A 56462-nucleotide genomic window follows, 5' to 3' on the forward strand; every position below is an offset into this window, starting at 1 on the left:
CAGCAAGCTCTACGAGCGCACCAGCGTCGTGATCACCACCAACCTGAGTTTCAGCGAGTGGGGTGGCGTGTTCGGCGACGCCAAGATGACGACGGCCTTGCTCGACCGGCTCACACACCACTGCCACATCCTGGAAACCGGCAACGACAGTTTCCGGTTCAGGAGCAGTTCGGCCGAACCCAGGAACAGGAGAGCTAAAACACCCGCTTGACCCACGACCAGAGCCCGCGGGACATATCCCTGCACGGGTCAGTTCTCGATGAAAACCCCGGGTCAGTTCTCAGCGAAACTCAACATCAATGAGTTGCCTTGAGCCCTGGCTTTGAGGGCACCGCTACTCAGCAGGGCAACCGCTGGGACTGCGAGAACGGCGCGACGAGACAGTCGGATGCTTTTACGATCCAAGACTTGAATCTCCGTGGTGCGGTGTTGCCTTGTTGGCATGATGAAGCCGGCGCGCTCCGCCAAGGCCGACGGTGTCGCAAAATAGATTGCTGCATGGTAATGGGTGGATGGTCAACTGCTTCGTGAAAGAAGCTACAGCATCTGACTGAATTTCAGTCTATCATTCCTTCAAAGTATCCTCAGGTTATGACAAGGTAAATTTCCAAGAAACTTTAGTGAAATTTATTAATATTTACTTCAGAAATACTTTAGGGTCCAGTAGATATCCAAACCTGCAACGGTCCGGTCATGAGGTTCAGGTGCCTGTTTGAAAGGCTACTGATGCCAGCATCGGAGGCATAGAGAGTTGGACGTCCAGAACGGCGCCGGGCTCTGCGCCCCATGGGACGGCTTCCAGGCGGACGGGCTGCCCGCAAGCCGGCTATCACCGGGCCTTGTGGACTTACGTTTTCGGTAAAGCGCAAGGAAGTGACCCTGGTGCAAGGGCTGGACGATGCCGCGTGCCGCACTCGCGGCAGCGCGGTGTACTGATGCCGTTGCCACAGCCCGAAGGATGGCCGGCATTCACGCTGGAGAATCCCGGAGGCCACGCTCCCTGCCTGCTGCTATGCGGACATGCCAACAACCGCACTGGCGACCATTCCGTGACAGCCCCGCATCGTCCGGCCCGCCGAGACTACCGACGGTCCAGAACGACGGGCCTGTTTCCGGCCATGATCAAGGGGACCGGGGCACCACCTGCTCCCCATCCAGGCGGAAGAGATGGGCCAGCGACACGTTGAGATGCAGAGGCACGCTCTCACCAGGCCTGGGCTTCTGCTGGCCCTCGAGCTGGGCGGTGATGGGCTGCCCATCGGCCAGGGTTCCATAGATCAGCGACGAGCCACCCAACTGCTCGACGAGCTGGACCCTGGCATCACCGAGGCACGTGCCGTCGCCACCGAGGCGTAGGTGCTCGGGCCTGATTCCGAAGCTGCAATCTGCCTCGCCCTGCCAGCGAAGATGCGGCAGGGGCAGCACCGTGTCGCCCAACGACACCTGGGCCGTGCCATCCCGCGCTGGCCGCAGGGTTGCCTGCAGGAAGTTCATCTTGGGGCTGCCGATGAAGCCCGCCACGAAGCGGTTGACGGGGTTGTTGTAGAGTTCGAGTGGCGAGCCGACCTGTTCTACCTTCCCACCCCGGAGGACCACGATCTTGTCCGCCATGGTCATGGCCTCGACCTGATCATGGGTCACGTAGATCATCGTGTTGCCGAGTTGCTGGTGCAGCTTCGCAATCTCCACGCGCATCTGTACGCGCAACTCGGCATCGAGGTTCGAGAGAGGCTCGTCGAAGAGGAAGATCTTGGGCTCCCGCACGATGGCGCGGCCGATGGCCACGCGCTGACGCTGCCCGCCGGAAAGCTGCTTCGGCTTGCGGTCGAGCAGATGATCGAGCTGCAGGATCCCGGCGGCGCGGCGGACCCGCGCGTCGATCTCCGACTTCGGCATCCGGGCCGTTTCCAACGCGAAGGCCATGTTCTTGTACACGTTCATATGCGGGTAGAGCGCATAGGACTGGAAGACCATGGCGATGCCGCGCTGCGCCGCCGGCACGTCGTTCATCACCTCCCCATCGATGCGCAGGGCGCCTTCGCTGATGCTTTCCAGCCCCGCGATCATGCGCAGCAGGGTGGACTTGCCGCAGCCCGAGGGGCCGACGAAGACCACGAATTCCCCATTGGTCACGGACAGGTTCACGTCCTGGATCACCGCGTGCTCAGCGAAACGCTTGTGGACATGTTCCAGGGTCAGCCAGCTCATCCATCTCTCCCCTTCTGACATTCTGGTATGGGCGGGGCGGACCTTTCCGCCCAGCTCGGCGCTCCGTCAGGCGGCCATCGCTTCCGAACGGACCCCCAGGGGCATGGCCGGACCATGCGCCGCGATCAGGTCATCCACCATGCTGCGGATCTCCCGCAGCGACAGCACGCTCGCGGCATGGCGATCGAGCACCGCGGCGCGATAGACCGCATCCCGGTCACCTTCCAGCGCGGCACGGACCGTGAGCTCCTGCACGAAGACATGCGGCGCGCAATGAGCCGCCAGTTCCGGGGGCAGGGTCCCGACATGGCAGGCACGCAGTCCGTTGCGGTCCACGATCACCGGCACCTCGACGCAGCAGTCGCGCGGCAGGTTCTCGATCAGCCCGGTGTTCCGGACGTTGCCGTAAATGAGCTGAGGCTCGCCCGTCACCATGCCGTTGATGATCGCGGCGCCGTACTCGTCGCTGCGCTCCAGCGGGAAGCTATCGCCGGCCAGCAGCTTCTGCCGCGTCTCGGCATAGCGCCGCAGGTTGCGCTCGCTGCGGCGGACATACTCGTCCACTGGCACGTCATACTCGGCGATCTGGTCCTCGCGGCGGAGGAAGTAGGGCGTGTACTCCGCGGTGTGCTCGCTCGATTCGCTGACGAAGCGCCCCAGATGCTCCATCAGTTCGAAGCGGATCTTGTCCTTGGCGAAGATCTCCGGGTTCCGTGCCGCACGGCGGAGCTGCGGGTAGGCGTCCTTGCCGTCGATCTCCAACCGCAGGAACCAGGTCATGTGGTTGATGCCGGCGCAGTCGTAGCTGAGACGCGAGCGGTCCACGCCGAGATAGGAAGCGAGGTCGCGCGCCGTGTGCTGCACGTTGTGGCAGAGCCCGACCACCTGCTGCTCCGGAAAGGCCCTGTAGACCGCCCAGGTCAGGATGCTCATCGGGTTGGTATAGTTCAGCAGCAGGGCGCCGGGGCAGACCGCCCGCATGTCGCGCACGAGGTCCATCATGAAGGGGATGGTCCTCAGCCCACGGAAGATTCCGCCGATGCCCACCGTGTCGGCGATGGTCTGCTTGAGGCCGTACCGGCGCGGGATATCGAAGTCCAGCAGTGTCGCCTGGTGCATGCCGATCTGCACCATGTTGATCACGAAATCCGCGCCTTCCAGGCAGCGGCGGCGGTCGGCGTGCTCGGTAACGGCGGCCCCGGCAGCGAACTGCCCGGAGGTCCAGCGCGCCATCATCCCGGCCGTCTCCAGGCGCTCCGGGTCGATGTCGTGCAGCGCGATCTCGCACTCCTTCATTGAAGGAAGGCTGAGGATGTCCGTGAGCAGGTTCTTGACGAAGACGACGCTACCGGCGCCGATCATGGCGATCTTTGTCATGTTCTCTTCTCGGTTGATGAGGGTCGGAACGGGTTCACTTCAGGCCGGTGCTGGCGATCCCCTGCACGAGGTAGCGCTGGAAGATCAGGAAGATGAGCAGCATCGGCAGGAGGGAGATCAGGGCCAGGGCCATGACGCCGCCCCAGTCCGGATTGGCTTCGCCGCGCAGCAGGTTCAAGCCGAGCGGCAGGGTGAAAAGGTCCTGGTCGGTCAACACCACCAGCGGCCAGGCGAAGTCGTTCCAGCGCCACATGAAGGTGAAGATCACCAGCACGGCGATGATGGGCTTGGAGAGGGGCAGCACGATCCGCAGGAAGATCCGCATCTCGCCCGCGCCGTCCAGGCGCGCGGCCTCCAGCAACTCGTCCGGGATGCTCACCATGAACTGGCGCACCATGAAGACGCCGAAGGCCTCCGCCGCGCGGGGCAGGATGACCCCCCAGGGCGAGTTCAGCAGGCCGAGCCAGGACACCACGAGGAATTCGGGCACCAGGATCACCTGGATCGGGATCATCAGCGCGCCCAGGATCGCGAAGAACAGAACATCGCGCCCGGGGAAGCGGAACTTGGCGAAGACATAGCCGCAGAGCAGGTTGGCGGAGACCGTGATCACCACCGCCACCACCGCGATAAAGGTGGAGTTCAGTGTCCAGGTCAGGAAGGGATGCCGTTCCCAGATGTTGCGGAAGTTCTCCAGCGTCAGGACCTGCGGGATGAGGCTGACCACGGGCTGGAAGACCTCCGAACGAGGCCGGATGGCGGTGGCGAGCATCCAGTAGAGCGGGAAGATCATGGCCGCCGCGCCGAGGGCCAGGGCGATCCAGATCAGCACGGTGCCGGTCCGGCGATGGCCGGGGCGCGAGGCGCCCGTTTCCAGGGTTGCGCCGCTCACAGCACGTTCTCCGATTGGCGGCTCATCCGCCACTGGATGATGGTGAAGCCCAGCACGATGGCGTAGAGCACCACGCCGATGGCGCTGGCATAGCCCATCTCGGAAGTCGTGAAGGCAGACTGGTAGATGTACTGCACCAGCATGGTGGTGGAGAAGCCCGGTCCGCCGCCGGTCATGACATAGATGAGGTCGAAGACCTGGAAGGAGTGGATCACGCTCAGCACCAGGAGAAGGAAGGTAGCCGGCCGCAGAAGGGGAAGGGTAATCTTGCGGAACTGGCGGAAGGGCGAGGCGCCGTCCATCGCCGCGGCCTCGTAGTACAGGGCTGGAATGGATTGCAGGGCGGCGAGATAGACCACCATGCAGAAGCCCACCCGCACCCAGAGGGTCGCCAGCACGAGAGAGGGCAGCGCCCAGTTCGGCGAGGACAGCCAGGGGATGCGATCTCCGCCCAGGCGCACGACCAGGGAATTGATGACGCCGTAGTGCTCGTTGAACAGCCAGGCGGCGATGATGCCGGTGGCAACGGCCGAGACGACGACGGGCAGAAAGTAGACGCTGCGCAGGAAGACCCGGCCCGGTAGTTGCCGGTTCAGCGCCACCGCCAGCAGCAGGCCGCCCGCCATGGTGGTCGGGACGGAAGCCAGTGCATAGGCCGCGGTATTGAGCAGGGCGTGCCAGAACTGCGTGTCGCCCAGCAGCCGGCGGTAATTGGCGAGGCCCGCATACTCGGCATCGCCGATCAGGCTCCAGTCATGGAAGCTGATGTAGAAGGCATAGAGCAGCGGAAAGAAGCTGAAGGCGCTGAACAGCACCAGATTGGGGCTGATGAAGGCATAGGCCGTCATCCAGGGGCGCCGGAAGGACCGGCGCGCCCGTACCGCGGCGGAGGGATGCGCGGCGCTTGTCAGGACCAGGCTGCTGGGCATGGTTCGCCTCTGGGCAGGAGGGGGCGGGTCAGGGGGTTCAGTCCTTGAGGACGCTGCGGATGGTGCTGTCCACGTTCTCGGCGGCAACCTTCGGCGTCTGGCCGGAGGTGAAGGTGAGATCCAGCTGCTCGGCGAGCTTCGCATTGATGCGGCTGAAATCCGGCAGCGTCACCGTGGCCGCCAGATGGTCCGGGATGGTGCGCGACTGTTCCACGAAGACCTTCATCGCGTCGGGCCGCAGCGGATAGTCGAGCGTACCTTCCATCAGGCTCTTCCGCACCGGCAGGAAGCCGCCCGCGAGACAGAAGTCGCGCATATTGGCCTCGGTGGTGGCGAAGCGGAGGAAATCGATGGCCACGTCGCGGTTCTTGCTGTCGCGTGTGACGGCTAGGCAGTTCCCGCCTAGATCGGACGCCATGGACAGGTCGCGTGGCATGTAGGTGACCCGCCATTCCGCCCGCGTCATCGCTTCCTGCAGGAAGGGAATCTGCCAGTCGCCATGCACCATCATGCCGATCGTGCCGTTGGCGAAGAGGTTCTGCGTTTGCTCGTTGCTCTTGATCGAGGTGGTGGGCGGCACGAGCTTCTCGATGAACCAGGACTGGGTCCAGGCCAGGGTCTCGATGCCTTCGCGTGAGGAAAGTTGCGGCTGGCGCAGATCCGCATCCAGCAACCGGCCGCCATGCTGGTAGAGGAAGGGGAGGAAGCGATAGGCGGCGGTGTTCTGCCAGGCGCAGGCGAAGCCGAAGGGCGCCTCGGCCTTCTCCTTCAGCAGCCGCGCGATGCGGATGAACTCCTCCCAGCGCCAACTGTCCTCCAGCCTGGAGGGCAGCTCGACGCCGATGCGCCGGAACATCTCCATGTTGCAATAGACAGCCAGGGTGTCGGTGTGGTGCGGTATGGCGAAGGACTTGCCGCGGTAGGTCGCTGCCTTCCACAAGGCAGGCGCGAACTGGCTGTCCATGCCGGCGTCCAGCTGCCCGCTCAGATCGACGATGGCCCCCGCCTTCGCGTAGCGGCCCACCTGTTGGTACTGGATCCGGATGAGGTCCGGGGCCTGCCGGCCGGCGAGGCGCGTATCCACCTGCTGGTAGAGCTGCGCCGAGGAGCCGTTCAGCTCCAGCCGGATGGAGACGTTCGGGTGCTGCGCGGTATAGCCCGCGATCAGCCGCCGGAAGGCCTCCTCCTCCGCCCGGTTGCCCCAGACGGCGAAGTTGAGGTTCACGGCGCCCTGTGCCCATACCGGCCGGGCCGCCGCACCGGCCAGCGCGATGCCGGCCCCCAGCAGGCTCCGGCGGCCTGGCCGCCATCCCGTCGCGTATGTCTGCTTCATGGTCCGTCCCTCTCTGTCCGGCCGCTTTCCGCGGCTCGTCACCTCACGCCGCGCTAGGCGGCCACACCCTCCAGCAGCCCGCTCCGTTTCAAGCCACCGCAGGATTCGCGTATCAGAAGCCGCCCTGGCAGGAGACTGTGCGGTTCCGGCCGCTCCACCCCTTCCAGGCGTTCGATCAGGCTGATGGCAGCCTGACGGCCGAGTTCCTGCCGCGGATGTTCCACCGTGGTCAGTGTCGGGTTGCCGAAACCTGTCAGCGCAATGCCGTCGAAGCCGACCACGGCCATGTCCTCCGGTACGCGGAGCCCATGGCGGCGCAAGGCGTGCAAGACGCCGATCGCCATCTGATCGTTGAAGACGAACAGTGCCTCGGGGCGCGGCGAAGGCAGTGTCAGCAGACGCCCGACCGCCTCGACACCGCCTTCGGGGCTGTTCGGCACCTCGATCTCCCAGGCGGGGCGATGCTCCAGCCCGGCCTCCAGCAAGGCGCGCCGGTATCCGTGCACACGCTCCTGCCGTCGCAGAGGATGGCTCTGATGGGCGCAGACATGGCCGATCCGCCGGTAGCCGCAGTCCAGCAGATGCCGGGTCGCCATGTGTCCGCCGGCTTCGAGATCCACCCCGACGCAGGGAATGGATGCGTCCTCGCCCTGATCCTGCAGAGTCACGCAGGGAAACCCCTGTCGGGTCAGGGATTTCAGCTCCTCCCAGATCGCCTGCGTGGGCGCCGAGGTGATCACGCCATCCGACACGCCACTCCGCATGCGCGCAACGGCCCGCAGCTTGTCGGCTGCGTCCTGCGCGGCCAGGATGTCGAGGAGATAGCCCTTCTCCTGCGCCGCCCGCTGCGCCGCGCCCATCACCTCGGCGAAATAGGGGTTGCTCAGGTCAGGGCAGATGAAGGTCAGGGTGTTCGTGCGCCGCCGCCGCAGGTTCCGGGCGACGGAATTCGGCGTGTAGCCAAGTTGCAGCGCCGCTTCCCGCACGCGCTGCTGCGTTGCTTCCGACAGGCCGACCTTTCGGCTGGCGTCATTGAGCACCAGGGAAACGGTGGTCTGCGACACGCCAGCGAGACGCGCCACGTCCAGGCTGGTCGCGGCGCCTGTGCGCCGAGGACGTTCCTGCGACCTCCCCCGGACCATAATCCTCGCTCCTAATACGTATTAGAAAGAGCTTATGTCTTATATATGACCAATGTCAATGGTGTTTTTCGGGGCTGATCCGTTACACGTCTTCTTCCATCGGACAGGGACAATGGATGCGACTTGCCGTTGTCAGGGCTGCCGTGCCGAACATCACCGCGATGCGTAGCAGAAGCACCGGCAAAAACCGGGCCTCCAGCTCCGGGAAGACCGCCCCCCGGCGATCTGCTGAACCGTAGCAAGCGGATCAGAAGGAGCCGATCAGGCCTCCCAACACGATCACGATCACCAGGGCCACGAGAGCACTGACAACGCTGGACATGAAGATATCCAGGTAGCTGTTCCGATGACTGGAGCCGCAGACCGCGAGGAGCGTCACCACCGCTCCATTGTGCGGCAGGGCATCCAGCGTACCGGCACCGATCACCGCGACACGGTGCAACAGACCGGGATCGATCCCCTGTTCGGCGGCGATACGCAGATAGGTCGGGCCCAGCGTGTCGAGCGCGATGGTCAACCCGCCCGAGGCCGAACCCGTCAATGCCGCCAGCACGTTCGTCGCCACCGCCAGCGAAACCAGCGGCCCCCCGCCGATGCCGAGGACCTGGTCGCGCACCATCTCGAAGGCCGGCAGGGAGGCCACCACCGCGCCGAAGCCGACCAGGCTGCCGACGCCGAGGACGGGCAGGACGGCCGAGTTGGCGCCCGCGTCCAGCGTCGCGCGCAAGGAAGGCAGGTTGGCGCGGTTCAGCAAAACCACCGCCACGCAGGCCGCGAAAAGCGCCACGACCACCGACCAGACACCCGCGACCGCCTCGATCGCGGTGCCGCCCCAGCGCGGATCGGCCAGGAAGCCCGTGTCCATACGTGGCAGGACGACCGCCGTCATCAGCAGGTTGACCACCAGCACCACGCCGATCGGCGCCAGGGCGGTCCAGAAGCCCGGCTCGCTCCGGCCGTGCTCGCCGCGGTGGATTTCGGCCGGATCGAACTCCCCCGAGACCGCCGCGTGCTCGCGGACCACGGAATCGCCGGCTGCCCGCTCCGTGGCCTCCTGTCCGCCGGCGCCCGACAGCCGGTAACCCTCCCCGGCCCTACGTGCCTGCCTCTCGCGGTAATCCAGCCACCAGAGTCCGGTGGCCGCCATGACGAGAGCGGCGATGATGCCGAGCCCGGGCGCCGCCCAGGGCGAGGTGCCGAAGAAGGGCATCGGAATGGCGTTCTGGATGGCGGGCGTGCCCGGCAGCGCCGACATGGTGAAGGTCGAGGCGCCGAGCATGATCGTTCCCGGCATGAGCCGGTGCGGGATATCCGCGGCCCGGAACATCGCATGTGCCATCGGGGCCAGCACGAAGAAGGCCACGAAGAGGCTCACGCCGCCATAGGTGACGAGCGCGCCGGCCAGCACCACGGACAGGATGGCCCGCTTGGTGCCGAGCCGGGCCGTCATGCCGTTGGCGATGGCGGTGACCGACCCGCTGTCATCCATCAGCTTGCCGAAGACTCCGCCCAGCAGGAAGAGCGGAAAGAACTGCGCGATAAAGCCCGCCGCGCCGCCCATGAAGGTCTGGGTCCAATTGGCGAGCAACGGCTCACCGGCGAAGCCCGCCGCCACGAGGGCCGCCGCGGGTGCGAGGAGAAGCACGCTCCAGCCCCGGAAGGCCAGCCCCATGAGAAGGGCCAGTCCCAGGAGGATTCCGAGAAGACCCATGGGTTCAGACACCCTCCAGCAGCTTGTTCAGGTCCGCGGAGGAGCGGCGGCCGATCTTGTCACCATTCTCGGCGAGGAAACGCTCCGCCGTCCGCCTGCCCTCGTCGCGCAGAAAAGTGAGGAACTCCCATTCCGCGTTCAGCTTGGAGGAGTAGCCGAGATCGATCATCACGGGGCTGGAGAGGAGATGCACACGGAAGCTGGCCCAGCGCGCTCCCTCCACTCGCCTACTGTCCAGCTTCGCCGGGCTCTCCGCGACGACTTGCTGTAGCAAGGCGATCATGCGGAGCTCCTTGATGATCGTGGCGTTGAAGGAGATCTCGTTCAGCCGGTTCTGGATCTCGGTTGCGGAGCGGGGCGTGCCGGGCCGGTCCACCGGGTTGATGGCCACCAGCAGGAGATCATCAGCCGAACCGCCATCGCGGACAAGGGGGGTGATGGTCGGATTGCCGGCATAGCCGCCGTCCCAATAAGCTTCGCCATCGATCTCCACGGCCCGGAAGAGGGTGGGCAGGCAGGCCGAGGCCATCAGCGCCTCGGGCGTGACCTCGGCGTTGCGGAAGACCCGGCCCCGGCCAGTGCGAACATTGGTGGCGGTGACGTAGAGGCGCTGCCGGGCATGGGCCAGGCGGCCGAAGTCGATGGTTTCGGCCAGAACCGCGTTCAGCGGGTTGCCGCCAGTCAGGTGGATGTCATAGGGCGAGACCAGGCGGGCCATCATGTCCATTGCCAGGAAGGCCGGAGAGCTATCCAGCGACCAGCGGCCCAGCAGGATGTCGAGCGGACCGCGCCTGAGGGGGCTCAGCAGTGCTGCCCGGGCCACGGCGCTCCAGAAGCGTTCCAGCGCCGCCCTCGCGCCATCGCGTCCTCCCTGTTGGTAGCCGGCCACCAGGGCAGTGGCGTTCATGGCCCCGGCCGAGGTGCCGCTGATCGCATCGATCTCCAGCCACGATTCCTCCAGCAGCCGGTCCAGTACACCCCAGGTGAAGGCGCCGTGCGAGCCTCCACCCTGCAGGCCGAGATCGATGGCGACAGGATCGCGCGGGCTGGCTTTCGGAGTGGCCTCCCCGGGCTGCGATGCCGTCCCGTCCTTGGAAGCGTCTGACGTGTTGGATGTCTTGCTCATACGGGGCTCCATGCTTTCCGGTGTGTGGACAAGCGGGAAGGCTGTTCGGCGGAACGGTTGGCCGTGGCCGGATCAGCCTGGTCGCGCCGCAACCCGCCCTTCGAAGCAGGTCACATAGAGCACCGGCAGGAAGATCAGCGTGAGGATCGTGGCACCAAGGAGGCCGCCCATGATGGCGAAGGCCATCGGCCCCCAGAACACCGTGGGCGTGATCGGGATCATGCCGAGCACCGTGGAGACGGCGGTCAGCATGATCGGCCTGAAGCGGGAGGTGCTGGCCTCCAGCGCCGCCTCGGTGACGCTGCGTCCCGCCTTGCGCTCGGCCTCGATCTGCGTGACCAGGATCACCGCGTTCTTGGCGATCATGCCCATCAGCGACAACACGCCCAGGATGGCGACGAAGCCGAGCGGGCTGCTGGACAGGAGCAAGGCGGCGGCGACGCCGATCAGGCCCAGCGGCACCACGCTCAGCACGATGAGGAGCCTTGAGAAGCTCTTCAGGTGGAAAATCAGCACGGTGAGCATGATGAACAGCATCATGGGCACAACCGCCTTCACCGAGGCCAGGGAGTCGGCGCTTTCCTCGACGATGCCGCCCGTCTCGATCCGGTATCCGGGCGGCAGCGCCGCCACCGCCGCGGCGATCCCCGGCTCCAGGTCGTCCACCACGTCGTTGGGCAGCACGCCCCGCGGCAGATAGGCCTGAACCGTCAGCGTGGGCACGCGGTTCCGGCGCATGATGATCGGATATTCCTGATCGTAGTCGAAGGTGGCGAACTGGCTCAGCGACACCGTGCGCCCCCCGGGGATCGGAATTTGCAGGGTCCGCAGAGCATCGACCGACATCCGTTCGGCCTCGACCGCCCGCACCACCACGTTGATCAGGTAGATGCCGTCGCGCATCTGCGTCACCGTGGTGCCGGAGATCGCCGCGTTCAGGGCGCTGGCCACCGCCGCCGAGCTCAGCCCGAGGCGCCGGGCCTCGTCCTGGTCCACCCGGACACGAAGCTGGCGGGCGGGCTCCATCCAGTCGAAGCTGGTGCCGCGCGTGGAGGGATGCGCGGCCACCACCTTGGCCAGGTTCATCGCCAGATCACGCACCTTGTCCGGATCGTCGCCGGAGACGCGGTACTGGATGGGCCAGCCGACCGGCGGGCCCAGTTCCAGCGGATAGACGCGGCCGACCACATCGGGGAACTGCTCCGGCAGCAACTGCTCCAGCCGGGTCTCCAGCCGGTCGCGGGATTGCAGGCCCTTGGTGATCACCACGAGCTGGGCGAAGAAGTTGTTCGGCGGCTGCACATCCAGCGGCAGGTAGAAGCGGATGGCGCCGCGGCCCACATTGGTGCTCCAGCGCTCGACATCCGCGTCCTTGGCCAGAATGGCCTCCAGCCGCGCCGCCGTTGCGTCGGTCGCGTGGATCGAGGCGTTCTGCGGCAGGGTCAGGTCCACCATCAGCTCATAGCGGTCCGAGGGCGGAAAGAACTGCTGGCTGACGAAGCGCATGCCAAAGACCGACAGGGCGAAGAGCCCCACTGTCGCGGCGATGGTCAACCACCGCCAGCGGATCGCCCCCCCGAGGAAGGAGCGGTAGATCCGCACCAGCCGCCCGGGCTCGTTGGAGGTTCCTGGCTTGGGCGGCCGCAGGATCAGCACGCCGAGCAGGGGAGCGAAGATCACCGCGACCAGCCAGGACACCAGCAGGGCGATGGTGACGACCGCGAAGATGGAGAAGGTGTATTCGCCGGCCGAGCTGCGGGCGAAGCCGATCGGCACGAAGCCGGCGATGGTCACCAATGTGCCCGCGAGCATCGAGAAGGCGAGGGCGCGGAAGGCGTAGGTGCCGGCCGCCTCCTTGCTATCGCCCGCCGCGAGCCGGTTCATCATGGCGTCCACGGTGGTCATGGCGTCGTCCACCATGAGCGCCAGGGCGATGATCAGAGCACCCAGGGAGACGCGCTGAAGGTCGATGCCGGCGACCTGCATGATGGGAAAGACGATGGCGAGCGTCAGCGGGATGGCCAGGGCGACGATGGCGCCGGCCCGCAGGCCGAGGCTGACAAAGCTCGCCACCAGGATAATGGCGATGGACTGCCAGAGGGAGTCCATGAAGTCGGCGATGGCCAGTTCGACCGTCCGCGGCTGCTCAGCCACCGAATGCATCTCGATCCCCACCGGCATGTCGGCCATGACGCGCCGCGCCGCAGCATCGATGTTGCGGCCGAGCTGCAGCACGTCACCGCCGTCGCGCATGGAGATGCCGAGGCCGATCGCTTCCCGCCCGTTCGCGCGGAACATCGGCTGGGGTGGGTCGGCATAGCCGCGATGGACCTCCGCGACGTCGCTCAGGCGCAGGATGCGGTTGCCCATGGAGAAGTTCGTCGCCCGGATGTCGTCCTCGGATTCGAAGGAGCCGGAGACGCGCAGCAGCAGCCGCTCCTGCCCACCCTCGATGGTGCCGGCGGGTGAGATCAGGTTCTGCGCCTGCAACGCGGCGATCAAGGCGTTCCGGTCGATGCCCAGCCCCGCCAGCTTCTCCATCGAGAACTCGATGAAGACCCGCTCATCCTGAGCCCCGATGAACTCGATCCGGGAAACGTCGGGGACCTTCAGCAGTTCCGAACGCATCTCCTCCACATGGTCGCGCAGCTCGCGATGGGTGAAGCCGTCCGCCGTGAAGCCATAGACGATCCCGAAAGTATCGCCGAAGTCATCGTTGAAGAAAGGGCCCTGAATGCCGGGCGGCAGGGTGTGGCGGATATCACCGATGTACTTGCGGACCTGATACCAGGTGTCCGCGACCTTGGCGCCCGGCGTGCTTCCCAGCAGTTCCACATAGATCAGGCTCTGGCCAGGCTGGGTGAAGCTGCGCAGCCGGTTCAGGTTGGGCGTTTCCTGCAGTCGGCGCTCCAGCCGCTCGGTGACCTGGTTCAGCGTGTCTTTCATGGAGGCGCCGGGCCAGTTGGCCTGCACGATCATGGTGCGGATCGTGAAGACCGGGTCCTCCGCCCGGCCCAGGCGCAGGAAGGACAGGGTGCCGGCCAGCACCGCGACGATCATCAGATAGACGACGATGGAGCGGTTGTTCAGCGCCCATTCGGAAAGGTTGAAGGGCTTCACCGCGCACCGTCCCTGGCCGCAGCCTGAGGGGCAGCCTGCCCATTGCCGAGCAGCCGGACCTTCTGGCCGGGCCGGAGGGTCTGCACCCCCGCGGTCACCACCACCTCGCCCTCCTGCAGTCCATCGGCGATGATGGCCCGCGCGGCGTCGTAGCGCGCCACCTCGACCGGGCGCAGGGCAACGGTGGAATCCTGGCCGTTCACCACCCAGACCGCCGGGCCCTGGCTGCCCCGGGTCAGGGCGGAGGCCGGGACATCGATGCCGCTCACTCCGCCGATCTGGATGCTGCCATTGACCGTCGAGCCCAGCCGCAGGGCCTCCGGCGGATCGATCAGCCCGACCCTTACCCGGAAGGTCCGTGTCACCGGATCGGCTTGCGGCGAGATCTCCCGCACCCTTCCGGTCGTCCTGACCGATGGGTTGCCGCTCAGTGACACCGTGACCAGCGGGTCGGGTCCTGCCTGCTCCATCAGCCGGGCAGGCACGTCGAACACCGCGTCGCGGCCACCTTCACGGGCCAGGGTCACGATGCGCTGTCCCGCCGCCACGACCTCGCCCGGCTCGGCGCCACGGGTCGTGACAACGCCGTTGGAATCCGCCACGAGATCCGTATAGGCGAGCGTCGTCTCGGCGATGTTCTCCTGCGCCAGGCTGGCATCCACCTGGGACTGGGCGGCCTGCAGGCGCCGGACCGCGTCGTCGTAATTAGCTCGGGTGGTAAAGCCGCTGCGCAGCAGCTGGTTCTGCCGGTCGTAGTGGTTGCGCGCCTGCACCAGCGCCGCCCGCGCCGCTGCGGTGGCCGCCCGCGCGGCCCGCAGGTTGTCGCGCGGCGTGCGGTCCTCCAGCCTTGCGATGATCTGGCCGGCGCGGACTTGGTCGCCGACGTTCACGTTGCGCTCGATCATCCGTCCGCCGATGCGGAAGGCTAAGCCGACTTCCTCAGCCGCCTCCACCTGCCCGGTCAGCGTCACCGCCTCGCCACCCGGCTCCAGCGATGTGGTGATGGCACGAACCGGCCGCGGCGGCTCCGGCGGTGGCGGCTCGGCCGGGCCGCAGGCGAAGAGAGCCAGGAGGCTGGTGAGTGTCAAACCCGGCCGCAGCAGCCTCGTCGTGGTGGCGGGTCCGAGTGCCTGCGGCATCCTGGGGCGTCTCCGATGCAAATGCCGCTGAATCATGGCGATCGCGTCGGCCCACGCCGATCGCGCCGGCCACTGTTCCAATGCATCGGGAACCTTTTCCCTGTGCGTCCGAAGACAACCATGGTGCGCGCCGCCTCCATCTGTTTTGCAGGTTTATCGACAAGGCCCTCGACATAAACATGTTCCAAATGCGTTGGACCGTCCCAGATGTGATGGTCCGCTAAAGGCACGGCCCGGGAGCGTCTTGTACTCCGGTTCGTTCGGCGCACGCCGCACCGTTCCCCGGCCTGTTCACAGAACTCTACTGATAGGGCGCGAGGGCCTCGTCGGGAGGAAGCCCAGACCCTGGCCGCAGGGCGAGGCCGAGCAGCAGTCAACACGGCCAGGGCGCCGAGCCCGCGGGCCTGCGACGGAGCCGCCGCCTGGACAGCGCCGGGCAGGTTCGCATCACGACCGGCTTATCGCCTGTCACCGGCACGTCGAGGAGGAACGCGGATTCCTCGATCGTGTCCGCACCCTGGATGATCACCGCGCCGTCGAAGCCGACCTGGAAGCCGGCTTCGATAACCCTTGTCACTGTCAGCAGATCCTCCGGGGAAGGGGCTGAGCAGGCGCAGGGGCGAACGGGCCTCGATCTCCGCCAGCCCCGAGAGGGCCGGAACAATGGCCACGAGATCGGTGCCCCCCCGGTTTCGACGCGATGCCCCTCCCCTTTCCCGGCACTATAGCGATGGTGCCGCCCAGGGACAGGATCAGCGTTCGAGGCAGGCTCATAGGGCGGCCTCCTCATCCTCCCTGATTGCCGCCACGGTAGCGCCAGCGGCCGGGACAGGCGGATGCGCCGGGATCTCGCCAGGGCGGTAGGCCGGAAGCCGTCCCGCCGGAAAGATGGCGAGAAGCGAGACACAGGCCATCACCAGCAGGCCGATCTTCAGGGCCCGGAGGCGGGATTCGGCATTGATCCGGACGGCTTCCTGTACGACCTCGGGGGCCGCACCGGTACGTTGCATGATCTCCAGCAAATGGTCGTTGCTGACGAAGTTGATGCTGTCGAGGTCGATCTGCGACACCACCGCCGGCGGCAAGCGCGGATTCTCCGCCACACGGTAGAGGATGGCGCTGCTCAGCAGTCCAACCAGCAGCGCGCCGGCCAATGCGGTGCCGACACCGGCCGCCAGATTCTGCGTCGTGCCACGTAGGGACCCGACATCGCCCGCCAGATCCTTGGGCGCCGCGGTGACCAGCACATTGAAGACCAGCGTCACCAGGGCCCCCTGGCCGATGCCGAATGCGATCAGCCCGAACATCACCGCCACGGCCGACCAGTCGTTGCGGACCACCCAGGCAAGCCAGAGCAGCGCCAGGGTGCAGAGGATGAAGCCAAGGCGGCCGATCTGGCGCGGTGCAAGGAAGGGATACAGGCGCACCACCAGCATGGCGGTGAAGAAGACGGTCAGGTTGAAGGGCAGCATCGCGATCGCCGTCTCGATCGCCGTGCGGCCCTGGATGATCTGGATATAGAGCGGCACCGAGAAGTTCAGCATCGCCTCCAGCGCCACCACGGCGAACATGGCATAGACTGCGGCCCGCTCCTGCCCCGAAGTGATGACACGTAGATCAAGCAAGGGCGTCTGGCCGGCTGCCTGGCGCCGCCGTGTCCAGACAATGAAGCCCTGGAGAAGCACGATGCCGATGACGATCATCACCGGCGCGGGCGAAAGGCCCAGGAGGTCGAAGGGCGCGCTCGGCCGGGCGATGCCGAGACCCCAGCGATTGAGGTTGTTGAAGCCGAAGACGGTCATGACGATCGCGGCCGCGGCCAGGATGACGCCGACCCCGTCGATCTTCACCTCGGGCCGCGGTTCCTCCGGCTTCAGGCGGAAGCTCAGGAAGAACACTAGTGCCGAGGCAGCGATCAGGATGCCGAAGACAGGCCGCCAACCGATGAAGGTGCCAAGCAACCCGCCGATCAGGAAGGCCGCCATCCCGGCCCCGGCCCGTGCCGAACCCAGCGTGCCGACAGCGGTCGCTTGTTGCTGGCCATGATAATGGTTGGCGATGAGCGCCACGAGGGCGGGCACGATCACTGCTGCCGCCAACCCGGCAAGAAGCTGCGCCAGCAGCATCACCGTTGCCACCGGGCTCACCACCATCAGCACCTGCGCCACGCCGAACAGGGCGACGACGATGCGGAAGACCTGGGTGGAGCCGAAGCGCTGCACGAGCTTCGCGCCCAGCATGACGAAGCCCGCCACCGACAGGGAATACATCACGATGCCCGTGGCGATCGTGGTCGGCGGCACGCCGAAGCTGTTGACCATGCCTGCCAGGGACACGGGCAGGGAAGCCACATTGAAGGACATGATGGCCTGGCCAAGGGCGATGGCGATCATGGGCACCCAGGATGACCGAGCCTCGGGGAGCGTGTCGCCCAACGTCGTCGTTGTTTTATCCATGGACATCCCTTTCTTGCGAGCCCTGCATCACCGGTGGCTGGCTTCGATCGGCCGCGAGGCAAATAGATTGAGGCCGAGGCGCTCCGACAGGAACTTGGTGGCAAGCTGCCCACGGACGCTGTTGCCTGCCCCGTCCAGTGGTGGGGAGAATGTGCCGAGTCCCCCCTTGCCCGGAGCGATGGTGACGATGCCCCCGCTGACCCCGCTCTTGCCCGGCAGTCCCACTTCGTAGAGCCAGTCGCCGGACTCCTCGTAGAGCCCGGCGGTCGCCAGCACCGCCAGGATCCGCTTGCAGTGCTCCTCGTCGATCACCCGCTCGCCTGTCAGCGGGTTTACCCCGCCATCGGCGAGGGTCGCGCCCATCACTGCAAGATCGTGCGCCGTGACCAGCAGCGAACACTGCCGCGTGTAGATATCCGTGGCCTCCAGGGCGTCGAAATACATGCGCTCGTAGCCCTCCAGCAGTTTGGCGATCCCGCGGTTGCGAAGGTTGGTGGCGGCCTCGGACTCGTAGATCTCCGAGTCCATCTTCAACTCATGCCCGGCAAACCGGGATAGGCCCTCTTGGATGAAGTGCCACTTCGCCTCGGCCGTATCGCCGGGAGCCAGGCTGGTGGTTGCGATGGCACCGGCATTGACCATCGGATTCATGGTGCGGTCGGTATTCAGTTCCACCGCCATCACCGAGTTGAAAGGCAGGCCGGTCGCGTTCACGCCCACCCGCTCCCTGGCCGGCTCGGCACCGATGGCCTGACAGATCAGGGCGAAGACGAAGGGCTTGGAGACGCTCTGGATCGAGAAGGCATGGTCCACGTCGCCGACGGTGTGGACGGCCCCGTCCGCCTCCACCACGCACAGGCCGAAGAGGTCTCTCGGAACTTTCGCCAGGGCAGGAATGTAGTCCGCGACCACGCCGTCATCGTTGCTTCGAAAGCGATGATGCGCTTCCTCCAGAAGCTCATCCACCCTCTCGGGCGGAGGCAGGTGCCCCGTAGAGACCGAGGTCTGGTCCCGGGATTCGCCGCCGAACAATTCCTTGTGCATTCCATCCATCTCCCTGGCGTCGCCGCAGCGCAAGATCGTCTAGGGCGCGATACGCAGGCTCCGGCCACCTTCAGCTTACGCGTGATCAGGATCGAGCCGCTGCCAGCGATGAAGATTGCGGGCCGACCCCATTCCGCGATCAGGGCCTCCCGCGCCTTCGCGAGAGCCAAACCCTTGATGGGACAACGGATCGCCCGGCCGGCGCCATGCTCCTGGAATTCCAACCGGCAATCCGCCAGGATCCGGACCCTGCTCGAAGACGAGGCGGAAGAGGACCTTGGCAGAGGCGGTGGGGTCCATGGAAATGGAGCAGGACGAAGAGCTTCTCCAGGCTCGCCTCCAGTTCGGAACCAGTGCGTGCCAGGCCCTGATCCAGCTTCTCCATGGAAATTCCACCTTCCTCCTTGCAGGCCAGCCGGAAACCAGCGGGGCTACGGCAGGGGTCGCCGCCTCGACCGACGGCCAGTTCCGCGATCTGTACCTTCGACCGGTGACTTCCGCCGGCCCGGCCGCGACAAAGATGAGGTTGGTGAGAGGCCGCATGTCCGAGAAGGCTAGTGCTTCTGGCAACCAGCGATCATGGGCCATGGATGCCGCCACTGTGTGGCCCGTCCCAGGCTGGACTGGAAGGGCCTCTGGCGGTCATGCTGGCGGCGCCGCAGCCCCACGCCTGTCGCCGGCACCGAGCCGGCGAAGCAGGCCGCCGAAGTCGAGGCCGAAGGATGTGGAATGCATGGTCTCCGCCCCGGCGGCCCGGAGGCCCTGCTGGCCGGCCGAACGTGCCTCGCCCGGCGTGTAGCCGAACTCCCGCCGAAAAACCCGGCTGAAGGTGGAGGCGTCGAAGAAGCCCACCCGCTCACCGATCTCGCCCACCGAGAGGCGGCACCCGCGTTCCGAGAGCATCGCATGCGCCATGTGCAGGCGCTGCCCTTGTATGTAGTGGGCCACGCCGCCATGCGGTTCGAAAAGCCGATAGAGGACAGAACGCGAGACACCCGCCAGGCGGCAGATTCTCTGGGGGTCGAGCGTGGCGCGACCGATATTCTGTCGGATCACCTGTCTTATTCGCTCTATCTGGGCAGTCGCCTTGTCCACCGGCGAGACGGCCTTCGGCGCAATGCCGGTGAGGAGGCAAGCCGCGATCATGGAACGCGTCGCCGTGGCCAGAACAGGCACCTGTTCCGGCGTCATCGCCGACAGGCGTCGTTCCAGCAGCAGCAGGTAGTCCGCCAGGAGAGCCGCCCCGGGGGTTTCAAGCACTCCAGCTCCAAGCGCGGCCAAGCCCACCGAAAGCTCCGGGAAAGCGTCGCGCGGGATGTAGAGCGAGAGCCAATCCGCATTGGTCCGGTCGCTCTCGGAAGGCTCGCCGAGCGAGAACAGGGCCGGCACGCCCGGGCTGGTGACGAAACAAGCCGAGGCGGAGCGGTACCTGGACGCACCGGTCCGGGCCACACGCACCACCCAGTGGTCGATCGAGTCGCGACGGACCTGCCGGGCACTGCGTTCGATCGACACGCCCGGTGCCGTGTTACGGCTCAGGGCCAGGGCACCGAAGGACCAGATCACGTTGCGGCCGGAGAAACTCGGGTCCGCCTCTCCCATCGGTGTGATGATGTTGAAGGACTCGTACTTGCTCTGCCACAGATCGAGACGGCGGTTCGGCTCAACGAGGTCGGTCGAGAAGACCACCGGTTGCAACGGGCTCGAATCCGTCCCGCAGGACGCGATTGGCTGCTCCATCCCCGCCGGTCCATCCATGGGGGATCTGGCGCAGTGCTGCAGAGCGTTCGCGCGAGTCATTACTCTGAACTCCAGGCCGTGGTCGCCTCAGGACATGTCCACCATCAACAGACATCATTTCGGAGCCGATGTAATGGGCCGTTACAGGGCTCGTAGCATGCTGACGACCTCACGCTTCCGGGGCCAGGGTAACATTCGTGCCATCGTTCCCAGTGCCGAAGTGACTTCCATGGCCCGGCTTCAGGACGGGTCCGGAGGCATGTTCCTGCCTTCCCGGGACAGACATGGCCCATCCGATGGTGCAGAAGCAAAATGCCAGGCTTGCGGAGCCATAGGTTTTCAGCCGAGTTGGGCGATGGGGACCAGGGCAGCCCGGAGGAGCGACTTGCATCGGCCCCAGGACCAGCCTTCCGCATGGTCCCGACAGGCCGCGCGATCCACGACAAGGGCGGCGAGACACGCGGCGCGAAGATCCTCGTTCATGGCGCCAACGGGCGCGGCCACCCCGCCCAGCACATCCAGCGGCCCCGGAACGGGGAAGGCGGCGACAGGCGTTCCGCTCGCCAGGGCTTCCAGCATCACCAAGCCGAAAGTGTCGGTGCGGGAGGGAAAGACCATCACATCCGCATCCGCGTAGCAGGCCGCCAGCGCCTCTCCGTGCAATTGGCCGAGGAAACGCACTTCCGGGAAGCGGGCATGGAGCGCCGCACGCCGCGGTCCATCGCCCACCACCACCTTTGAGCCCGGAAGATCGAGGTTCAGGAAGGCCTCGATGTTCTTCTCCACCGCCACCCGGCCGAAGCAAGCGAAGACTGGACGCTGGAGCCCGGCATAGGGGTCGAGAGGTCCATCCCGCAGCCCTGGCCGGAAGCGTTCCAGATCCACCCCACGCGTCCAGAGCTGGAGGTTGCGGAAACCACGGCCCTCCATCTCCCGCAGCAGGGAGGGAGTCGCCGCCAGGGTTCCGGCGGAGGCAGCATGGAAGCGGCGCAGCACGGCCCAGGACCAGCTCTGCGGCACACGGGCCCGCAGATGCAGGTAGTCCGGAAAGCGGGTGTGGAAGGACGTCGTGAAGGGCCAGCCGCGGCGGCGGCAGACCGCCCGCATCATCCAGCCCAGCGGTCCTTCCGTGGCGATATGGATGGTCTGCGGACGAAAGGCTTCCGCCTGGGCCTCGACCGCTGCGCGGGAGGAACAGGCAAGCCGGATCTCCGGATAAGAGGGCATAGGCAGGGAGGTGAAACGGTCAGGGCCCAGGATCTCGACCACGTCGCCATCGCGCCGGAGAAGATCGGCGACGGTCCGCAAGGTCCGCACAACACCATTCACCTGCGGTTCCCAGGCATCCGAGACGATCAGGATACGCGCGGGCGTCTGGGGGAGCAGGCTGGGCAGCCCGTCCATCCGCCGCATCAGGCGGGCACCGGCTGCGCGGGCGGCGTGGCCAGGCGATCGCGGACGGAACAATCGAGGAGTTCGAAGCGTCCGTCGGGATGCTCCACCAGGGCGGTGCAGGACTCCACCCAGTCTCCGGTGTTCATGTAGGTCACGCCGCCGATGTCGCGCATCTCGGCATGATGGATGTGGCCGCAGATGACGCCGTCATAGCCGCCGCGCAGTGCCTCGTGCGCCAGCGACTCCTCGAAGCGGTCGATCGCCTTGACGGCTTCCTTCACACGCCGCTTCAGCCATTGCGACAGCGACCAGTAGGGGTATCCCATCCGCCGCCGGGCGGTGTTGAACCAGCGGTTCAGCAGCAGCGCCGCGTCATAGGCCCAGTCGCCCAGATGGGCGAGCAGCGGCCAGTAGCGCACCACGCTGTCGAACTCGTCGCCATGCATCACCAGCAGCCGGCGGCCGTCGGCGGTGACGTGCTCGGCCTGCTGCACGAGGTGGATGCCGGCGACCTCCAGCCCCACCCAGTCGCGGAACATCTCGTCGTGGTTGCCGGGGATGTAGAGGATCTCGACACCCTCGCGTGCCTTGCGCAGCAGCAGGCGGATCACCTCGTCATGGTGGGCGTCCCAGTACCAGGACTTCCGCAGGCGCCAGCCATCCACGATGTCGCCCACCAGCACGATCCGCCCGCAATCCATGCCGCCCAGGAAATCCAGCAGCAGGTCGGCCCGGCTGGCGCGAAGGCCGAGATGCAGGTCGGAAAGGAACACCGTGCGGTAGTGGCGCCTCACGAATGTCTGTTGCATCCGATGCCCGGTAACCCGTTATGGCGCCGGTATAAGGTCTCGGTTGCCGCCGGAGAGTGAAGATTCGTTGAAGGGTCCGGGTCAGAACGGATACGGCCGCCCTTTCCGCGTCCCTCTGGCTGCGCCCGCCCAGGTGGTCCATCCTCGTGCCTCCCCTGGCGGCCCCGGCACGATGCCGGGCCTCATGCGACGGACGGGTCTCGCGAGACATGCACGGTGAATACAAGGTACAGGGCGGCAAGCTCGTCGTCGTCGATCTCGAACTCCGGGACAGCCGCATCGCGGATGTGCAGATCGCCGGCGACTTCTTCCTCGAACCCGCCGAGGCGCTGGACGACATCCGCGGCGCGGTGGAGGGCCTGCCTGCGGCCTCGGACGTCGAGCAGATCGCGGCGGCGATCCGCGCGGCGCTGAGGCCGGATGCGGCGCTGATCGGCTTCAGTGCCGAGGCGGTGGCCATCGCGGTGCGCCGCGCCCTCGGCTCGCGCGGCGGCTGGCGGGACTACGACTGGCAGATCATCGACACGCCCCCGCTCTCCCCCGCGATGCACCTGGCGCTGGACGAGGTCCTGGCGCAGGAGGTCGCCGCTGGCCGGCGCGGCCCGATGCTGCGCTTCTGGGAATGGGAACGGCCCGCCATCATCATCGGCGCCTTCCAGTCGCTGCGCAACGAGGTGGACCTCGACGCAGCCTCGGCGCTGGGCGTGGAGGTCGTCCGCCGCGTCACCGGCGGCGGCGCCATGCTGGCGGAACCCGGCAACAGCGTCACCTACTCGCTCTATGCACCGGGCGATCTGGTGCGCGACATGACCTTCGCCGATTCCTATGCCTTCCTCGACGCCTGGGTGCTGCAGGCGCTGATCTCCCTCGGCATCGACGCCTTCTACAAGCCGCTCAACGACATCTCCAGCGCCAAGGGCAAGATCGGCGGCGCGGCGCAGAAGCGCTTCTCCGGCGGCACGGTGCTGCACCACGTCACCATGGCCTATGACATGGATGCGGAGAAGATGGTGAAGGTGCTGCGCATCGGGCGCGAGAAGCTGAGCGACAAGGGCACGGTGAGCGCCGTCAAGCGGGTCGATCCGCTGCGCAGCCAGACAGGCCTGCCGCGCGAGGCGGTGATCCGGCGGATGCGCGAGACCTTCGTGTCGCTGCATGGCGGCGTGGCCGGGCGGATCACGGCGGAGGAACATGCGGCGGCGGAGAAGCTCGCGGCGGAGAAGTTCTCCTCCGGCGCCTGGCTGCGCCACGTCCCCTGAGGCACGCAGGCGGCCTCGTCTCCCGGGGCGGCGGAAGCGCGCCGCGCCGCCGCCGGCCGGAGGCTCACAGGCCCGCGCGGGCATCCTTCCGGGCGAGGCGAAGCAGCAGATAGTCCACTTCCGCCCGTGCGGCGGCAGTCAGGGCCGCGCCGGGCTTGCGCTGCGCATCGGAGGCGATGAAGCCGCGCCGCATCAGCACATACTTGCGGACGGCGAGGCCCACCCCCTGCTGCTGCTCGTAGCGCAGCAGTGGCAGATGGGCGTCGAACAGGTCGTGCGCCGCCTCCCGCGCGCCTTCCTTCTGCAGCCGCACCACATCCGCCAGCATTTCCGGAAAGGCGTAGCCGGTCATGGCCCCGTCCGCGCCGCGCTCCATCTCGAAGTCCAGGAACATCCCGCCATTGCCGGTCAGGATGGAGAGGGGCCGCAGGGAGCCGTCCTCCTGATAGCGCCGCAGGGTGGAGATCTTCTCCAGGCCCGGCCAGTCCTCGTGCTTCAGCATCACGCAGGAGGGATGCTCCTGCACGATCCGGCGGATCACCCCGGGCGTCATCTGCACCGAGAGGGTCAGCGGATAGTCCTGGATCACGAAGGGCACGTCGTCGCCGATGGCCTCGATCGCCTGGCGGTAATAGGTGACGATCTGGTCGTCGGTGCGCAGCGACGGCACCGGCGCGATCATCACCCCCGCCGCCCCCTTGTCCATCACCGCGCGGCTGAGGGAGCGCATGGCGGCGAAACCGGGCGCGGACACGCCGACGATGACGGGAAGCCCCGCCATGCCCTTCACGAAGCGCGCGGCGATGTCGAGCGACTCCTCCGGCTCCAGCTTCGGCGCCTCGCCCATGATGCCCAGCACCGTGACGCCCGTGGCGCCGGCGGCGAGGTAGCGCTCCATCAGGGTATTGACCGATGCCACATCGATCCGCCCGTCCGGCTGGAAGGGCGTCGGCGCGATGGGAAACAGGCCGGAAGCGGTGGAATCGAGAGCCATGACGTTATCCTCGGACTATGGGCGGTCGGCTTGCCATCCGCACGGATGACCGGACCCGCAGGATAAGGGGCAGGGGCACCGGCGAGGAAGCCCGCCACGCCGGCCTGTTTCCCGCAAGCTCCCCGCCCCGGGCCGGGGAGGCCGCCGTCACGGAGCGGACCAGGGCGCGCCCGCGCCGCATGAGGCAGCGGTGGCGGCCCTTACCCCACCTGCGGCAGCCGCCGCCGTTCCGCCCCACCGAGACGGGCCTCCACCAGCGCCAGGTCGTCCGGCTTGTCCACATCCACGGCCGCCGCGCCGAAGGGCATCTCCACCACGGCCACGGGCGTCCCGCAGCGTGCCCCCAGCGCATCCAGTCCGGCCCGCAGCGTCATCCAGCCCAGGGCATAGCGGAGCAGCACGATGGGCCCCAGCATCCGGGCCATGGCCGTCGGCCGCTTCCGCTGCTGTTCCAGCCGCTGCCAGAAGCGCAGCACCCGGATCGCCTCGGGCCGCGCCAGCAGGAACAGGTTGCAGCCACTGAAATCGCCGTCCCGGAAGCGCAGCCAGGTGCGCCGGGTCTCCGGGAACTCCGCCAGGATCGTGTCGCGCCGCGCGAGCGCCGCCACGGCGGATGCCCGGCCCGGGGCCTCCCGCAGCAGGTGCGCCACCATGGCCGGCGTCAGCAGCGCGTGGTCCGCCGTGGTGACCAGCAGCGGGGCGCCGAATTCCTCGAACGCCGCCGCCGCGCTCATGGCGGGGCCCGGCGCGGCGGCCCGCAGGATCGCGCCCTCCAGCCCTTCCAGCCCGGCCAGCACGCGCGCCGGCTCCTCGATGGACACGACGATGCGGGCGATGCCGGGCGTCGATCGCAGGGCCGAGACCACGCGCAGCAGCATGGGCACCCCCGCCACCGGCAGCAGCGCCTTGTGCGAAACCCCCGCCGCGGCCGCCATCGGGTCCGTCCCGCGCCGCTGCCCGGCCAGGACCAGCGCCGTGACACCCGTCACAGCGGCTTCCCATAGATGCGGTAGGTCTTGTAGGCCCGCGCGCCCAGGACCTCGGCCAGGTGGCGCATGGGCAGATTGTCCTCCAGCACCCAGGACATCTCGATCTGCCGGATGCCCAGGGCACGGGCCTCCCGCCGCAGCGCCTCCACCAGGAAGAGCGGCAGCACGCGCCCCAGCAGCCCCGCCTGCAACTGCGGCCGCACCCCCATCAGCGGCACGCGCGCGGTGGAAACGCCCGACACCTTCAGCCGCCACAGCAGCTTCGCCCAGCCGAGCGGCAGCAGCCGCCCCGACAGGTCGCGGATCGCCTCGTTCAGGTTCGGCAGGCAGACGGCGAAGGCGACGGGCCGCCCCTGCATCTCCGCGAACCAGACCAGCCTCTCGTTGAGCAGCGGCTTCAGCTCGGCGGCCAGATGCGCTACCTCGGCGGCGGTGAAGGGCACGAAGCCCCAGTTTCCCGCCCAGGCCTCGTTGTAGATGCCGATCAGCGCCTCGACCTCCTGCCGCAGCGCCGCGCGCCGCAGCGGCCGCAGGGTGACGCCGGATGGCAGGCCACGCGCCACCACCCGCGCCGCCGCCGGCGGCAGCGCCTCCGTCACGGGGCTGATATAGGCCAGCATGTCCCGCGCCTTGGCATAGCCCAGCGCTTCCAGCCGCGTGCCGGCATGGGGCGGGTCATGCGGCATCATCATCATCGGCGGCGTATCGAAGCCCGAGACGAGGAGCCCCGTCTGCTCGTTGATGGAAAGGCTGAACGGCCCCAGCATCCGCCGCAGCCCACGGCCGCGCGCCCATGCCTCGGCGGTGTCCAGCAGCGCCGCGAAGACCTCGGCACTGTCTTCGGCGGCCAGCAGCCCGAAATAGGCCGGCCTCCCGCCTTCCGTCTCCGGCACCAGCCGGTCGTCCTGCGCGCTGATGCGCCCTACCTCGCGCCCGTCACGCCGGGCGATCCAGAAGGCCGCCTCGCCGTGCTGGAACCAGGGGTTCTTCGCCGGGGACAGCGCTTCCCGCCGCTCCAGCCGCAGCGGCGGCACCCAGGCGGGATCGTGCCGCATCAGGTCGTGCGGCAGCCGGATGAAACGCTCCATCCCCGCACGGTCCGTGACGGAGAGGATCTCGACGGGGGAGGGAGCCCGCGCGGTGGCCGCGCTCACGCAGCCCTGTCCGGGCGGGCATCCGGGCGGGCATCCGGGCGGGCGGGCCGGTCGCGCGGCGGCGCGCCGGTCAGCTTCTCCACCCAGGGGAAGCGCCGGGCCTCTTCCCGGTCATAGCCCAGGTTGAAGACATGCGGGCTGCGCGGCCGCTGCCGCACCTCGCCATAATAGGTGCCGAGGGCACGATCCACGACGAAGCTGGTGATCCCGTAATTCCCGCCCTCGTGGTGGAAATGGTGCGCGAGGTGCAGCTCCTTCATCCGCCGCAGCAGCCGGCCGCGCGGCTTGAAGTTCAGGTGCTGGATGCAGTGGCAGAACTCGTAGATGCAGGTGATCACGAAGCCCGCCGCGCAGGCCGCCGCCGCGCCCGCAGCCCCGCCGATCAGCCAGCCGACCGGGATCAGGATGGCCAGGATGGTCGGCACCGTCGTCACCGGCGCGCCGAAGAGCACGTCCAGACGGTGCGGGTCCTGGTGGTGGTCGAAATGCACGCGCTTCCACAGCGCCGCCGTCAGCGGCGAGCGGTAGAGGAAACGCGAATGCAGGATGAAGCGGTGGATGGCGTACCAGGCCAGCGGATAGGCCAGGATCGTGGCGGCCACCGCCAGCGCCGGCCGCAGCACCCCCTCCGCCCAGTGCACGGAAAGCCCGGCCGAGATGATGGCGAGCAGCCCATACAGATGGATCGCCGGATGCGCCGCATAGGCGACAACGAGTTCCCGAAGCGTCATCCGCCCCAGATCGAAACTGCGTCCGCCCCGCCAGGGACCATACATGAAACCGCCTCCTTGCTCAGATGAGAGCATGCCGGAACCGCATGTGCCTTCAGGCCTCCTCGCGCCACAGGCACAGGAGGCCCGCGGTGGCGAAGCAGGGCAGCATGCTCCAGGCCGCCGGAACCGGGCCCAGCCCGCCGGCCTCGCCGATCGCGATCATCAGGCCCTGCGCCACGAGATAGCCGAGCCCGAGCGTCAGGCCAACCGCGGCCCGCCGCGTGCCGCCATGCTGGCGCGGCAGACCGAAGGCGGCGGGCATGGCCAGCAGCAGCATCAGGAAGGGCACCAGCGCCGCCGCCGCCGCCGCCTGGAGCCGCGTCCCGAAATAGGCGGCCCCCCGGCTGACCGCGCCTTCGCCAGCCTTGCCGCGCAGCAGCGCGGGCAGGCTCAGCGCATCGGTGGGGCGCGCGAGGTTCCGCATCGCCCGTGGCGTGGGCCCCTCCGGCCAGTCATACCCGCCCACCACCGTTTCCCGCTCCTCGCCAGGGCGCAGCACCCGCGCCCCGGTCAGCCGCCAGCTCCCGGCCGCGTGGCGCGCCTCCTCCGCCCCGATCCGCAGCGTGACCCTCCCCGAGGGATCGCGCCGCACCAGCAGCACGCCGGACAGCACCGCGCCGTCGGGCGATACCGCATCGGCGGCCAGGATGTCCGTCCCGTCGCGCAGCCACATCCGGCGATCCAGGGCCAGCGGCCGGTCCCGCGCCTCCAGATGGTCCCACCAGTCGGAGAGCGCGCGCTCGCTGTAGGGCGCCACGCCGACCTGAAGACCGAACTGCAGGCCGGCCGCCAGGGCGCAGGCGGGAACCAGTGCCCCCATGATCCGCCAGCTTCCCAGCCCCGTGGCCCGCATGGCGGTGATTTCCAGCGAGCCGGCGAGCCGCTGAAAGGTCAGGATCGCCCCGACCAGCACCGAGAGCGGCACGAGCTGCCCGAGCGTGGTGGGCAGGCGCAGCAGGGCATAGCGCCCGATGTCCCACACCCCGCCGCGGGCCAGCACGTCCCCGGCCTTGTCGAGCAGGTCCAGCAGCTGCAGCAGCGCGGCCAGCCCCAGCAGCACCGCCGTGGCCCGGCCGAGGAAGATCCGCGTCAGGTAGCGCGCCAGCACCCGTGGCAGCATCAGCGCGCGGCCCTCGCCCGCCACGGCAGGCAGCGCGCCAGCAGTCCACCGGCCCAGGCCGCCGCATCGTCCATCCGCGCCAGGATGCGGTCGAAGGGGCCTTCCTCCGGATGGAGGTTGCTGTGCCGGAAGACCAGGATGCTGAACGCGGCGAACAGCGCGAACAGCAGCCACAGCGCCAGCGGCGCGTCGAGCCGCCCGATGGCGCCGAGGGATTCCGCCAGTTGCAGCGCCTGCTGATAGACCACGAGGATCGCCGCCCCCAGCAGGATCGCGACCGAACGGCGCGAGCGCTTGGCGGCCAGTCCCATCGGCATGGCCAGCAGTGGCAGCAGCAGCAGCGAGGCCGAGCGCACCAGCCGCGCGTGCAGCTCCCCCGCCATGCGGCGCGGCGCCACGGGCGCGTCCGCCCGCTCCCGCCCCGTCCAGAGCTCGTCCAGCGTCATCTCCCGCTCATCCGCGCCACGCAGCCGGAAGATCGGCAGGCGCCGGACGAAGGGGCGCGACTGTTCCGAGGCCGAGAAGGTCAGCGTATGCGCCTGCCCCTGCGGGTCCACCGTCAGCTGCCGCCCGTCCTCCAGCTCCAGCAGCAGCTCGCTGGTCTCCACGCTCAGCAGCATCCGCCCCGTGGCGGCGGTGGTCAGCACGTCTGTCCCGTCCTGCTGCCGCTGGTGCAGGAAGATGCCGTGCAGGAGGCCCGTCTCCGGGTCCCGGCGCTCGACATGGACGGTGAGCCGCTTGCCGATCTGGGCGAACTCGCCCGGAACCAGGGTCGCGTTCCATCCCGCATCCATCAGGGTGCTCAGGGCCGCGCGATAGGCATAGCGGCTGACCGGCTGCACATAGCCGTAGAGCGCCACGCCCGCCAGGGCGCAGGCCACCCCCACGGCCAGGAAGGGCCGCGACAGCCAGGCCAGCGAGAGCCCCGAAGCCTGCAAGGCATCCAGCTCGTGGTTCTGGCTGAGCCGCGAGACGACGACATAGACCGCCAGGAACAGCGCCGCCGGCACCGCCAGCCCCAGGTAGTGCGGGATCAGGTAGAGCACCAGTTGCGCGATGGAGCTGGCCGGGCTGCCCGCCCCCGCCAGCAGGTTGAAAAGCCGCAGCAGCCGCTCCAGCAGCAGCGCCGGCAGCACCAGCAGCAAGGTGCCCGCCAGCGGCCGGATCAGGAGCCGCAGCATGTAGCGGCTGACCAGCCCGCCCCCGGCCGGCGGCCCGCGGGTGGCCTCCGCCCGGGCGCGCCTCTCCTCGACCGACCCGCTCACGCCGCCGCGGAGGCCCAGCTCTCGCGGAGGCGGCGTAGCAGGCCGTCCCGCACCGCATCCTCCGGTTCCACCGCTTGCCCAAGTGCCGGCGGCCCGGGCCAGCCGGCATCCGGGAAGGCCTGGCCGAGATGCGTCCGCACCCCGTCATAACGGGGGATGACGTGAAAATGGACGTCGGGGTCCACCATCATCAGCATGAGGTAGTTGATCTTCTCATACCCGACGAAGTCCCGGAGCATGGGCTCGAGGCGCGCCACGGCGGCGTGCAGGTCGGCGAAACCCGCGGGACTCACCTCGCCGAAGCGCGTCGCCTCCTCGCGGCAGACGAGGACCAGCGCGCCGAGCGTGACCTGCTGCGGGCGCAGCAGCACGGTCCAGCAGCGCGTTTCGCCGATCAGCGTGGCGGGATAGCCGAACTTGACCAGCGTGGCATTTGGTGTGGCATCCGGTATGGCACTGGGCATGCGCAGACACCTACGCCCTGTCGCCGGAAGACGCCAGACGGACCCCGGCCGCCCCATGCTCCGGCCCTTCCCCGGCCGGCCCGGACCCTTGCGGCGCCTGTGGTGCTGCGCCGCGCTGCTGGCATTGCTCGCCGCGCCGCAGCCGGCGGCCGCACGGCCGGAAGACGGCCCCCGCGTCACCGCCTGCACCGCCGCCGATGCGCCGGCCGGCCCGCGCCTGCATGTCGCCGTCACCGGCGCCCGCCGCGTCGCCGGCAACATCACCATCACGGTCTATGGCCCGAAGCCGGAACGCTTCCTGGCCAGCCATGCCTATCTCGCCCGGCAGCGTGTCCCGCTGCGGACGAGTTCGGCGGAAGCCTGCTTCGCCCTGGCCGAGCCCGGCATCTACGCCGTCGCCGTCTATCATGACGAGAACGACGACCATAACTTCAACCGCAGCCTGCTCGGCCTGCCCTCCGAGGGCTACGGCTTCTCCAACGACGCCCCCACCTCCGTCGGCCTGCCGTCCTTCGACAGCGTGCGCTTCACCGTGCCGCCAGGGGAGTCGCGGATGACCATCCGCCTCCGCTACTGACCCGCAGGACCGTGGCGGGCGAGGCCCTGAACATCCCGTCCGCCGCATCCCGAAGCCGCAGCTCGACCGCCACGCGCCACCCTTCCGCCTCGCGCGCGATACGGAGCATCTGCCAGCCGGAGGGCCCGCCATGCCCCGCCGCCAGGGCCTGGGGCGTGCCCAGCACCGGGATCGGCCCCCGGGGGCCGGGAACCTCCCCCCGCAGCGGCCGGTGGTGGTGCCCATGCAGCACGAGTTCCGCCCCGTGCCGCGCCAGCACACGGCACAGCGCCGCCCGGTCCGCCAGGGCCTTCCGCCGCCCCCCGGGGCCGAGCAGCGGCGGGTGGTGGATCATCACGATCCGGAACAACCCCTCGCGCCCCGCCACCTCCAGCAGCCCGGGCAGCGCCGCGAGCTGTGCCGCGCCCAGCCGTCCCGCCGCCGAACCCGGCCGGGTCGGCACCGCCGAGGAAAGCCCGATCAGCGCGACCGCCCCGCGCCGCCGCAGAAAGGGAAAGGGCGCGCCGCCCGCCTCCCCGGACATCCAGGGCGACCAGAGCCCGGTCCCATCCGCCCATGGCAGGGCCACGGTGGCGTCGTGGTTGCCCGGCACCACGGTGACCCCTTCCGACGGGCCGAGCGCCAGCAGCCAGTCCCGCGCGGCCGCGAATTCCCCTGGCAGGCCCAGGTTCGTCAGGTCTCCCGTGATGGCCAGGTGGTCCGCCCCGGCTGCCACGATATCGGCCAGCAGGGCTGCGGCGGACACGGCCCGGCGCCGCTTGCGCCGCCAGGCGAAATAGGCGAGCAAGCGCTTCCCCGCGAGCTGCGAGAGCGGGTGGATCGCCCCGGAGGGTACAGGCAGGTGCAGGTCGGACAGGTGCGCGAGGCTGAAGGACATGGTGCGGCGCAGTCTCGCCCGTCCCCCGCCCCGGCGCCAGCGGCCCGCTGGCTGGGGGAATCCCCCGTGCCCGTCTGGAGCATGCCGGGCTCCGAACTGCTCCGCCGGGCCCTTCTCCGCGCCGGCACCGCCGACGCCGCCCCCTGGACCGGCACGGCCCCGCAGGCGCCGCTGCTGCTGCTGCGTGCCGATCACGTCTATGACGCCTCGCTGGTCGCGGGCCTGGCGCGCCGCCCCGGCACGCTTCTTTGCCGGCCGGAGGACGGGCTGCCGGTGGCGGCCCACCTGACGGACACGGCCCTGGCCGCTTCCGTGGCCGCCGCGCTCCTGGCCGGCCGCCCCGCCGGCGACCCCGCCTTCGCGGGCCTCCTGCCCGCGCGCCCCGCCGATCTCGCGGATCTCTACAACAAGGCCCTGCGCAAGCGTGCCAACCCCTATCTCCTCCGCCTCGATGCCGGGACGCGGCGCGCGGTGGAATGGGAGATGTTCGGCGGCTCCTACAAGGGCGTCACCGATGCCATCACCAAGCATGTCTGGCCCCGCCCGGCCTTCCAGGTGGTGCGCGGCTGCGCCGCCCTCGGCATCACGCCCAACCAGGTCACCTTCGCCAGCCTGCTCCTGGTCTTCGTCGCCCTCTGGCTCTTCGCCACGGGCGCCTGGCTGCCCGGACTGCTCGCCGCCTGGGTGATGACCTTCCTCGACACGGTGGACGGCAAGCTGGCACGGGTGACGCTCACCTCCACGCCGCTCGGCAACGTCTTCGACCATGCCATCGACCTGATCCACCCGCCCTTCTGGTGGCTGGCCTGGATCTACGGACTTTCCGCCGTGGGAATGCCCCTCGCGCATCCGGCGGCGGTCGGCGCCATCGTCTTCGGCGGCTATGTCCTCCAGCGTTTGCAGGAGGGCCTCTTCCTCGCCCTCTACAAGATGGAGATCCATGTCTGGCGGCGCTTCGACAGCTTCTTCCGCCTCTGGATCGCGCGCCGGAACCCGAACCTGCTGATCCTCAGCCTCTTCACCCTGTTCGGCCGCCCGGACTGGGGCATGCTCGCCGTCGCCGCCTGGACCGTGTTCGGCTGCCTGGAACAGGTCGTCGTCACCCTCCAGGCCGGGCTGGCGCGCCGCCGGGGGCCGCTGCGCTCCTGGCTCGAGGGATGAGCGGCGCGGGGCGCATCGGCCTCATCACCAACCCCCGCAGCCGGGCCCTCCGCGAAGGCCGCTTTCCCCTGGCGGAGGCCGCCGCCGGCCTGCCGAGCGCCGCCCCCGCCACCCCCGCCGAGCTCCGCGCCGCCCTGGCGGATTTCGCCGACCGGGGCGTGGACCTGCTGGCCGTCCAGGGCGGCGACGGCACGTTGCGGGAAGTGCTTTCCGCCCTGCCGCAAACCTTTGGCGCGACGCCCCCCGCCATCGCCCTGCTGGCCACCGGCAAGACCAACCTCGCCGCCCGTGTCGTCGGGGCGCCCGGGCCGGGGGAGGAGGGCCTCGCCGCCCTGCGCCGCGCCGCCGCTTCCGGCACACTCCGCCACCACCGGCTTCCCGTGCTGGAAGTCCACCGCCCCGGCCTGGACGACGCGCCGATGCGCGGCCTCCTGTTCGGCGCCGGCGCCTTCACCGCTGCCAAGACGATGGCCGACAAGGGGCTGCACGGGCGCGGCATCCATGACCGGCTGGCCGTCTTCCTGGCCCTGGCCGGGACTGCCCTGCGCAGCATCGTCCAGCGCGACCACGCCCTGCGCGCCGGGTCGCCGATGGCCCTGTCGGTGGATGGCCGGCCCAACCCGGAAGGCCGCCGCTTCCTCGTGCTCGCCACGCCGCTGGACCGGCTGATGCTCGGCTTCTGGCCCTTCTCGGGCGAAGGGGCGGGGCCGCTGCACTGGCTGGATGTGGCGGCCCCGCCACGCCGCCTGGCCGCCGCCGTCTGGGCCGCCCGCCAGGGCCGGCAGCGCCCCTGGATGCCGGCCGCCGGCTATGCCAGCGGCCGCGCCGGCCGCCTCGCCCTGCGCCTCGACACGCCCTTCGTGCTGGATGGCGAGGTCTTCGAGCCCGGCCCGCAGGGGCTCGTCCTCACCGCCCCCGCCACCGCCACCTTCGCCATGCCATGACCCCGCCGGACAGCCTGTCCGCCCTGGTCGCGGCGGAACTGGCCTTCCCGCCGGACCCCAATCCCGCCATGCGCGCCGCGCGCCACCTGGGGGAGGATATCGTCGCCCGGCACGGGGATGCGGTGGCGGCGGTGCTGTTCTACGGCTCCTGCCGCCGGACCGGGGAAACGGCGGGGCTGCTCGACCTCTACGTGCTCACGACGGGAAACCTCGCCTTCCACCGGCGCCGGCTCCCCGCGCTCCTCAACGCCGTCCTGCCGCCGCAGGTCCTCCACTGGCGCTGCGACGGTCCCGGGGGGCCCCTCCGGGCCAAGGTCGCGGTCATGACCCTCAGGGCCTTCGAGCGGCGGATGCGGCCGGCCTCGATCGACACCACCCTCTGGGCCCGCTTCTGCCAGCCCGCCACCCTCGTCCATGCCCGCGACGAACCGGCCCGCCGGCGCACCGAAGCCGCCACCGCCCGGGCGGTGGAAACCGCCGTCACCTGGGCCCTGCGCCTGGACGCGCCCACCGGCCCGCCCGCGGCGCTCTGGCGCCATCTCTTTGCCAGTACCTACGGCGCCGAGCTGCGGGCCGAGCGTGGCAACCGTCCCGACAGCATCGTCGCCACCGCCCCCGCCTGGTTCGCGGCCGTCCTGCCCGCGGCCCTGAGCCGCATCGGCCGGCACCCTTCCGGAAACTGGCGCTTCGCCTGGGCCCTGCGCCGCCTGTGTGGGAAGGCGCTGAACATCGCCCGGCTCGTCAAGGCCGCCTTCACCTTCGATGGCGGGCCGGACTACCTCGCCGACAAGATCGCCCGGCATTCGGGCATGCCCGTGGAACTCACCCCCTGGCAGCGCCGGCATCCCATTCTGGCGGCTCCCCTGCTGCTGTGGCGCCTGCGCCGGCGGGGCGCCGTCCGCTGAGCCCTGCCTGGGGGAGCTTCCCGTAGAGCACGCGGTGGCCTTTGCCGATCCGCACGCTGCGCACCGGCCGGTAGGCCGTGGCCAGGGTTTCCCGCAGCAGCCGCTGCGCCTCCGGGTTGATCCGTCCCCGGGCGATGTCCGTCGTCACGATATAGTCCGGCCGGGACGCCAGGACGCGCCTCAGCTCCGCCTCCTGATCGACCCCGATCCCGCCGGCCTCCCGCAGGTCGCTCAGATGGGTCGGGAAGGCATAGGGCGTCGACAGCGGGCTCTGGGCCAGCAGGTAGAGCACCGCTTCCCCGTCGAAGACATAGAGCGTCGCCCCCGGCCGCATCGCCGCCGCCAGCGCCCGCACCTGGCTGCCATCGCCGCGCGAGCGGAGGTGCAGCACCCCCGGAACCGCCGTGGCGACCGCGCCCGACAGAAGCAGCGCCGCCGCGGCCGTCACCTTCCAGACCCGCGCCTCCGGCCGGCCCAGCAAGGGCGCGGCCGCCACGGAAAGCGGCAGGAGCAGGGGCAGGGCATAGTGGTTGTAGTAGGTCCCGAAAGCCAGCACGCCCGCCACCGCCACCAGGGCCCAGCCCGTCACGAACCCCACCGCGCGCCGGAGTTCCGCCGCGCCCGCCGAGTGCCGCCAGGACAGCCGCAGGCCCATCACGGCGCAAAGGCTGAGCGGCAGCAGCAGTGCCGCCATCGCCAGCAGCCGGGGCAGCGGGGAGCCCAGCACCGCCGTGTCGCGCTCGAAGACCGAGAGGAAGTTGGCGAAGAGGAAGGGCTGCGCCTGCCCCATGGCTGCATAGGCGGCAAGGGCCGCCGCCGTGGGCAGTAGCGCGCAGCCGACCCAGGCCAGGGCGACGGGAAGGAGCTTTCCCGGCCCGGTCCGCGCCCGCCACCCCGCCCAGAGCAGCGCGCAGCCGAAGAACATCCCCTCGAAGATGGCGGTGTACTTCACCTGCATCGCCAGCCCGGTGAGGAGCATCGCCGCCGCCCCCAGCCCGAACAGCCGCGCGAAGGACACCGGGTATGCGACGGCGCGCAGCGTCGTCCAGGCGGCGGCCGCGACGAAGAGGTTGTAGAAGACCGGTGCCTGCCCGCCTTCGCCTCCGAAGGCCCCGAGCCAGAGCAGGTAGGCCATGCCGGCGAACAGCCCGCCCCGGCGGGAGCCCAGCTCCGCCCCCAGCCGCGCGACGAGGAAGGCGGTCGCCGTGGCGAAAAGCGTCGCCACCAGCTGGTACTGGACGATCCCCTCGCCGCCCAGGGCGCGGATCGCCGCGTAGATCAGGAACAGCCCGACGGGCTTGCGGTCCCAGATGTCGAGATAGGGCAGGGCGCCGTGCAGCATCCGGTCGCCGACCAGCAGGTAGAACTGCTCGTCGCTTTCCAGCACCGGATTGCCGAAGAAGAAGCCGCGTGCCAGCAGGGCCACGGCCAGCAGCAGAAGCACGGCCCGCAGATCGGGCCAGGTCCGGGCCACGAGGCCCGGGGCCGGACCCCGGGCCAGCCCTGGCTCCGACAGCAGCGCCGGGCGCACTACTCCGCCGCCAGCGGCGTGCCGAGCTGCCCCAGCGCATGGGCCGTGCGGATGATCGCCGCCAGGGCGCCGTCGATCTGCTCCGGCGTCAGCGCCGCGCTCACGCTCATCCGCAGCAGCGGCTTGCCACCCGGCGTCGCCGGGCCGAGCGCGAGGTTGGTATAGACCCCCTCCGCCAGCAGCCGGTTCCAGAAGACGACCGCCGCTTCCCGGTCCGGCATCATGAGGGACACGATCGGGCTCGGCATGGCGCCTACCGCAAGGCCCCCCGCCGCCAGGCCCGCATGCAGGCGCAGCCCGTTCCGCCGCAGCGCCGCGCGCAGCTCGGGCCGCGCCTCGACGGCCTCGATCGCCCGGGTCACCGAGGCGGCGATGGAGGGCGGCAGGGAGGCGGTGAACATGTAGGGCCGCGCCGAGAGCCGCAGCGCGTCGAAGCCCTCATGGTCCGAGGCCAGGAAGCCGCCGATCGCGCCCAGGCTCTTGCTGAAGGTTCCGACAACGAAATCGACCTCCGCCTCCACGCCCTCGGCCTCCGCCAGCCCGCGGCCGTTCTCGCCCAGCACGCCAAGGGAGTGCGCCTCGTCCAGCAGCAGCCAGGCCCCGGCCTCGCGCTTGACCTCGATGATCTCCCGCAGCGGCGCGGTGTCGCCCAGCATGCTGTAGATGCCCTCGACCACGATCAGCTTCTCCCCGGGCTGGGAGGAGAGCAGCCGGAGGCGCCGCCGCAGGTCGTCGGGGTCGTTGTGGCGGAAGCGGGTCACCTGGGCGCTGCCCAGCCGTGCCCCGTCATAGAGGCTGGCATGGCTGTCCGCGTCGAGCAGCAGGTGGTCGCCCCGCCCCGCCAGCGTCGAAAGCGCGCCGAGATTGGCCTGGTAGCCCGTGGTGAAGACCATGGCCGACCGGCGCTTCAGGAAGGCGGCCAGGCGCGCCTCCAGCGCCGCGTGCTCCCCATAGGTGCCGTTGGCGATGCGCGAGCCCGTGGTGCCGGTCCCCTGTTCCCGCGTCGCGGAAACGGCGGCCTCGATGCAATCGGGGTCAAGGGTCAGGCCGAGATAGTTGTTGGTTCCCAGCAGCAGGATGCGCCGCCCATCCAGCATGGCCTCGGTGGCGGACAGCACGGCGTCGAAGGTGACGCCGAAGGGACTGCGGCCGGCGGCGGACACGGCCGCGTGCTCTTCGTGCAACGCACGGAACTTGGACAGCACGGTCAGGAGGCCAGGCTGGGATCGCTGGTCACGACCCGGACGAGGTCGCCGATGGTCTCTATCTCCGTCATCCGGTCCATCGGGATGATGATGTCCAGACGGGTCTCCAGCACCATGATGAAATCGACGGCACCCACGGAGTCGAAATTCAGGTCCTTGAGGATGTTCGTGTCCATGGTGACGGGGCCTGTCAGCTTCCCCGTCTCTTCCAAGGCCGCGGTGATTTCCCGTAGGGCGGCCCGCTCATCCAGCATATCGTCTAATCCCTGTTCCCCAGCCTTCCCCCAGGCCCGGGACCGACTAACCCGTTCATGAAGTTTAATGCAAGTTTCGTTCTCCGGGGCTTTCGGATGTCACGGAGAGCCATTGCGCGGCCGGCATGGCCTGTCCGGCCAGCAGCAGCAGGGCCGACAGGACGGAGGCCAGCCCGGCCCCCGGCAGCCCGAAAGCCGCCAGTCCGCCCAGCGCCAGGGGCACATAGACCGCGGTGGCGAAGGCGCGCAGGCGCAGCGCCAGCCCGTGCCGTTGCACCGAAACCAGCAGGGGCTCCAGCGCGAAGCCGGCGAAGCTGATGGAGGCGGCGATGGCCAGGAGCAACATCACGTGATAGGCGCCGGCCGCGCACGGCCCGCCCACGAAGCGGAGCAGCCATTCCCCCAGCGCGGCCAGGACCAGCAGGAACAGCGCGGCCAGGAGGGTGGACAGGGCGAGTCCCCGCAGCAGCAGCCGGCGCAGCGCATCCCGGTCCCTTGCCGCCGCCAGCCGGGCCAGCTCCGGATACAGGGCCGGGGTGAGGAAGCGGCTCGGCTTGAGCGCGGCCTCCCCGATCTGCCGCGCCAGGGCGAAGAGCGCCGCCTCGGCAGGGCCGAGCATCCAGCCCACGCAGAGCGTGGCCAGATGCGTCGAGCCGAGGGAAAGCGTGGTCATCAGGTTCGTGGACCAGGCGAAGCCCCAGATGCCGGGATGCGCTTCCGCCGCGCCCAGGCGGGGGAGGCCTGTCCTTTGCAGCAGGCCACGGCGCGACACCTCCCCCCAGGCCGCCGCCATCAGCACGATCCCGCCCAGCACCGTCGCCAGGTACCAGGCGGCGAGGAAGCCCGGCAGCCCGGCCCCGCAGGCCGCCGCCAGCGCCGCGCCCAGCAGCCGGAACCCGGCCCCCATGGCATCCCGCCGCGCCAGCAGGTCGAAGCGGTCGAAGAGGCGCAGCAGCCCGATCGGCGTGGCGGTCACCATGAAGGCCGTGCTGGTGGCATAGAGGGCCGCCAGCGGCACCACCTCCGGCGGCCAGCCGAAGGAAGGCCCCAGGAACCAGGCCGCCAGGGCGCAGGCGAGGCTGCCCACCACCCCGGAGCCGAGATCCAGCCCCAGCGTGAAGCGCAGCAGCGCCTGGAAAGCCGGACGCCGCTCCGGTCCCAGGCTGTCCGTGCCATAGCGCAGCACGGCCTGCCAGGACTGGAACTTCACCAGCGAGGAAGCGGTCTGGGCAAAGCCGTGCACCAGCACCAGCACACCCATCCCCGCCGGGCCGAGGCTCCGCATGGCGAGGCCGAAGGCGGCGAGGTTCAGCAGCGCCGTCGCCGCCTTGCCCCCGAGCACCAGCCCGGCATTCCGCAGGATGCGGCGGAACAGCGCGTCGGCGGTGGCCGCGCTGGCCGCCCGGCTCATGGCCGGGTCTCCGCCAGATGTGCCAGGATGCGGGCCGCCCGCGCGTCCCAGGTATAGGTCTCCAGCAGGACCGCCCGCGCCCGCGCGCCCAGCGCGGCCGCCCGCGCCGGATCGGCCAGCAAGGCCCGCGCCGCCGCCGCCCAGGCCGCCACATCCCCCGGCGGCAGCAGGAGCGCCGTCCCGCCATCCGCCAGGATCTCCCGCAGCGCCGGGATGTCGGAGGCGAGGATCGGCTTTCCCGCCGCCATGTACTCGAAGAGCTTGAGCGGCGACATCCAGCGCCCGATCTCCCGCCCCGCCGCGGAGGCCACGCTGGGCGAGGGCGGCGCCAGCAGCAGGTCGAAGCGTGCCAGGCAGGCCGGCACCCGGGCGTGCGGCACATGGCCATGCAGGTGCAGGTTCGCCTGCCCCGCGCAACGTTGCCGCCAGATGGCGAGGTCCCGCTCCGTCCCCCCCACCACATGCAGGTCGCATCCGGGCAGGGCCTCGGCCAGCGCCGCCACCATCTCCATGCCCTTGCCGGGATAGAGGTGCCCGACATAGCCCAGTTGCGGCACGCCCGGCCGGCCCGGCCAGGGTCCGGGCGGCGGGCCGGGGTCCGTCACGGGGTCGGCGCCATCATGCGCCACCATCACCGGGCGCCCGCGCAGCGCCGGCACCCGGGCGGCATAATCCTCCGCGAGGCTGCGGGAGATCGCGACCATCAGCGCCATCCGGCGGTGCCGGAACAGCCAGGATTCCGCCACGCGCCGGGCGCGCCGCAGCGGCAGCGCATGCGCCTCATACACGAAGGGCGCCCGGCTCCGCGCGACCGCCGCCGCCAGCGCATAGGCATGGCGCCCGTAGAGCAGGTCCGGCGCCGGGCGCGCCGCCATCTCCCGCGCCGCCAGCACCGGATAGAGCAGGTTCTTCGCCAGCGGCAGGTGCGGCGGCGCCCGCAGCACCATCTCGAAGCAGGGGGCCATCCCGAAGGCCCCGAAGACCGCCGCCGCATCCGCCTGCCGCCCGCGCGCGTAGAGCGTCACCTCGTGCCCGGCGGCGGCGAGGGCGCGGCACATGCTCATCACGTTGACGGCGCTGGCGACACGGGAGGGCAGGGCCGTGCCCGCGACATAAGCTATGCGCATGGGACGGCCTTGCCGGCATTCCGGCCCGGGGCCATCTTCCGCGCCCCCGGGAAGAGCACATGGGTGAGACGGACAGCACGAAGGCCCCAAGGGTGCACGAAAGGGCGCACGAAGGTGCGCACCAAGGATTCCTGGTCTGGGCCCTGCTCGGCCCCCGCACCGGCGACAACAACCAGGTGCTGGCCCTGGCCGAGGCCGTAGCCGACGCCTGTGGCGGCGTGGTGGAGGCGATCCCCCTGCGCCACAACCTGCTCCGCCTGCTGCCCACCCGCTTCGGCGGCATCGGCCTGGCCAGCCTCGACCGGGCCTCCCGCGCGAGGCTGGCCCCGCCCTGGCCGGACCTCGTGATCGGCGTCGGGCGCCGCAGCGTGCCCGCCGCGCGCTGGGTCCGCGCAAGCTCCGGAGGCCGCACGCGGATCGTGCAGATCGGCCGGCCACGCTGCCATCCCGGCCGCTTCGATCTCGTGTTGACCACGCCGCAATACGGCGTGCCGCCCGGCCCCGCGGTGCTGGAGCAGCCGCTCTCCCTGACGCGCCAGACCCCGGAGAAGCTGGCCGCGGCGGCGGTGGCCTGGGGGGGCGAGCTGGAACGGTTCCCGGCGCCGCGCCGCGCCCTGCTCCTGGGCGGGCCGTCCTGGCCCTGGCGACTGCATCCGGAGGAAGTGGAAAGCGCCTGCCACGCGCTGCTCGCCCGGGCCCGGGACGAGGGCGGCAGTGTCCTGGCCATCGCCAGCCGCCGCACGCCCGCCGCCCTGGCCGGGCGCCTGCGCCGCATCCTGGCCGGGGCGCCGGTGCCCGCCGCATTGCTGGAAGGCGCGGGCGAGCGGAACCCCTATCCCGGCCTGCTGGCCCTGGCCGACGAGTTCGCCGTGACCGCCGACAGCGTCGCCATGGCCTCGGAAACGGTGGCGACCGGAAGGCCCGTCACCCTCATTCCCGTGCGGGCGAACCGTCCTGGCGGCGCCTGGCTCCGCGCCATGCGCGCCCTGCGGCTGGCGGATGCCGGGCAGGCGGCCCCGCCCTGGCTGCGTATCCCCGGCCGGGCCTGGGGCGGGCTGGTGCGGCGCGGCTGGGCCGGCTGGCCGCGCGACCTGTGGTTCTTCTGGCAGGGTCTGGAGCATCACCGGCTCACGGAAGGAAGATCCCCGCCGCCGCCTGTGGCCGCGGCGGCGGTGGAGCGCATCAGGCCGCTGCTGCCGGCAGGGGCCGGGGGAACTGGCCCCGGCAGCGATCCGCGAGCGCCAGGGCATCCGGGCGGATATGCTTCTCCCTGATCCCGTGCTCCACCTCCGTGCGGGTGACCGATCCCTCGTCCAGGCATTCCGCCAGCATGGCGAAGAAGAAGGCCTCCTGCCGCTTGTCCGGATGCGGCTTGTAGCGGGCCTGGGAGGTCCAGAGCCGCAGGATGGGCCGCACCACCGCCGCCGGGATCGGCCCGAAGCCGCGTTCGCGCAGGGTGAAGTCCACCTTCAGCCCCGTCTTCCAGGGCTGCGTCCGCCGCTTGGTGGTATGCAGCAGCCGCGTGTCTGGGCCCATCCGGTCGAAATCGTTCCAGACCGTCTCCAGCAGCCCGATGGTCTCGCGCTTCTCCCGCCGCAGCTCGATCATCTCCACATAGTCCAGCCGCTTCGCGAAGAGGTCCTCCAGCATCGGCCCGAAGCGCCAGTGCGGCAGCAGCGCGCAGTCCAGCAGCATCACGCTGGTGGCGAGATAGTCCGGCGCGCCGTTGTGCCCGGGCCGCGCCCGGCACCATATGGCCTTGCCTTCGCGGTCACGGGCGAAGAGCTCGCCCACATCGCCCACCGCGAAGACGTCGGGGTCCACCACCAGCGCCACGCCCCGGTGCCCCATGGCATCGGGCACGGCGAAGCGGAGAGGGGTAAAGGATTGCAGGTCATCCATACGCCAAGTGCGGCTGTGCCCGGCGCGGAGGAAGCTCCGCCCCTCGGCGGCACGGAGCGGGGCGGAATGCTCCGCCTCCAGCAGCCGCACCTCGAAGCCGTCGGGCTGCCGGGCGTTGCGGCGGAAGGAATGCGCCGAGACCAGCGCCCCAAGCCGCTGCTTGGCGTTGGTGTGGATGAAGACGACCGGACGGCCGGTCGCATGGTCGGAAGGCGTGGCGGACTGGGTCATCCGTTCCTCCGTGGCCGCCGCGCGGCCACGCTGGTGCTGCTGATATTGCCCCTGCTGGCGGGTTGCGCCGGGGAGGGGGCGGCGCCGCAGAGTCCGGCCGCGCCGGAGGCATTGGCACGGTTCAACGGCCTGTACCAGGGCCAGCAGATCCCGGTCGGCACGGCGGCGAACTGCCGCAAGGAGCCCCACACCGTCTGGTTCCGCATCCGGGACGGGCTGGTGGAACTGCGGACCTCGCGCCATCGCCATTCCGCCGTGCAGCGTCCCGTCATGACAGGCACCGTGACACCGCATGGCGAGATCGCGCTGGACCGTGACGGATCGGAGCGCCGGGCCGCGGGGCGGATCGCCGGCGACCGGCTGAGCGCGGCGGAAATCCCCACCGTCAATGCCGCGCAGACGGGGGACGGTTGCAGCTATCGCTACGAGGCGGCGCGCATGGGCGGCGGGGCGTCATAGGGGCCGGCCCGGGTTCAGCCCGGCGCCGGGGCGAGGCCGAGGCTGGCCCACCAGGCCAGCGTGTCCCGCAACCCCTCCTCGAAGCCGATGCGGGGTGCCCAGACCGCTTCCGGCAGTTGCCGCTCCGCACCGGAGCCCCAGTCCCGGTGCAGGATCTCCCGCGCCTTGCCGAGGCCGAAGAGCCCGCTGCGCCCGGTCAGCCGGGCCCAGCCATCCGCCGCCACACCCGCCGCCAGCATGGCCGCGTCCGGCACCTCCAGGAAGCGCGGCCGTTGCCGCAGCCCCTGTGCCAAGCCGCGCAGCAACTCGCGCCAGCCATAGCCCTCGCGCCGCGCATCCGTGACCTCGAAGGTGCCGCCCCAGGGAGTAGCCAAGGGGCCGGAGCGGCAGAGGGCCGCGACGGCCGCCGCGACGTCCCGCGCATGCACCATGGCGATCCGCGGCTCCGGCGCGCGCGGCACGGGCACGATGGCGGAGTTCGCCAGACGGCGCAGCAGCAGCCCTTCCAGGTCCCCCGGCCCATAGATCACCGAGGGGCGCAGCACCACCCAGCGCCCTGCCGGCCCCAGGGCCGCCACGGCCGCCCGCTCCCCCGCCCGCTTGCTGGCGGCATAGGGGGACAGGTGCGGCTCCCGCGCCGCCAGGGAGGACACCAGCACGCAGCGTGCCTCGGGTGCCGCCCGGACGACCGCTTCCGCCAGGCGCGCGCTGCCGTCCCGGTTCACGGCCAGGAACTCGGCGGGTCCGTGCGCCTTGGTCAGCCCGGCCAGATGCACCACCGCCTGGGCACCGGATACCAGCCGGCACAGGGCCGCCGCATCGGCGAGATCCCCGCGCAGGGGCTCCGCCGGCAGCCCCTCGGCACCGCATTCGCGCCGGACCAGCACCCGCACCCGCCAGCCCTGCGCCGCCAGCGCCGCGACCACATGGCGCCCCAGGAAGCCGGTTCCGCCCGTGACGGCGGCCAGCGGGGCGTCGGTCATTCCGGCAGGGCCGCCAGCGCGCTGGCCCCCGCCGTGAAGCGCCCGGCCAGGTAGCGGCGTCGCGCCAGGGTGCGGCTGAGCTTGCCCGAGGAGGTGCGCGGCAGCGTACCCGGCGACACCAGCACGATCCGGGCCTCGACCCCGTGGCGGGCGCGAAGCATGCCGGCCGCCTCGGTGGCCAGCCGCTCACGCTCCCCGCTGTCCGGGGCGCCGCGTGCCTCGATCAGCATCACCACCTGCTCCGCGCCGTCCTCCTCCACCGAGAAGGCCGCGGCGTCGCCGCTGCGCGCCGTGGGGATCGACTGCTCCACGGACCATTCCAGGTCCTGCGGCCAGACATTGCGGCCGTTGACGATGATCAGGTCCTTGGCGCGGCCGGTGATCACCACCTGTCCGTTCAGGCGGTAGCCGAGGTCGCCCGTGTCGAGCCAGCCATCCGCCGAAAGCACGGCGGTGCTTTCCTCGGGCCGCTCGTCATAGCCCTGCATCAGCCCCGGACCGCGCACCAGGATGCGCCCCACCTGCCGTTCGGGCAGCGCGGCGCCGGTGGCGTCGCGGATCTCCAGCTCGGTGCCCGGAACCGGGGGGCCGCACAGGGCGAATTCCCGCAGCCGCGACCCGTCGCCGGGGGGCATGGCGGCGCCCTCCCGCTCCAGCCGGTCGAGGTCCACCATGTCCGTCGCCAGCCCCTTGCCCAGGGGTGCGAAGCTGATGGCGAGGGTCGCCTCGGCCATGCCGTAGCTGGGCACGAAGGCTTCCGCGCGGAAGCCATCCGGCGCGAAGGTCTCGGCGAAGCGTGCCAGCACGTGCGGCCGGATCATGTCCCCGCCGATGCCCGCGGCGCGCCAGGAGGAAAGGTCGAGGGCCGGGCCCTTGGCCGGGTCCGGGCGCCCCCGCCGGGTGCAGAGCTCGTAGCCGAAGCTGGGGCTGTAGGAGAGGGTGGCGCGGTTGGCGGAGATCAGCCTCAGCCAGAGCTGCGGCCGCCGCGCGAATTCCTGCGGCGAGAGGTAGTCCACCGTCACCTGCCCGGCGAGGGGCGCCAGCATGAAGCCCACCAGGCCCATGTCATGGTAGAGCGGCAGCCAGGACACCGCCCGGTCCTCCTCGCCCACCTGCAGCCCGTGCCGGAGGATGGCGCGGATGTTCTCCATCAGCGCCCGCTGCGTAACGGCCACCCCCATGGGGAAGCGCGTGCTGCCCGAGGAGAACTGGAGATAGGCGATCTCGTCCTCGCCCAGCGGAACCGGGTCGGCCGCGCTTTCCGGAGCCGAGGCCAGCCCCGCCACGGTTCCGAAGACCGTCAGCCCGGCCTCGGCGGCAAAGGGTGCCAGCCAGGGCTGCAGGGCCTCCGGCACGAAGAGCGCCGAGGCGCGGGCCGCCAGGGTCAGCCGGGAAACATGCTCGATATAGGTCTGGCGCCCGCCGAAGGCGACCGGCAGGGGCAGGAGCAGCGGCACCAGGCCCGCATACTGGCAGGCCAGGAAGGCCTCCACCACATCGGGCCGTGTCTCGGCGACGATGGCCACGCGGCTTCCGCGCTCCAGCCCGGCGCCGATCAGCTGCCTTGCCAGGCGGCGCGCCGTTTCGCGCAACTCGCGGTAGGACAAGGCCCTGACCAGTTCACCCCGGCCATCATGGAAATTCAGGCCCGTTTCCCCACCGGCGGCGTAGTTCAGGGCATCGGGCAGGGTGGCAAAGGACCCCAGGCGTCGGGGAAGCGAATTCCGCGTCGGGAGCATGATCACCTCGGCGTCACCCGGCCAGGGCCGGGGTGGGCGTGGCCCAGGAGCGGACAAGCGCCTCCGCCTCGGCGAGATCGTCCGGATAGTCCACCTCGCCCCAGCTGAGGCCCTCGATGGAGGTCACCCGGACCTGTCCCGTCTGCGCGAGGGCATGGATGACGGAGAGATACCAGCGGCGCAGCCCTTCCGGCTGGCGCAGTGCCGTTTCCAGCCCATCGGCGAAGAGCGCGCCGCCCGTGCCCTGGAAACGCAGCATGCCGATGGACTCGCCATTCGTTTCGGACGGCAACAGGGTCTTGCCGATGGCGCGGAGGATCGCCCCATCCGCCGAAACCTTCATGTCGTCGGCGTCATAGGCGGACTTGCGGTCGATGGTGACGGTGATGTCTGCGGCGGGGGCTGCCAGCAGGTGGCGCAACACCGCGGGCTCGAACAAGGTGTCGCCATTCAGCAGCACCGTGTCGGCCGCCCGCAGCAGGTCACGGACCAGGAAGCAGCTGCCGATGTTCTCGGCGACGCCGAAGAAAGGATTGAAGAGGGTCCGGACCGTCAGGCCCGCGGGCGTGATGCCGGGCAGCGCCGCCTCGATGGCCTCGGCCCGGAACCCCGTGACGAGCGTGACCTCCCGAATCCCGGACCTGGCCAGTCCCAGAAGCTGCCAGCCAAGGATGGGTCTGCCACCCACGGAAAGGAGACATTTCGGGGTCTGCTCCGTAAACGGCAGGAGACGACGCCCCTGGCCAGCACACAAGACGATGGCCTTCAATGTTCACATCCCATGATTGACGTCGGTGTATGTAAGCTATCGCCTCCCGATGTAACACCCTTCTTTGACACGGCCATGCCCAGGGCACGGGGCTGTGCCCCGGCCGCACATGTCCGTCGGCCGTGGTTCCGGGCACGGTGCTTGCTGATACGGGGGGGACGAGATCGCCGGGGGTGGGGACGCCCTCCGGGCGATGGCCCCGCGCCGCCTCAGGCGGCGAGGTCCTGCCGGAAGGTTTCCACGCGGAGCCCGTCCGCCTGGTCGAACAGATGGGCGAGGCGGGTGTCCCAGTGGATGGGGAGGACCTCGCCGGGCGCGACCTGGATGCGCTCGCGGAAGCTGCCCATGAAGCGGTGTTCCCCCAGCCGCCCGAAGACCTGCGTTTCCGAGCCCGTGGGCTCCATCACATCCACCACCATCGGCAGCCCGCCCTCTCCGACCAGAAGGTGCTCGGGCCGTATCCCATAGGTCACGCGGCGGCTCGGCGCGACCGGCGAGCCCGCGGGCAGCGGCAGGACCATCCCGTCGCCGAGCTGCACGCCGCCCTCCACGGCGGTGCCGGGCAGGAGGTTCATGGCGGGCGAACCGATGAAGCTGGCCACGAAGACATTCGCCGGGCGGTCGTAGAGTTCCAGGGGCGCACCGATCTGCTCCACGCGCCCGTCCTGCATCACCACGATCTGGTCGGCCATGGTCATGGCCTCGATCTGGTCATGGGTCACATAGATCATCGTGGTGCGCAACCTCTGGTGGAGAGCCTTGATCTCCGTGCGCATCTGGACGCGCAGCTTGGCATCCAGATTCGACAGCGGCTCGTCGAACAGGAAGACCGCCGGGTCGCGCACGATGGCCCGGCCCATGGCGACACGCTGCCGCTGCCCGCCCGAGAGATGGCGCGGCAGGCGGTCGAGCAGCCTGGACAGGCCGAGGATCTCCGCCGCGGGCCGCACCTTCCGGAGGATCTCCTCTGGCCTCGCCTTCTTCAGCTTCAGGGCGAAGGCCATGTTCTCGGCCACCGTCATGTGCGGATAGAGCGCGTAGTTCTGGAACACCATCGCGATGTCGCGATCCTTGGGCGGCACGTCGTTCACCACGCGCGGGCCGATGCTGATCGTGCCGCCCGTGATGGTCTCCAGCCCGGCGATCATGCGCAGCAGAGTGGACTTGCCGCAGCCCGACGGGCCGACGAGGACGACGAAGGCGCCGTCGGGGATGTCGATGGACACCCCGTGCATCACCGCATGGGCGCCATAGGCCTTGCGGACATTGCTGATGGTGACGGATGCCATTTCCGGTCGCTCTCCTTTTTCGTGTTCAGTGCCCGGCGATGACGCCCTTGCGCAGCAGAAAGCAGCCATAGGGACGGGCATCGCCGACCTGAACCACGGCGAAGCCCCTGCGGGCGGCGTCGTAGAAGGCGAAGCGCTCCAGCCCCTGCATGGTCAGCCCCGGCACCGCCCGTTCCAGCTCCGCCTGGACCTCGCGCTGGATGGGCGGAACCTCGCCGGGGGCGCCCACCACCTCCATACGCCGGACCGGGCCGGGCTCGAAATCGTCGATCGGCAGCAGGGTCAGGATCGCCGCCGCGACTTCGGCCATGCGCAGGCCCGGCAGGATGACGAGGCGGCCCGATGCGGTGGACCGCGCAATGGCCGCGGCGGGATGGTTGGCATCCACCAGGACCAAGTCGTCGCCATGGCCCATCGAGGCCAGGACCCAGAGCAGGTCCGGCGTCAGGAGGGGATGGATGGTCTTCAGCATGGCTTGCGCCCCCGCTTGCCGAGATAGGTCCGTGCCGCATTGCCGCCGAGGATGGCCGCCCGGTCATCCGCCGGCAGGGAGGCGAGGAGCGCGGCCGTGGCCTCCCACCAGCCGGAATAGGTTCCCGCCAGGCGCAGCACGGGCCAGTCGCTGCCCCAGATCACGCGCCGCGGCCCGAAGAGCTCCAGCACCCGCTCCGCATAAGGGCGCAGACCCTCCAGGCTCCAGCCGGGCCCGGCCTCGGTGATCAGGCCCGAGAGCTTGCAGTGGACATGCGGCAGCCGCGCCAGCGCCGCCATACCCTCCGCCCAGCCGCGCCAGGACCGGGTGCCCGGCCCCTCCACGATGGCGGGCTTGGCCAGATGGTCGATGACGATCGCGAGCCCGGGATGGGCCTCCGCGAAGCGGAGCAGATGAGGCAGGTGGCGAGGCTTCACCAGCGCGTCGAAGGCCAGCCCCAGCGCCTGCATCGCCTCCACCGCCGGCAGCAGCGCCGGGCGCGACAGCCACTCGTCGTCGGGAAGGTCATGCAGCATCGGCCGCAGCCCGACCAGCAGCGGGTCCGCCGCCAGCCGCCCGAGACCGGCCGGGGCATCGGGGGCTTCCAGGTCGCTCCAGCCGACCACGCCCAGGACGCTGGGTTCCGTCGCCGCGATGCCGAGCAGGTATCGGGTCTCGGCCTCCGTGGGCGCGGCCTGGACGGCGATGCTGCCGCCGATCCCGGCCTCGCGGAGCAGGGGCGCCAGATCGCCGGGGCCGAAATCCCGGTGGATCGCCCCCATCTCCGGCGTCAGCCAACCATAGTCGCCCCGGGACAGGGCCCAGAAATGCTGGTGCGCGTCGATCCGGGGTGAGGGCGCGGCGCTCATATCGGAACGGGCGCATCGGGGCGCAGCAGCCCGGCATCCCGCATCGCGGCCCAGAAGGCGGGGGGAACCGGACGTTCCAGGGCGGCGAGGTTGCGCCCGACCTCCCCGGCACTGCCCGCCCCCAGCACCACGGAGGAGACGGCCGGATGCGCGAGGCCGAAATGCAGCGCCGCGTCGGCGAGGCGGACGTCATGCGCGGCGCAGATCGCCTCGATGCGACGCACCGCGCCGAGGATCGCCGGCGGCGCGTCCCGGTAGTTGTATTTCGCGCCCGGCACGGCGCCGGTCGCCAGGATGCCGGAATTGAAGACGCCGCCCAGCAGGATGCCGATGCCCTTCTCCAGCGCGAGGGGCAGGAAATCGTCGAGCGCCCCCTGTTCCAGCAGCGTATAGCGGCCCGCGAGCAGCATGGCGTCGAAATCGCCCGCGCGGGCGAAGCGGGCGCACATCGCGCTCTCGTTGACGCCGACGCCGATCGCCTTCACCACACCCTCGCGGCGCATCCGGTCCAGGGCGGGATAGGCCCCCTCCATCGCCTCGCGGAAACGCCGCTCGACGGCATCGCCATGGGTCCAGCGGTCCACGTCATGGATCAGCAGCAGGTCGATCCGGTCCGTGCCCAGGCGAAGCAGCGACTGCTCGACGCTGCGCAGCGTGCCGTCATAGGAGTAATCCACCACCGCCCGGTGCGGCAGGCCGCCGAGATAGCCCGAGCCGTCGCCGCGCCCCTGCCGCGGTTCCATCCAGCGGCCGGCCTTGGTGGACAGCACCACGCCCTCGCGCCCCGCGATCCGCAGCGCCGTGCCGCAGCGGTGCTCCGACAGGCCATGGCCATAGAGCGGCGAGGTGTCGAGCAGGGTGACGCCCTGCTCGATGGCGGCGACGGCCGCCCCGATGGCCACGCCCTCCTCCATCCGCGCATAGAGGTCGCCCAGCGGCGCGGCACCGAAGCCGATGGCGGAAACCGTCAGCCCGGAGCGGCCGAGGGGCCGCGCCGGCAAAGCGGGGCGGGGATCAGCCACCCTTCACCGCCCCCGCCGTGAGGCCGGCGACGATCTGGCGCTGCGCCACGATGGTCAGGATCAGCACCGGCAGCGTGACCACCAGCGCCGCGGCGGCCAGCGGGCCCCAGCTCACCTGCTCGAAGGACAGCATGTTGTACACGGCAACCGGCAGGGTCCGCGTCTCCCGCCCGGCCAGCACGATGCCGAAGACGAAGTTGTTCCAGGAGAAGATGACCGACAGGATGAAGGCCACCACGATGCCGGGCCTGGCGATGGGCAGCGCCACCTGCCGGAAGATCTCCCACCGGTTGGCGCCGTCGATCATCGCGGCCTCCTCCAGCTCCAGCGGCGTGGTCTCGAAATAGCCGATCATGATCCAGATCACGATCGGCACCGTGACCACGAGATGGATGACGATCTGCGGCACCAGCGAGCCGAGCAGGCCCAGCCACTGGAAGAGCAGGAACATCGGGATCAGGAAGGACAGGCCCGGCGTCATGCGGGCGATCATGATCACCACCGCCGCGCGATGGGCGCCGAGCCGCGCGATGCCGTAGCCCGCCGGCACGCCGACCAGCAGCGCGAGCAGGGTGGCGGTGCCGGTGACGACGATGCTGTTCCAGAAGTACAGCAGGAAGTTGTTGCTCTCGAAGACGCCGGCGTAGTTCTTCCAGGCGATCCGGTCCGGGATCAGGATGGGCGGGTAGGCGCCGTTGTCGATCTCGAACTTGAGGGACAGCGACAGCATCCAGACGAAGAAGAGCAGCGCCGGCGAGACCACCAGCAGCCCGCAGAGGATCATCCCGAGCTTGCGCATCAGCGTGCGGGCCATCAGGCGGCCCCCCGCACGGCGCGGTCGGCGCGGCGGCGCAGATGGAGCAGCAGCAGCGACAGCAGCACGATGAAGACGAAGAACACCACCGCGATGGCGGAGCCGTAGCCGACCTCGTAATAGGCGAAGGCCACGCTGTAGAGGTAGAGGTTGATCGTCTCCGAGGCCGTGCCCGGGCCGCCCTGGGTGATGGCGTAGATGATGTCGAAGCTCTTGAAGGCATCGATGGTGCGGATGATCACCGCCACCATCAGGAAGGGGCCGAGCATCGGCAGGGTGAGATAGCGGAAGCGCTGCCAGGCATTCGCGCCATCGATATGCGCGCTCTCATAGGGCTCCTGCGGCAGCGAGGCCAGCCCGCCCAGCACGATCAGCATCACCAGCGGCGTCCACTGCCAGGTCTCCACCAGCACCAGCGAGGGGATCACCGTGGCCGGATGGAAGACCCATTCCTGCGGCCCGATGCCGACCAGCGAGAGCAGGTAGTTCAGCACGCCGAGCTGCGGGTGGAACATCATCGTCCAGACCAGGGCGATGGCCACCGGCGTCGCCATCATCGGCATGACGAAGATGCCCCGGAACAGCCCGCGCAGCGGCATCTCCTTGTGGAAGAAAAGCGCCGCCGCCGTGCCCAGCACCAGCGGCGCCACCACCGACAGCACCGTGTAGACCAGCGTGTGCCAGAGCGATTCGAGGAAGCGCGCATCCCCGGCCAGCCTGGCGTAGTTCGCCAGCCCGACGAGATGATGGCTCTCGCCCACGCGCCACTCGTTCAGGCTCATCCACAGGGTGAAGACCCAGGGAAAGAGGATCACCGCGCAGACGGTGAAGAGGGCCGGCAGCACGAAGGCCCAGTAGCCGCGGCGAAGATGGTCGCCGCCGCCGGTGGAAAGGGCCGCCCCGCCCGGCGCCGCCCGCGGCTCCGCCGGCGATTCGGCCGAGGCGGCCACGCTCATGCCCGCTCGCTCCGCTCCAGCACCGGCCGGAACTCCTGCGTCGCGCGCTTCAGCTCCGTGGCCGGGTCGGCGCCGGAGATCATGTTGGTGAGCGCCACGCCATAGACGTCGCGGAACTCGGTGACCGGGATGATGACCGGCAGGGCGAGGCGGCTGACCGCCGCCGACTGCGCCACGGCATCCACCCATTCGCCGGGCATCTTCACCCCCTTGCGGACCTCGGGATCGGCCAGCACGGAGTTGCGGAAGGGCACGCCGGAGCCGGTCTGCAGCAGCCGCGCGCCCATCTCCCGCGACACCGCCCACTGGCAGTAGAGATAGGCCGCCTCCTTCTTCGCCGAGGCCGCGGCGACCCCGATCCCGTCGCCGAAGGTGCCGGCGGCATGCGCCTTCGGCCCCCTGGGCATCAGCCCGTACCCGACCTTGCCCACGACGCGGGACTTCTCCGGGTCCTCCAGCGGCGGGGCGAAGCCGATGCCGTCCAGCCACATGCCGATGCGGCCCTGCAGGAAGGCCGACTGGCATTCCGCCCAGTTGAAGCCCGAGATGCCCGGCGGCCCCGACTTGCTCATCAGCCGCTGGTAGAGCTTCGCCGCCTCGATCGCCTCGGGCGTATCCGTGCGCAGCTCGCCCTTCGCATCCACCGACGGCGTGTCGTAGCCGAGCATGAAGGTGGTCCAGACGGGCGTGTTGGCATTGCGCAGCCCGCGCGCCACGAAGCCGTAGGTGCGGCTGCGCGGATCGGTCAGCGCCTCGGCGGCCGCGACCATCTCGTCGAAAGTGGCCGGGAAGGCGATCTTCTTCTGCGCGAAGAGCTCCTTGTTCCAGTAGAGGATCCAGTAGTCCACGGACCAGGGCAGGCCGCCGATGGCCTTGCCGTCCCGCGCGAAGGTCAGCCCGGCCTCGGAGAAGTCCGACAGCAGGTCCGGCGGCGTCAGGGCGCGGTCGTTGATGTAGGGCGTGAGGTCGGCCAGCCAGCCGCCCTTCTCGAACTGCCGCTTCTGCACGTGATAGCTGAGATGCACCACGTCGAAGCTCGGCTTGCCGGAGGCCAGCTCGATGGTGGCCTTCTGGCGCTGCTGCTGCTCCGGCGTCTGCTCGGCATTCACCTTGATGCCGGTGAGGTCCTCGAACTCCTTCTGGTGGCGCTGAAGGGTATCGCCGCGCGGGCTCCTGATGAGCGAGACCTCGATGGTCGTTCCGGCGTGCTTGCGCCAGTTGATCCCGCTACCGCCCTGGGCCCAGGAGGACCGGGCGCCCAGCAGCCCCATTCCCCCAAGTGCCGCTCCCGTGCCGAGAAGCCGCCGACGCGTCGGCATGCGCAGCTCCGCCATACGTTCCTCCACTCCCCTCGGCGGTATCACCCGCCTGGCCGGATCTTCGGGACGGCATCGCCGCCCAGCCCTCTCCGGGGCTCGCCGCCTTCCTGTCGCGGAGGCGGCGGTCATCCATGAGCGATTCCCATAGCCGCCCCGCGTGAAGCTTGCAACATGGTTCGAGGGGAGTAACATGTCGGCTTCATAACACCGCCCTGTCAGGGGCGAAGGGAGTGGAACACATGCCCCGGGACACCCAGCCTTTCGGCCTCTCCTGCGCCCTCACGACTCCTTTCGAGGCCGATGGCGCCGTGGACCTCGCGCGGCTGGTCGCGCAGGCCGGCTGGTGCCTGGAACAGGGCTGCAACAGCGTCACGGTCTTCGGCACGACGGGGGAGGGCGCCTCGATCGGCCTGTCCGCCCGGCGCGCGATCCTCGCGGCGCTGGCGGAGGCGGGGTTCGATTTCGGCCGTTCCGTCGTGGCGGGCGTCGCCGCCTCGGCGATGGAGGACGCGCTGGAACAGGCCCGCCTGGCCTACGACCATGGCTGCCGCGCCATCCTCCTGGCGCCGCCCTTCTACTTCAAGAACCCGAGCGAGGAGGGGCTCTTCCGGTGGTTCGGCGCCTTCCTGGACGGGCTGGGCGATGCGGCGCGGGATGTCATCCTCTACAACATCCCGTCGGTCACGGCGGTCCCGCTTCCGGTTTCCCTGATCACCCGCCTGCGGGAGGCCCATCCCCAGGCGATCCTCGGCGTGAAGGATTCCTCCGGCGACTGGGCCTACGCGCAGGCGCTGCTGGCCGCGCATCGCGACCTCGTCATCCTCATCGGCGACGAGCGCCGTCTGGCGCAGGCCGTGCGGATCGGTGCCCAGGGCGCGATCTCCGGCATGGCCAATATCCATCCCGATCGCCTGCTGAGGATGATCGGAACGGGCGAACCGGACGCGGCCATGGACGAGGCCGTGGACGAGCTCCTGAAATACCCCGTCACGCCCGCCGTGAAGGCCCTGGTCGCGGCGCGCACCGGCGATCCCGCCTGGGCCATCCCCCGTGCACCGCTGCTGCCCCTGTCTGCCGGGGAGGCCGGCGCGCTCGGGGCACGCCTGCGGGCGATCTTCACCTCATAGGAACGCGGATGGTCGCCATCGTCGAACAGGCCCTGCTGGACCGGGACTCACCCAATCTCCGGTCCCGCGCCTATGACAGCTTCACGCGGCATCTGCTCGCGCGCGACCTGCGCGCGGGCCAGTTCATCTCCCAGCGGGAACTGGTGGAGATGACGCAGCTTCCGCTCGCGGCGATCCGGGAGATGATCCCGCGCCTGGAGGCGGAGGGGCTGGTCCGCACCGTGCCCAATCGCGGCATGCAGATCCCCCATGTCGATCTGGGCCTGATCCGGGAAGCCTTCCAGCTCCGCCTCTTCCTGGAGCGGGAGGCCGTGGCGAGCTTCACCCGCACAGCCAGCGACGAGACGATCGCGGCGCTGGAGAGCGAGCATCAGGCCATCATCGGCGAGTGCCGGGCGGCCGCCGCGAGCGGCGGGATCACCACCGCGCATGTGCAGCACGCCCAGGACATCGACTGGAGCCTTCACACCAGCATCATCAATGCCCTGAACAACTCCATCATCGCCGACATCTACCGCGTCAACTCCATCAAGATCCGCTTGATCAAGCAGGAGCAGACCCGGCTGAACGAGACCGTCCTGCTGCCAACCATGGAGGAGCATCTCGCGGTCATCGCCGCCATCCGGTCGCGCGACCCGCAGCAGGCCGCGGATGCCATGGGCGAGCATGTGAACAGCGCCCGCGACCGTGCCATGGGGTTGCGCTAAGGGCTTGGCGCAGGCCGCAGCAGACGCGGCTTGCTTCCGCACCGCCGCCGCGCTATAGGAATATAATCAACACCATCGCCGCACGATCCGCTGTGCCTCCATCAGCACCGTCGGATCTCATCCCCTTCGAATGGACGGCGGGGCCAGGCCTCGCATTCATCCGAAGGAATAAAGGGCTAAAACCTTAAAGTCCTAAAACCCTAAAATACGAGAACGACCCGCGTGGCGGTCCGCCGCAGCCCATGAAGGCAAAGCGGCAAAGGCCACCAGCACCGCCCGGCCAGCCCCCGGGAACCTGCCCCGGGAATCTGCCCGGGGCCCAGGCCGCCATCCGCATCACACGAGCAGTTCGATCAGGAAGGGACCGTTCCGGCCGAGGCTCCCCGCCAGGAGGTCCGCCAGCCCGTCGAGGCTCTCCGTCCGGGCGGCCTCGACGCCCATCCCCTCGGCCAGCTTGACCCAGTCCAGGTCCGGGTTGCCCAGGTCGAGCATGTTCATCGCGGTCGGGCCCGGATTGGCGCCCACGCCCAGATACTCGCCCAGCAGGATCTGGTACTTCCGGTTGGCGATGATGATGGTCGTGACCGGCAGCTTTTCCCGCGCCTGGGTCCAGAGCGACTGCAAGGTGTACATGGCCGAGCCATCCGCCTGCAGGCTGATGACGCGCCGCTGCCCGCCCGCGCCGATGGCGGCGCCGGTGGCGACGGGCATGCCGTCCCCGATCGCACCGCCGGTCAGTTGCAGCCAGTCATGCGGCGGCGCGGCATGGGTCTGGGGATAGAAACCCCGTCCATAGGACACGCTCTCGTCGGAGATGATGGCGCCCTCGGGTATCAGGGCCGCCACGGTGCGCGCCAGCCCTTCCGGCGTCGGCGCGCCGCGCACGGGCTCCGGATGCGGGCCGGGGTCCGGGATCGCGGCATGGGGAGCGCCCAGCTCCTCCGCCAAGGCCGCCAGCGCCGCCTCGGCATCCTGCTCGTGGCGGCTGAGCACATGGATCTGGGCATCCGGGGGGTAATGCGTGGAGGGCTTGCCGGGATAGGCGAAGAAGCCGACGGGCGCCTTGGCGTTCACCAGGATCAGATGCTCGAATTCCGCCAGGGCCTGGATGGCGACGTCGGCGACATAGGGCACGCGTTCCAGTTGCGGGCGGCCACGGCCGCGGGACACGCGGGCATTGGACATCTCACCCAGCAGCTTCGCGCCGCTGGCCTGGGCGATGCGCCAGGCCAGTTCCTGCCCCTTCTCGCCCAGCGCGCCGCCGCCGAGAAGGATCAGCACGTTCCGCTTCTCGCGCAGGATGCGCGCGACGGTCCGGACGGCCGCCGGGTCGGGCTCTGCGGCGGCGGGCACGGGCAGCGGCTCCGCCACCA

51 protein-coding genes (1 of these 51 running past the window's edge) are annotated in these 56462 nt (G+C 69.7%); 10 read left to right on the forward strand and 41 right to left on the reverse strand.

Annotated elements, in window-relative coordinates; translation table 11 throughout:
* Window positions 1–211 (forward strand): ATP-binding protein (locus BT98_RS24490; RefSeq protein ID WP_037250982.1); only part of this gene is annotated, 211 nt, incomplete at its 5' end.
* A 911-nt stretch (window positions 212–1122) separates the two neighbouring features.
* On the opposite strand, the gene BT98_RS0114460 is transcribed toward BT98_RS24490, so the two are convergent.
* The 16 genes from BT98_RS0114460 to BT98_RS0114535 form a co-directional block, all read right to left on the reverse strand.
* Window positions 1123–2208 (reverse strand): ABC transporter ATP-binding protein, encoded by a 1086-nt coding sequence (locus tag BT98_RS0114460; protein ID WP_019462996.1) that lies wholly within the window; start codon window positions 2206–2208, stop codon window positions 1123–1125.
* Between the two features lie 66 nt (window positions 2209–2274).
* Complete coding sequence (gene melA, locus BT98_RS0114465; protein WP_019462995.1) at window positions 2275–3585, reverse strand: alpha-glucosidase/alpha-galactosidase; 1311 nt, start codon at window positions 3583–3585, stop codon at window positions 2275–2277.
* A gap of 34 nt (window positions 3586–3619) precedes the next feature.
* On the reverse strand, window positions 3620–4477 hold the full coding sequence (locus BT98_RS0114470) for a carbohydrate ABC transporter permease (protein WP_019462994.1): 858 nt from the start codon (window positions 4475–4477) through the stop codon (window positions 3620–3622).
* Window positions 4474–5406, reverse strand: a complete 933-nt coding sequence (locus BT98_RS0114475) for a carbohydrate ABC transporter permease (protein WP_019462993.1) — start codon at window positions 5404–5406, stop codon at window positions 4474–4476. Before BT98_RS0114475 ends, BT98_RS0114470 begins: the two co-directional genes overlap by 4 nt.
* A 37-nt stretch (window positions 5407–5443) precedes the next feature.
* Complete coding sequence (locus BT98_RS0114480; RefSeq protein ID WP_019462992.1) at window positions 5444–6739, reverse strand: ABC transporter substrate-binding protein; 1296 nt, start codon at window positions 6737–6739, stop codon at window positions 5444–5446.
* A gap of 53 nt (window positions 6740–6792) precedes the next feature.
* The gene (locus BT98_RS0114485) at window positions 6793–7881 is read right to left on the reverse strand and encodes a LacI family DNA-binding transcriptional regulator (protein WP_075822395.1); all 1089 of its coding nucleotides are present in this window, start codon (window positions 7879–7881) and stop codon (window positions 6793–6795) included.
* A 247-nt stretch (window positions 7882–8128) separates the two neighbouring features.
* On the reverse strand, window positions 8129–9592 hold the full coding sequence (locus BT98_RS0114490; protein WP_019462990.1) for a GntP family permease: 1464 nt from the start codon (window positions 9590–9592) through the stop codon (window positions 8129–8131).
* A 4-nt stretch (window positions 9593–9596) separates the two neighbouring features.
* On the reverse strand, window positions 9597–10718 hold the full coding sequence (locus BT98_RS0114495; RefSeq protein WP_019462989.1) for a patatin-like phospholipase family protein: 1122 nt from the start codon (window positions 10716–10718) through the stop codon (window positions 9597–9599).
* A gap of 72 nt (window positions 10719–10790) precedes the next feature.
* The gene (locus BT98_RS0114500; RefSeq protein WP_019462988.1) at window positions 10791–13838 is read right to left on the reverse strand and encodes an efflux RND transporter permease subunit; all 3048 of its coding nucleotides are present in this window, start codon (window positions 13836–13838) and stop codon (window positions 10791–10793) included.
* Window positions 13835–14977 carry an efflux RND transporter periplasmic adaptor subunit gene (locus BT98_RS0114505; protein ID WP_019462987.1) on the reverse strand — a complete coding sequence of 381 codons (1143 nt, stop codon included), beginning with the start codon at window positions 14975–14977 and terminating at the stop codon, window positions 13835–13837. Before BT98_RS0114505 ends, BT98_RS0114500 begins: the two co-directional genes overlap by 4 nt.
* Before the next feature lie 373 nt (window positions 14978–15350).
* Window positions 15351–15767 carry an asparaginase domain-containing protein gene (locus tag BT98_RS28445; RefSeq protein WP_081798606.1) on the reverse strand — a complete coding sequence of 139 codons (417 nt, stop codon included), beginning with the start codon at window positions 15765–15767 and terminating at the stop codon, window positions 15351–15353.
* The gene (locus BT98_RS24495; protein ID WP_202801241.1) at window positions 15748–17433 is read right to left on the reverse strand and encodes an MFS transporter; all 1686 of its coding nucleotides are present in this window, start codon (window positions 17431–17433) and stop codon (window positions 15748–15750) included. Before BT98_RS24495 ends, BT98_RS28445 begins: the two co-directional genes overlap by 20 nt.
* Window positions 17434–17460: 27 nt before the next feature.
* Window positions 17461–18477: a glutaminase A gene (gene glsA / locus BT98_RS0114520; protein ID WP_019462985.1), complete on the reverse strand. Its 1017-nt coding sequence runs from the start codon at window positions 18475–18477 to the stop codon at window positions 17461–17463.
* Between the two features lie 642 nt (window positions 18478–19119).
* A complete protein-coding gene (locus tag BT98_RS24500; protein ID WP_019462984.1) occupies window positions 19120–20217 on the reverse strand; it encodes an AraC family transcriptional regulator in 1098 nt (365 codons plus the stop codon).
* A 339-nt stretch (window positions 20218–20556) separates the two neighbouring features.
* Window positions 20557–21621: a glycosyltransferase family 4 protein gene (locus BT98_RS0114530; RefSeq protein WP_019462983.1), complete on the reverse strand. Its 1065-nt coding sequence runs from the start codon at window positions 21619–21621 to the stop codon at window positions 20557–20559.
* Between the two features lie 8 nt (window positions 21622–21629).
* Window positions 21630–22421, reverse strand: a complete 792-nt coding sequence (locus tag BT98_RS0114535; RefSeq protein WP_027297259.1) for a UDP-2,3-diacylglucosamine diphosphatase — start codon at window positions 22419–22421, stop codon at window positions 21630–21632.
* Between the two features lie 209 nt (window positions 22422–22630).
* Here BT98_RS0114535 and BT98_RS0114540 point away from each other — a divergent pair, with 209 nt between their 5' ends.
* Window positions 22631–23680 carry a lipoate--protein ligase family protein gene (locus BT98_RS0114540; RefSeq protein WP_019462998.1) on the forward strand — a complete coding sequence of 350 codons (1050 nt, stop codon included), beginning with the start codon at window positions 22631–22633 and terminating at the stop codon, window positions 23678–23680.
* Window positions 23681–23744: 64 nt separating this feature from the next.
* On the opposite strand, the gene BT98_RS0114545 is transcribed toward BT98_RS0114540, so the two are convergent.
* The 7 genes from BT98_RS0114545 to BT98_RS0114575 form a co-directional block, all read right to left on the reverse strand.
* Window positions 23745–24674, reverse strand: coding sequence for a dihydrodipicolinate synthase family protein (locus tag BT98_RS0114545; protein ID WP_019462999.1), 930 nt, complete (start codon window positions 24672–24674; stop codon window positions 23745–23747).
* Between the two features lie 200 nt (window positions 24675–24874).
* Window positions 24875–25663 (reverse strand): NTP transferase domain-containing protein, encoded by a 789-nt coding sequence (locus BT98_RS0114550; RefSeq protein WP_027297260.1) that lies wholly within the window; start codon window positions 25661–25663, stop codon window positions 24875–24877.
* A complete protein-coding gene (locus BT98_RS0114555) occupies window positions 25660–26817 on the reverse strand; it encodes a GNAT family N-acetyltransferase (protein ID WP_019463172.1) in 1158 nt (385 codons plus the stop codon). Before BT98_RS0114555 ends, BT98_RS0114550 begins: the two co-directional genes overlap by 4 nt.
* Complete coding sequence (locus BT98_RS0114560) at window positions 26814–27593, reverse strand: sterol desaturase family protein (RefSeq protein WP_019463173.1); 780 nt, start codon at window positions 27591–27593, stop codon at window positions 26814–26816. Before BT98_RS0114560 ends, BT98_RS0114555 begins: the two co-directional genes overlap by 4 nt.
* 49 nt (window positions 27594–27642) lie before the next feature.
* Window positions 27643–28734, reverse strand: a complete 1092-nt coding sequence (locus BT98_RS0114565; RefSeq protein WP_019463174.1) for an LptF/LptG family permease — start codon at window positions 28732–28734, stop codon at window positions 27643–27645.
* Window positions 28710–29975, reverse strand: a complete 1266-nt coding sequence (locus tag BT98_RS0114570; RefSeq protein WP_019463175.1) for an LptF/LptG family permease — start codon at window positions 29973–29975, stop codon at window positions 28710–28712. Before BT98_RS0114570 ends, BT98_RS0114565 begins: the two co-directional genes overlap by 25 nt.
* A complete protein-coding gene (locus BT98_RS0114575; protein WP_019463176.1) occupies window positions 29972–30439 on the reverse strand; it encodes an HIT family protein in 468 nt (155 codons plus the stop codon). Before BT98_RS0114575 ends, BT98_RS0114570 begins: the two co-directional genes overlap by 4 nt.
* 55 nt (window positions 30440–30494) lie before the next feature.
* On the opposite strand from BT98_RS0114575, the gene BT98_RS24505 reads away from it, so the two are divergent.
* Window positions 30495–31016: a DUF2141 domain-containing protein gene (locus tag BT98_RS24505; RefSeq protein WP_019463177.1), complete on the forward strand. Its 522-nt coding sequence runs from the start codon at window positions 30495–30497 to the stop codon at window positions 31014–31016.
* Here BT98_RS24505 and BT98_RS24510 read toward each other — a convergent pair.
* Window positions 30967–31893 carry a metallophosphoesterase family protein gene (locus BT98_RS24510; RefSeq protein ID WP_019463178.1) on the reverse strand — a complete coding sequence of 309 codons (927 nt, stop codon included), beginning with the start codon at window positions 31891–31893 and terminating at the stop codon, window positions 30967–30969. The genes BT98_RS24505 and BT98_RS24510 overlap by 50 nt on opposite strands.
* Window positions 31894–31959: 66 nt before the next feature.
* Between BT98_RS24510 and BT98_RS0114590 the strand changes: the two genes are divergently transcribed.
* The 3 genes from BT98_RS0114590 to BT98_RS0114600 are packed head-to-tail and all read left to right on the forward strand — an operon-like array spanning window position 31960 to window position 34903.
* Window positions 31960–33054, forward strand: a complete 1095-nt coding sequence (locus tag BT98_RS0114590; protein WP_019463179.1) for a CDP-alcohol phosphatidyltransferase family protein — start codon at window positions 31960–31962, stop codon at window positions 33052–33054.
* Window positions 33051–33998 carry a diacylglycerol kinase family protein gene (locus BT98_RS24515; protein WP_019463180.1) on the forward strand — a complete coding sequence of 316 codons (948 nt, stop codon included), beginning with the start codon at window positions 33051–33053 and terminating at the stop codon, window positions 33996–33998. Before BT98_RS0114590 ends, BT98_RS24515 begins: the two co-directional genes overlap by 4 nt.
* Complete coding sequence (locus BT98_RS0114600; RefSeq protein WP_019463181.1) at window positions 33995–34903, forward strand: hypothetical protein; 909 nt, start codon at window positions 33995–33997, stop codon at window positions 34901–34903. The genes BT98_RS24515 and BT98_RS0114600 overlap by 4 nt, the downstream gene beginning before the upstream one ends.
* On the opposite strand, the gene BT98_RS24520 is transcribed toward BT98_RS0114600, so the two are convergent.
* From BT98_RS24520 to BT98_RS24530, 5 genes are all read right to left on the reverse strand, one after another.
* On the reverse strand, window positions 34821–36434 hold the full coding sequence (locus tag BT98_RS24520) for an ArnT family glycosyltransferase (protein WP_019463182.1): 1614 nt from the start codon (window positions 36432–36434) through the stop codon (window positions 34821–34823). The two genes, BT98_RS0114600 and BT98_RS24520, sit on opposite strands and share 83 nt — an antisense overlap.
* Complete coding sequence (gene spt / locus BT98_RS0114610) at window positions 36434–37645, reverse strand: serine palmitoyltransferase (protein WP_026033578.1); 1212 nt, start codon at window positions 37643–37645, stop codon at window positions 36434–36436. Before spt ends, BT98_RS24520 begins: the two co-directional genes overlap by 1 nt.
* Window positions 37642–37893: an acyl carrier protein gene (locus BT98_RS0114615; RefSeq protein ID WP_019463184.1), complete on the reverse strand. Its 252-nt coding sequence runs from the start codon at window positions 37891–37893 to the stop codon at window positions 37642–37644. The genes spt and BT98_RS0114615 overlap by 4 nt, the downstream gene beginning before the upstream one ends.
* 64 nt (window positions 37894–37957) lie before the next feature.
* A complete protein-coding gene (locus tag BT98_RS24525; protein ID WP_019463185.1) occupies window positions 37958–39304 on the reverse strand; it encodes a lipopolysaccharide biosynthesis protein in 1347 nt (448 codons plus the stop codon).
* On the reverse strand, window positions 39301–40431 hold the full coding sequence (locus tag BT98_RS24530) for a glycosyltransferase family 4 protein (RefSeq protein ID WP_037250985.1): 1131 nt from the start codon (window positions 40429–40431) through the stop codon (window positions 39301–39303). The genes BT98_RS24525 and BT98_RS24530 overlap by 4 nt, the downstream gene beginning before the upstream one ends.
* Before the next feature lie 59 nt (window positions 40432–40490).
* Here BT98_RS24530 and BT98_RS26205 point away from each other — a divergent pair, with 59 nt between their 5' ends.
* On the forward strand, window positions 40491–41705 hold the full coding sequence (locus tag BT98_RS26205; RefSeq protein WP_019460912.1) for a mitochondrial fission ELM1 family protein: 1215 nt from the start codon (window positions 40491–40493) through the stop codon (window positions 41703–41705).
* Here the strand turns inward: BT98_RS26205 and BT98_RS0114635 are convergent.
* Window positions 41614–42564 carry a hypothetical protein gene (locus BT98_RS0114635; RefSeq protein ID WP_019460911.1) on the reverse strand — a complete coding sequence of 317 codons (951 nt, stop codon included), beginning with the start codon at window positions 42562–42564 and terminating at the stop codon, window positions 41614–41616. The genes BT98_RS26205 and BT98_RS0114635 overlap by 92 nt on opposite strands.
* Window positions 42565–42597: 33 nt before the next feature.
* On the opposite strand from BT98_RS0114635, the gene BT98_RS0114640 reads away from it, so the two are divergent.
* Complete coding sequence (locus BT98_RS0114640) at window positions 42598–43023, forward strand: hypothetical protein (protein ID WP_139323546.1); 426 nt, start codon at window positions 42598–42600, stop codon at window positions 43021–43023.
* 14 nt (window positions 43024–43037) lie between these two features.
* Here the strand turns inward: BT98_RS0114640 and BT98_RS0114645 are convergent, their stop codons facing one another.
* The 10 genes from BT98_RS0114645 to BT98_RS0114690 all read right to left on the reverse strand — a co-directional run bounded on the left by BT98_RS0114645 (window position 43038) and on the right by BT98_RS0114690 (window position 53255).
* Window positions 43038–44006: an NAD-dependent epimerase/dehydratase family protein gene (locus BT98_RS0114645; protein WP_019460909.1), complete on the reverse strand. Its 969-nt coding sequence runs from the start codon at window positions 44004–44006 to the stop codon at window positions 43038–43040.
* On the reverse strand, window positions 44003–45745 hold the full coding sequence (locus BT98_RS0114650; RefSeq protein WP_081798613.1) for a fatty acyl-AMP ligase: 1743 nt from the start codon (window positions 45743–45745) through the stop codon (window positions 44003–44005). Before BT98_RS0114650 ends, BT98_RS0114645 begins: the two co-directional genes overlap by 4 nt.
* Before the next feature lie 13 nt (window positions 45746–45758).
* Window positions 45759–46514, reverse strand: coding sequence for a phosphocholine cytidylyltransferase family protein (locus BT98_RS0114655; RefSeq protein WP_026033144.1), 756 nt, complete (start codon window positions 46512–46514; stop codon window positions 45759–45761).
* A gap of 209 nt (window positions 46515–46723) precedes the next feature.
* On the reverse strand, window positions 46724–47803 hold the full coding sequence (locus tag BT98_RS0114660; protein ID WP_019460906.1) for an ABC transporter ATP-binding protein: 1080 nt from the start codon (window positions 47801–47803) through the stop codon (window positions 46724–46726).
* A 25-nt stretch (window positions 47804–47828) separates the two neighbouring features.
* Complete coding sequence (locus tag BT98_RS0114665) at window positions 47829–48275, reverse strand: RbsD/FucU family protein (RefSeq protein ID WP_019460905.1); 447 nt, start codon at window positions 48273–48275, stop codon at window positions 47829–47831.
* Complete coding sequence (locus BT98_RS0114670) at window positions 48269–49144, reverse strand: amidohydrolase family protein (protein ID WP_019460904.1); 876 nt, start codon at window positions 49142–49144, stop codon at window positions 48269–48271. Before BT98_RS0114670 ends, BT98_RS0114665 begins: the two co-directional genes overlap by 7 nt.
* Window positions 49141–50166, reverse strand: a complete 1026-nt coding sequence (locus BT98_RS0114675) for an aldo/keto reductase (RefSeq protein WP_037250988.1) — start codon at window positions 50164–50166, stop codon at window positions 49141–49143. The genes BT98_RS0114670 and BT98_RS0114675 overlap by 4 nt, the downstream gene beginning before the upstream one ends.
* On the reverse strand, window positions 50159–50980 hold the full coding sequence (locus BT98_RS0114680; RefSeq protein WP_019460902.1) for a carbohydrate ABC transporter permease: 822 nt from the start codon (window positions 50978–50980) through the stop codon (window positions 50159–50161). The genes BT98_RS0114675 and BT98_RS0114680 overlap by 8 nt, the downstream gene beginning before the upstream one ends.
* Window positions 50980–51936: a carbohydrate ABC transporter permease gene (locus tag BT98_RS0114685; RefSeq protein WP_019460901.1), complete on the reverse strand. Its 957-nt coding sequence runs from the start codon at window positions 51934–51936 to the stop codon at window positions 50980–50982. The genes BT98_RS0114680 and BT98_RS0114685 overlap by 1 nt, the downstream gene beginning before the upstream one ends.
* Complete coding sequence (locus tag BT98_RS0114690; RefSeq protein WP_162175655.1) at window positions 51933–53255, reverse strand: ABC transporter substrate-binding protein; 1323 nt, start codon at window positions 53253–53255, stop codon at window positions 51933–51935. The genes BT98_RS0114685 and BT98_RS0114690 overlap by 4 nt, the downstream gene beginning before the upstream one ends.
* A 239-nt stretch (window positions 53256–53494) precedes the next feature.
* On the opposite strand from BT98_RS0114690, the gene BT98_RS0114695 reads away from it, so the two are divergent.
* Window positions 53495–54382 carry a dihydrodipicolinate synthase family protein gene (locus tag BT98_RS0114695; RefSeq protein WP_019460899.1) on the forward strand — a complete coding sequence of 296 codons (888 nt, stop codon included), beginning with the start codon at window positions 53495–53497 and terminating at the stop codon, window positions 54380–54382.
* 8 nt (window positions 54383–54390) lie between these two features.
* Window positions 54391–55089 carry a GntR family transcriptional regulator gene (locus tag BT98_RS0114700; protein WP_019460898.1) on the forward strand — a complete coding sequence of 233 codons (699 nt, stop codon included), beginning with the start codon at window positions 54391–54393 and terminating at the stop codon, window positions 55087–55089.
* A gap of 336 nt (window positions 55090–55425) precedes the next feature.
* Here BT98_RS0114700 and BT98_RS0114705 read toward each other — a convergent pair whose 3' ends face one another.
* Window positions 55426–56462 carry the 3' portion of an acetolactate synthase large subunit gene (locus tag BT98_RS0114705; protein ID WP_019460897.1) on the reverse strand. 505 nt of this gene lie beyond the right edge of the window, so only the last 1037 of its 1542 coding nucleotides appear in the window; its start codon lies beyond the right edge, outside the window; the stop codon is at window positions 55426–55428.

Origin of the sequence: Roseomonas mucosa ATCC BAA-692 (assembly GCF_000622225.1) — a bacterium.
GTDB classification, from domain to species: Bacteria; Pseudomonadota; Alphaproteobacteria; order Acetobacterales; family Acetobacteraceae; genus Roseomonas; species Roseomonas mucosa.

Bases quoted from the DNA above. Each gene is read 5' to 3' on its own strand.
- BT98_RS0114460 (WP_019462996.1), bottom strand. From the start codon at position 2,208: ATGAGCTGGCTGACCCTGGAACATGTCCACAAGCGTTTCGCTGAGCAC.
- melA (WP_019462995.1), bottom strand. From the start codon at position 3,585: ATGACAAAGATCGCCATGATCGGCGCCGGTAGCGTCGTCTTCGTCAAG.
- BT98_RS0114475 (WP_019462993.1), bottom strand. From the start codon at position 5,406: ATGCCCAGCAGCCTGGTCCTGACAAGCGCCGCGCATCCCTCCGCCGCG.
- BT98_RS0114480 (WP_019462992.1), bottom strand. From the start codon at position 6,739: ATGAAGCAGACATACGCGACGGGATGGCGGCCAGGCCGCCGGAGCCTG.
- BT98_RS0114485 (WP_075822395.1), bottom strand. From the start codon at position 7,881: ATGGTCCGGGGGAGGTCGCAGGAACGTCCTCGGCGCACAGGCGCCGCG.
- BT98_RS0114490 (WP_019462990.1), bottom strand. From the start codon at position 9,592: ATGGGTCTTCTCGGAATCCTCCTGGGACTGGCCCTTCTCATGGGGCTG.
- BT98_RS0114495 (WP_019462989.1), bottom strand. From the start codon at position 10,718: ATGAGCAAGACATCCAACACGTCAGACGCTTCCAAGGACGGGACGGCA.
- BT98_RS0114505 (WP_019462987.1), bottom strand. From the start codon at position 14,977: ATGCCGCAGGCACTCGGACCCGCCACCACGACGAGGCTGCTGCGGCCG.
- BT98_RS28445 (WP_081798606.1), bottom strand. From the start codon at position 15,767: ATGAGGAGGCCGCCCTATGAGCCTGCCTCGAACGCTGATCCTGTCCCT.
- BT98_RS24495 (WP_202801241.1), bottom strand. From the start codon at position 17,433: ATGGATAAAACAACGACGACGTTGGGCGACACGCTCCCCGAGGCTCGG.
- glsA (WP_019462985.1), bottom strand. From the start codon at position 18,477: ATGCACAAGGAATTGTTCGGCGGCGAATCCCGGGACCAGACCTCGGTC.
- BT98_RS24500 (WP_019462984.1), bottom strand. From the start codon at position 20,217: ATGGAGCAGCCAATCGCGTCCTGCGGGACGGATTCGAGCCCGTTGCAA.
- BT98_RS0114530 (WP_019462983.1), bottom strand. From the start codon at position 21,621: ATGGACGGGCTGCCCAGCCTGCTCCCCCAGACGCCCGCGCGTATCCTG.
- BT98_RS0114535 (WP_027297259.1), bottom strand. From the start codon at position 22,421: ATGCAACAGACATTCGTGAGGCGCCACTACCGCACGGTGTTCCTTTCC.
- BT98_RS0114540 (WP_019462998.1), top strand. From the start codon at position 22,631: ATGCACGGTGAATACAAGGTACAGGGCGGCAAGCTCGTCGTCGTCGAT.
- BT98_RS0114545 (WP_019462999.1), bottom strand. From the start codon at position 24,674: ATGGCTCTCGATTCCACCGCTTCCGGCCTGTTTCCCATCGCGCCGACG.
- BT98_RS0114560 (WP_019463173.1), bottom strand. From the start codon at position 27,593: ATGTATGGTCCCTGGCGGGGCGGACGCAGTTTCGATCTGGGGCGGATG.
- BT98_RS0114575 (WP_019463176.1), bottom strand. From the start codon at position 30,439: ATGCCCAGTGCCATACCGGATGCCACACCAAATGCCACGCTGGTCAAG.
- BT98_RS24505 (WP_019463177.1), top strand. From the start codon at position 30,495: ATGCTCCGGCCCTTCCCCGGCCGGCCCGGACCCTTGCGGCGCCTGTGG.
- BT98_RS24510 (WP_019463178.1), bottom strand. From the start codon at position 31,893: ATGTCCTTCAGCCTCGCGCACCTGTCCGACCTGCACCTGCCTGTACCC.
- BT98_RS24515 (WP_019463180.1), top strand. From the start codon at position 33,051: ATGAGCGGCGCGGGGCGCATCGGCCTCATCACCAACCCCCGCAGCCGG.
- BT98_RS0114600 (WP_019463181.1), top strand. From the start codon at position 33,995: ATGACCCCGCCGGACAGCCTGTCCGCCCTGGTCGCGGCGGAACTGGCC.
- BT98_RS0114615 (WP_019463184.1), bottom strand. From the start codon at position 37,893: ATGCTGGATGAGCGGGCCGCCCTACGGGAAATCACCGCGGCCTTGGAA.
- BT98_RS24525 (WP_019463185.1), bottom strand. From the start codon at position 39,304: ATGAGCCGGGCGGCCAGCGCGGCCACCGCCGACGCGCTGTTCCGCCGC.
- BT98_RS24530 (WP_037250985.1), bottom strand. From the start codon at position 40,431: ATGCGCATAGCTTATGTCGCGGGCACGGCCCTGCCCTCCCGTGTCGCC.
- BT98_RS26205 (WP_019460912.1), top strand. From the start codon at position 40,491: ATGGGTGAGACGGACAGCACGAAGGCCCCAAGGGTGCACGAAAGGGCG.
- BT98_RS0114635 (WP_019460911.1), bottom strand. From the start codon at position 42,564: ATGACCCAGTCCGCCACGCCTTCCGACCATGCGACCGGCCGTCCGGTC.
- BT98_RS0114645 (WP_019460909.1), bottom strand. From the start codon at position 44,006: ATGACCGACGCCCCGCTGGCCGCCGTCACGGGCGGAACCGGCTTCCTG.
- BT98_RS0114650 (WP_081798613.1), bottom strand. From the start codon at position 45,745: ATGCTCCCGACGCGGAATTCGCTTCCCCGACGCCTGGGGTCCTTTGCC.
- BT98_RS0114660 (WP_019460906.1), bottom strand. From the start codon at position 47,803: ATGGCATCCGTCACCATCAGCAATGTCCGCAAGGCCTATGGCGCCCAT.
- BT98_RS0114665 (WP_019460905.1), bottom strand. From the start codon at position 48,275: ATGCTGAAGACCATCCATCCCCTCCTGACGCCGGACCTGCTCTGGGTC.
- BT98_RS0114670 (WP_019460904.1), bottom strand. From the start codon at position 49,144: ATGAGCGCCGCGCCCTCACCCCGGATCGACGCGCACCAGCATTTCTGG.
- BT98_RS0114680 (WP_019460902.1), bottom strand. From the start codon at position 50,980: ATGGCCCGCACGCTGATGCGCAAGCTCGGGATGATCCTCTGCGGGCTG.
- BT98_RS0114685 (WP_019460901.1), bottom strand. From the start codon at position 51,936: ATGAGCGTGGCCGCCTCGGCCGAATCGCCGGCGGAGCCGCGGGCGGCG.
- BT98_RS0114690 (WP_162175655.1), bottom strand. From the start codon at position 53,255: ATGCCGACGCGTCGGCGGCTTCTCGGCACGGGAGCGGCACTTGGGGGA.
- BT98_RS0114695 (WP_019460899.1), top strand. From the start codon at position 53,495: ATGCCCCGGGACACCCAGCCTTTCGGCCTCTCCTGCGCCCTCACGACT.
- BT98_RS0114700 (WP_019460898.1), top strand. From the start codon at position 54,391: ATGGTCGCCATCGTCGAACAGGCCCTGCTGGACCGGGACTCACCCAAT.